The sequence below is a fragment of the Polaribacter sp. Asnod6-C07 genome (genome assembly GCF_045063625.1).
GTDB classification, from domain to species: Bacteria; Bacteroidota; Bacteroidia; order Flavobacteriales; family Flavobacteriaceae; genus Polaribacter; species Polaribacter vadi_A.
In genome coordinates, this window is the sequence record NZ_JBEFOF010000005.1 from 1326046 (window position 1) to 1383716 (window position 57671).

Consider the following 57671-nt stretch of genomic DNA (forward strand, 5'->3'; position numbering starts at 1 on the left):
GTACCTAAACCGCTTTTTCCTACTCTTTTTTCGATAAAAAGTTGATTAGGAAATTCTGTAATTAATTGCTCAACAATTGCTGCAGTTCCGTCTGGTGAATTATCATCAACAATTAAAATATGAAATGTTTTTTCTTGATTGAATGTAGTTCTAATTATAGCTTCTATATTCTCTTTTTCGTTGTAAGTAGGAATGATGACTAACGCGTCTGACATAAATTAATTTTCATGTAGTAAGTAGGCAAATATACATTTTTTAATCACTAATTTTGCGTCAATAATTCTTAAATGAAAGTTAATTGCAAGCACTAGATAAAATAGATTATTCTAATAACTGGGTAACAATACTTTTATTTGTATTGCTTGTAGGCGTTGTTTTTTTAAAATTATTAAACGCAAAAAAATTAAAACAAAACGTTATTGCTTTTTTTAATAATAGCTTATTAGACGACTCTGATGTAGATGGTTTAAATTATACAAAACCGTTTCAAATTATCATTTTTTTATTTACAGTAACAGTATTATCTTTATTAACACACACCTTTAAAATTTATAAATTACCAGAAACAGCTACTAATTTTGTTGTTTTTTCTACCATTTTTGGATGTGTTTTACTTTATTTATTTTTAAAAAGGATGTTAGAATATGGATTATCTTTATTATTTATGATAAAAAAGAATGTAAGGCCATTTATAAATTCTAAAATCAATACACTGCATAGTATTTCATTTTTCTTATATATAGCTCTAGTTTTAAATGAATACGCGAACTTAAATAGAGTTTACTTATTCTATTTTGCATCCTTTTTATTTATTATGAGGTTTATATTTTTAGTTGCAAGAAATAAAAAGCTGATTTTTAATCAGTTGTTTTATTTTATTTTGTACATTTGCGCCTTCGAAATAGCGACGCTATTTGTACTTTATAAATTGATGTTTTAAATACAAAATCGAAAGCATATGAAAGTGAAAACGATATTGGTTTCGCAACCAGCACCTAAGACAGAAACATCTCCCTACTTTGATTTGTCTGATAAACAAAAAGTGAAAATTGATTTTAGATCTTTTATTCATGTAGAAGGCATATCTGTAAAAGAAGTAAGAGCAGAGAAGTTAGACTTACATAATTTTAGCGCAATTATTTTAACAAGTAGAAATGCAGTAGATCATTTTTTTAGAATTGCAGAAGAAATGAGATTTAAAGTGCCAGATTCTATGAAATATTTCTGTCAATCAGAAGCTGTTGCTTATTATTTACAGAAGTATGTGGTTTACAGAAAACGTAAAATTTATGTGGGTAACAGAACGTTTCTAGAATTAACAAAACTAATTAAAAAGCATAAAACTGAGAAGTTTTTACTACCATCTTCAGATAAATTAAAACCATTAATTCCTACTGAATTAGATAAGTTAGGTATTACATGGAAAAGAGTAGATTTATATAGAACTGTAGTAAGTGATTTATCTGATTTAGAAAATGTGTTTTACGATGTTTTAGTTTTCTTTAGCCCTTCAGGAATTGAATCATTATTCAAAAATTTCCCGAATTTTAAACAAAACGAAACTAGAATTGCTGCCTTTGGTAATTCTACAGTAAAAGCTGTTACAGAAGCTGGTTTAAAGTGCGATATTGTTGCACCTTCACCAGAAAACCCATCTATGACAATGGCATTAGATAAGTATATTAAAGAAGCCAATAAGAAATAGTCTTTATTGCTCTTAAATTATAAAACACAAAAAGTCGAACAGAAATGTTCGGCTTTTTGTGTTTTATAAACGATTGAACTACTTTATTACAGGTTTATAAATTTTTATCATTTGTAATTATTGTATATTTTCAATATCTTCATCCATAAACTATTACTTAGCAATTCTTTACAATTATGGATAAAAAACTAATAACATTTGGTGAAGTTATGATGCGTCTATCACCTCCAGGATATACTATGTTTTCTCAAGCAAGCTCTTTCGATCTTGTTTATGGAGGAGGAGAAGCTAATGTTGCAATTTCTTGTAGTTATTTAGGAATGAAAGCTGCTCATGTAACTCGTTTTCCAGACAATGCTCTTGGTAGAGCAGCTACTCAATTTTTACGTAAACATTGGTTAGGTACAAAAGATGTTATTTATGGCGATAATATGTTAGGAAAATATTTTCTTCAAAAAGGTGCTGTACATAGATCTAGTGAAGTAATTTACGAAAGAGAAGGCTCTGCATTTTCTTTAATAAAACCAGACATGATTAATTGGGAAGAAGTCTTAGAAGGTGCAGATTGGTTTCATTGGACAGGTATTACACCAGCAATCTCAGAAGGAGCTGCAATGTGTTGTTTAGAAGCCATTAAAACTGCAAATAAAATGGGAATTAAAGTTTCTGGTGATATTAATTCTAGACAAAATATGTGGAAATATGGTAAAACCATGCAAGAAGTAATGCCAGAATTAGTGAAAAACACAGATATTGTAATTACCAGTAGTCGTGGAATTAAAGAAATGTTTGGGCTTGGAGAAGTGGGAGTAGGGTTTAGTGAAGCAGCAAAAGAATTAATGAATACCTTTCCTAGAATTGAAAAAGTTGTAGGTAAAACAAGAAAATCCATAAGTGCTTCGCATCAACAAATACAAGGTAAAATGTGGACAGGCAAAAAATATATAAAAGCAGATAAATTAGATATTACACATGTTATAGATCGTGTAGGAACTGGAGATGCTTTTGCTTCTGGTATTATTTATGGTTTACTTTATTACGAAGACGATGATTTACAAGCAATAAATTTTGCAACTGCAGCATGTGCTTTAAAGCATACAGTTGTAGGTGATGTAAATATGGTTTCTTTAGAGAATGTTTTAAGCTTAATGAAAGGTGATACTTCTGGTAAAATAAAAAGATAATTTTTTAAAGAAGCTATTTATTGTTAACTATTTGTTATTTAGAAACAGCAGCTTTTCTATTTAATTGTAAAGAACTAAATTCGTTAACGTCTATTATAAAATATAGTACAAAAAGAAAAAACAGATTTTAACCTTAGTGGATTTAATAATATATAATTAAATGAAAACATTAAAAGAACATACTGATGCAAAAATAGCAGCAGGAAGAAAAAACAACCCTAACTTTATGAAAGGTGTTGATGATATTATTGAAAAAGCAAAATCTTTTCAAGAAGGAAAAGATGCTTTAAAAATAGGAGAAAAAGCACCAGATTTTGAGTTGCCAAATCCAAAAGGAACAGCAATATCTTTATCTTCTTTGTTAAAAAAAGGACCACTTGTTGTTACCTTTTATCGTGGAAGTTGGTGTCCTTATTGTAATTTACAATTAAGAGCATTGCAAGCTAAGTTAAGCGAAATTCATGCTTTAGGAGCTACATTGGTTGCTATTAGTCCAGAGGTGCCAGATGGTTCTTTAACAACAAATGAAATTAACGAAATGGATTTTATTGTGTTATCAGATCAAGATGCAAAAGTAGCATCAGAATATGGTGTAGCTTGGGAAGTGCCAGAGTTTTTAATGGAACATATGCGCGTAGATCGCAATTTAGATTTAAAGAAAATTAATAACGGTAATGCAAGTATATTACCAATTCCGGCTACGTTTATATTAGGTACAGACGGAATTGTTAAATGGAATTATGTGAATGTAGATTACAGAACACGTTCTGAACCAGAAGAAATTATTGATGCTTTAAAAAAGCTTTCTTAGAAGCTATTTCCTGCTTTTCGTTATATCTTTTTGTGAAAAACAAAAAGGATGCCACTACAATCAGGGCTAAGTTTATTTGCCAGCAAGTAGCCTTTAATTGAATTTAGTAATAATCTAAAAGTAAAGTACTTTAAGTTTCTTTGGGTTTTAAAAAGCCTAGAGAAGCTTTTTTTTTTGATTAATAAAATTAATTTTAAGCAAATAAAGTTGCGAAAGCCTCTTCTATTTTACCAACTAAAACCAATCTTATAGAATGATTTTTAGAAGATATCTTATTGTATTTAGAAGTAACAATTGTTTTGTAACCCAATTTCTCTGCCTCTAAAATTCGTTGATCTATTTTAGAAACAGGTCTAATTTCGCCAGCCAAACCAACTTCTGCAGCAAAGCATACATTTGGGTTAATAGCAATGTCTTGATTGCTAGATAAAATAGCAGCAACAACAGCTAAATCTATTGCAGGATCATCTACATTTATACCTCCAGTAATGTTTAAAAAAACATCTTTTGCACCTAATTTAAAGCCAGCTCTTTTTTCAAGAACTGCCAAAATCATATTTAATCTTTTTAGGTTGTAACCAGTAGTAGATCTTTGTGGTGTTCCATAAACTGCTGTAGAAACTAAGGCTTGTATTTCTATCATTAAAGGTCTAATGCCTTCTAATGTAGATGCAATTGCAGTTCCACTTAAATCTGCATCTTTTTTAGAAATTAAAATTTCTGACGGATTTGATATTTCTCTTAAACCATTAGAAAGCATTTCGTAAATCCCTAATTCAGAGGTAGAACCAAATCTGTTTTTCTGACTTCTTAAAATTCTATAGGTATGATTTCTATCGCCTTCAAATTGTAAAACAACATCTACCATGTGTTCTAAAATTTTTGGCCCAGCAATATTTCCTTCTTTGTTTATGTGCCCAATTAATAAAACAGGAGTTGCAGTTTCTTTGGCAAATTTTATCAATTCAGCACTGGTTTCTCGTATTTGAGAAATAGTTCCAGGAGAAGCTTCTATAGAGTTTGTGTGTAATGTTTGTATGGAATCAATTACCAAAACATCTGGTTCAGTTTCTTCTATATTTTTAAAAATTTGTTGTGTGCTAGTTTCAGTTAAAATTAAGCAATTAGAATTGTTGGCTTCTAAACGTTCTGCTCTCATTTTTATTTGAGATTGACTTTCTTCACCAGAAACATACAATACTTTTTGTGCAATATTTAAAGCAACTTGTAATAATAATGTCGATTTTCCAATACCAGGTTCACCACCTAAAAGAGTTACAGAACCTTTTACCAAACCCCCACCTAAAACTGTATCTAATTCGTTGTTTTTAGTGATTACTCGTTCTTCAGGATTTAGAACAATATCTGCAATTTTTAAAGGTTTGTTAACCGATTGTTTTGCTGTGGTAGATTGTTTCCAAACTCGTTTTTCTTCTTTCTGAATTACTTCTTCTACAATGGTATTCCACTCTTTACAGGCACCACATTGTCCTACCCATTTTGCATGTTGAGTTCCACAGTTCTGACAGAAAAAAGTTGTTTTGGTTTTGGCCATTTTTATTAGAGTTGCAAAGTTTGAAAGGCGTAAAGTTACAAAGTAAAGTTAGATTATAAATATCTATTTTTTACAACTTGCTATTCTAGAAATTTATTAAAGATAGTTGACCCTTCAGGTTTTTAAAACCTGAAAGGTGTTGCATATTGAAAAGTTTTTAGCTCTTAAATTAAAAAAAAAGTTCTTCGGATTTTTTATTAGCTGGCAAATAGTTGCGTTAGCGATTGAACGACCTGTTTGAGCTCTTTTTATTTGATAAAATAAAAAAGCGAGTAGTGAAAGCGCGACCTTTAGGGAACGCCCAACTTCTAGATAAAATTTTTAATAAAAATTACGCGAAGCTATTTGTTTTTATTTACAACAGGTAAAAGTAAAAAAGCCAAACCTCCAAAAACAATTACCATGGCAGTTTGTGCAGTCCACATAATCCATCCAAAAGCGTTACCAGTAACTTTATCAATTCCGAAAAGTGCTAAAGCCCCAGCTACAGCTACAGGATATAAACCTACACCACCATTAGTTGCTGCAATTGAAAATCCGCCAGCAATAAAGCCAATTAAAATGCCTCCAAAAGGAACTTCTAAACCGCTAACAGCAGGAATTGTTGCCCAAAACATAGCTACATACATTACCCAAATAAAAACAGTATGAATAATAAATGCCCATTTGTTTTTCATTTTAAAAATGCTAAGCACACCATCTTTTAAACCTAAGAAAAAACCTTTTACCTTTTGGGCAAATTTTGATTTTCCTTTTTTAATATAAATGATAAAAGCAACAAAAAATGCGATGGCTACAACTAAAGTTCCTATGGTTTTTATTGGATTAAAATCTTTAGTGAGCAGTTCCCAAATAAAATCGAACTGAATAAAAAGTGTAATACCTACTATGATTAGCATCATGATTAAATCTGCCAATCGTTCTGCTACAATGGTTCCAAATCCTTTTTCGAAAGGAATGTTTTCGTAATTCGTCATTACAGCAGCTCTTGTAACTTCTCCTGCTCTTGGTAAAAAAATGTTCATTAAATAGGCAACTAAAACAGCTAAGGTTGAGTTTAAAAAACTTGGTTTGTAGCCCAAAGGTTCTAATAAAAACTTCCATCTATAAGCTCTTGATAAATGACTTAATATACCAAAGAGTAAGCCTAAAGCAATCCAGGAATAATTGGCTTCTTTAAAATATTTGGCCAGTTCTTCTGGAGAAACTATGGTTAACGAATACCAAACTAAAAAACCTCCCAAAATGAGAGGAATTATAATTTTTAAAATTTTTTTGATGTCCAAAATTAAGTAAGTGTATTGTCTTTTTCGTTAGGAAAAACTAAAGATGGTTTAAATGTTTTTGCTTCTTCAAAATCCATAAAACCGTAAACAATTAAGATTAAAACATCGCCAACTGCAACTCTTCTTGCAGCTGCACCATTTAATGTGATTTCTCCGCTTTTACGTGGACCAGGTATTGCATAAGTTTCTAAACGTTCGCCATTATTATTGTTAACAATTTGAACGCGTTCTCCCTCTATAATGTTGGCTGCATCCATTAAATCTTCATCAATGGTAATGCTTCCTATATAATTTAAATCTGCACCTGTAACTTTTACACGGTGGATTTTTGATTTTACTACTTGTACTAACATGCTGCAAAAATAAGCTTTTTTTGGTTAATTATTTTTTAAACGAATGTTATCAATCAATCTAATATCGCCTGCAAAAACTGCTATAAAAGCTCTGTATTTTTTACCAGATTCTTTGTTTTTTATAGTTTTTAATGTTTTTTCTTCAGCAATTGTAAAATACTCTAAGTTTAATAAAGGGTGGTTTTTAAACTGATTTTCTACCCATTCAGTTATAATTGATGCATTTTCTGTGCCAAACTTTTTTCTGGTTTTTTTAAGCGTTTTGTAAATAAAAGGAGCAGCTTCTCTGTGTTCTTTAGAAAGCCTGGTATTTCTAGAACTCATTGCTAAACCATCTTTTTCTCTAAAAATTTTACAGCCTTTAATTTTAATATTGATGCGATTTTTTTTCACCATTTTTTTGATGATCTGTAACTGCTGAAAATCTTTTTGTCCAAAATATGCTTTGTCTGGTTCTACAATTTCGAAGAATGTTTTTACAATTGTGCCTACACCATTAAAATGCCCATCTCTAAATTTACCTTCCATTTGATGTTCTAAACCATCAAAATCAAATTTTTGAGAGACAATGTTTTCGTTATAAATTTCTTTTACTGAAGGGGTAAAAAGTACATCGCAAAAAACACTATTTAATAGCTTTACATCATTGTCTAATGTTTTAGGATATTTTACTAAATCTTCTTGATTATCAAACTGGGTAGGGTTCACAAAAATGCTAACAACAACTAGGTCGTTTTTTTTCTTTGCTTTTTTAATTAGCGATAAATGACCTTCGTGTAAAGCCCCCATTGTTGGTACAAAACCAACAGTTTTATTTTGAGCTTTTAATTTTGATAAATAAACTTTTAAGGCTTGCTTTTCTTTAAAAACGTTCATTGTAAAAAGGATATAATGTATGCAAACTTACCATTTTAACACCATATTTGCATAATAATTTGTATTTTTGCATCCTTATAAAAGAGATTGATTTTAATGAAGGACAAGAGAATTTTATTTGTATCGTCTGAAGTTGTTCCGTATTTACCAGAAACAGAACTTTCTTCTACGGCTTTTAGCTCAGCTAAAAACGCACATTCTAAGGGTGTACAAACCCGTATATTTATGCCTAGGTATGGAGTAATAAACGAAAGAAGACATCAGTTGCACGAAGTAATTCGTTTGTCTGGTATGAACTTGGTTGTGAATGATTTAGATATGCCATTAATTATTAAAGTAGCTTCTATTCCTAAAGAAAGAATGCAGGTTTATTTTATTGATAATGAAGAGTATTTTAAAAGAAAAGCGGTTTTTACAGACGAAGATGATAAATTATTTTCTGACAATGATGAGAGAGCAATTTTCTTTGCAAAAGGAGTTGTTGAAACTGTAAAAAAATTAAACTGGGCACCAGATATTATTCATATTCATGGTTGGATGGCTTCTTTACTACCTCTTTATTTAAGAGAATTTTATAAAGAAGAGCCTTTGTTTACAGAGAGTAAAATAGTTACTTCTTTGTATAATAGTGGTTTTGAAGGTAGCTTAAATTCAGAATTATCAGAAAAGGTAAAATTCGACTTTGATGATTCTGATAAGATTGCAACAATAAAAACACCAAATCATATAAATATTTTAAAAAGTGCCATCGAAAATTCTGATGCAATTATTCACGGTAGTGAAACTATTGATGAAGAATTAACTTCTTTTATAGAAGAAAAAGAAAAGCCTGTTTTAGAATATCAAGCAGAGAATTTAAAAGAATCTTATTTGAATTTTTATACTGATGTTTTATCAGTTTAGTAAATTGTTTTAAAGTGAGAAAAATTATACGAAGAAGTGTTACAGTATGCGTGTTAGTATGCTTATCAATTGCTATTGTGTCTTGTGAAGAAGATTTTACCAACATAAACTCTAACGTACTTAACAATACAAAATTTAACACAAGTTCTGAAACATTAGATATTGTTGCAGAAAATAGTCCTTTAGAAAGAATTCAATCAGATAACATTTCTAGACAACTGGGGCAATATTTATTAGGTGTATATAATAGTTCAGATTACGAAAAATTAGAAGCCTCAATTGTATCTCAACTTACAATAACAACAGGAGTACAAGTTATTGATGATGAAAATATTTATGGTGCAGATACAACTGTTGTAACAAAAATTGATACTGTATTTTTAAAATTACCCTATCAAGTTATTTTAGATAGTGATGATTTAACTTACGATTTAGATTCAATTATTGGAGATCAATCAGAAGCTTTTACGTTTAACGTTTATAGATCTAATACTTACTTAAACCTTTATAACCCTTTAGACCCTACAAAAATTAATAGTTTTTATTCTGATGATGTTTTTGAAAAATCTGGAACAGCATTAAATAGCGAATTAAACTATCAATTTAAACCTAATTACGAAACTGTTGATGGAGAATTAATACCTGTAGACACTATGCTAGTAGTTAAAAGAAGGTTGTTTGATGATAGTGTTGCAACCCAAGATACTATAAAAATATACAATTCTACAGCAAGTACATTACCTGTTCCTTTTGCAAGAATACCTTTAGATGAAGATGTTATTAAAGAGTTGTTCTTAGATAAATATGATACAGGAGAGTTTGATTCTCAAGCTTTGTTTAATGATTTTTTTAGAGGTTTAATTCTAGAAGCTACAGGTACAGAAGGTTCTTTAATTTCTTTTGATTTTAATGCTGCAAGTTCAGATTTATCACCTTCTTTAGAGATTTATTATACAAATACTGTATTAAAATCTGGTAGTACAATTTTAGATACTATCACTAAAAATGATAGTTATCCTTTATCTGGTTTTAGAGTTAATACCTTTAAAATGGAAGATAAAACCTACCCTGTAAATGATGAAATTATAATTCAAGGTACTGCAGGTAGTGAAGCTAATATTACTTTATTTGATCAAGCTAAAATAGATGAATTAAGTCAAAAAGATTGGTTAATTAATGACGCTTCATTAACTTTTTATATTAATCAGTCTGCAGATACTATTAATACACCAGAAAGACTATATTTGTATAAAAGTGATGAAGATCTAACAAACCCTAAGTTTAGTCAAATAAAAGATGCTACTAGTGAGTCTTCTTTTGGAGGTATTCAAGGTGAATTAGAAAGAGATTCAGATGGTAAAAAGGAAAAATATACTTTTAGAATCACAGATTATATTTCTGATATTTTAAATGGAGAAATAACATATAATCCTACTTTAAAAATAAAAGCTTATAATCCAACAGATTTACCATTGTCAACTACAGATACTATTTTTAATAATTTTAGTTGGAATCCTAAAGCAGTTACACTTTTTAATAATACAACCTCTAATGAGGATAAAAAAGCAGTTTTAAAAATATCATATACTGAAAAAAAATAATTAACTTACCCTCAAAAAAATTATTTATGTGTGGAATATCAGCTTACATAGGTTATAGAGAAGCCTACCCAATTGTAATAAATGGTTTAAAAAGACTAGAATACAGAGGTTATGATAGTGCAGGTGTAATGATTTATGACAATGAAACATTGCATTTGTCAAAAACCAAAGGGAAAGTTTCTGATTTAGAGGAAATTACTGATAAAGAAACAGAAAGAAAAAAAGGAACCATAGGTATGGGCCATACAAGATGGGCTACACATGGAGTTCCTAATGATGTAAATTCTCATCCACATTTATCAAACTCAGAAAATTTAGTTATTGTTCATAATGGAATCATTGAAAATTATGATACTATTAAAAAAGAACTACTATCTAGAGGATATACTTTTAAGAGTGATACAGATACAGAAGTTTTAATAAACCTTATAGAAGAAGTTAAAGTTACAGAAGGTTGCAAATTAGGTAAAGCAGTACAATTAGCGTTAACAAACGTAGTAGGTGCATATGCTATTACTGTTTTTGATAAAAATAACCCAGACGAAATTATTGTTGCACGTTTAGGAAGCCCAATTGCAATTGGTGTTGGAGAAGGTAAAAAAGAGTTTTTTGTAGCTTCAGATGCATCACCTTTTGTAGAATATACTAAGAATGCTATTTATTTAGAAGATGAAGAAATGGCTATTATTAAACTTGGTAAAAGTGTAAAAGTTCATAAAATTAATGATGATTCTTTAGTAGACCCTATTGTACAAAAGCTACAAATGAGTTTAGACCAAATTGAAAAAGGAGGTTTTGAACATTTTATGTTAAAAGAAATTCATGAACAGCCAAAAGCTATTACTGATACTTTTAGAGGAAGAATGTTAGCTGAAAAGAATATGATTAAGATGTCTAGTATAGAAGAGAATCTTGATACTTTTTTAAATGCGAACAGAATAATAATTATTGCCTGTGGTACTTCTTGGCATGCAGGTTTAGTTGCAGAGTATCTATTTGAAGATATGGCTAGAATACCAGTTGAGGTAGAATATGCATCAGAATTTAGATATAGAAATCCTATTATTACAAATAAAGATATAGTTATTGCTATTTCTCAATCAGGTGAAACTGCAGATACACTTGCTGCTATAAAATTAGCAAAATCTAAAGGAGCATTTGTTTATGGTGTTTGTAATGTTGTAGGTTCTTCTATAGCAAGAGAAACACATTCAGGCGCATATACACATGCAGGTCCAGAAATTGGTGTAGCATCTACAAAAGCATTTACAACACAAATTACTGTTTTAACACTAATTGCTTTAAAGTTAGGTAGAGCAAATGGATCTTTAGCAGATCATACATTTAAAGATTATATTCAGAAAATGCAATTAATACCTAAGCAGGTAGAAGAATTGTTAAAGATAGATGATCATGTAAAGAGTATTGCTGCTGTTTATAAAGACGCTAAAAACTGTTTATATTTAGGTAGAGGCTTTAACTTTCCTGTTGCTTTAGAAGGTGCTTTAAAGTTAAAAGAGATTTCTTATATACATGCAGAAGGTTATCCTGCAGCAGAAATGAAACATGGGCCAATTGCTTTGATTGATGAAAATATGCCAATTTTTGTAATTGCAACGAACAGAGGGCATTATGAAAAAGTGGTTAGTAATATTCAAGAAATTAAATCTAGAGCAGGTAAAATTATTGCAATTGTAACAGAAGGAGATACACAAGTTAAAGAGATTGCAGACCATACTATAGAAATACCTGATACAGAAGAGGCATTAACGCCATTGTTATCTACAATTCCTCTTCAGTTATTGTCTTATCATATTGCTGTTATGTTAGATAAAAATGTAGATCAACCAAGAAATTTAGCAAAATCAGTAACTGTAGAATAGTAAAAGTTTTTATTTTAATTAATAATGAAAATCCAGCTATAAATTAGCTGGATTTTTTTTTAAGACAGATTAGCTAATAACTACAACTTTTCTTATACAGAAAAAGAAATGTCTACTACTTTGTTAAAAAACAGTCAATTACATTTAAACAAAACCTTAAAAGTTAAAATTTATTTATTTATTTTTCAGTTAATTTTTATGAAAATTAAGAATATACTTACTATTTTTAGAAAAAATTGACATTAAAAATTCAGTAGATTTTTTTCTTTATTTAAATTATGAATTATAGTCAAATAGGAATTTTATTTTTTCAAGCATCTTTAATAACCTTTGTAATACTTTTATTATTTAGGTTACGAAGAAAATTAGGTATAGGAGTTCTATTTGCATGTTTGGGTCTATTCCAATTTATGCAAGTGTTTTTGTCTAGCACTGTTTATGTTTCTGTTACAAACAATTTAATTGTTTCACCAGGTTCTACAGTGTTGTTTACTGCAACCCTTTTTGCTTTGCTAATTATTTACATTAAAGAAGGTGCCAGTGAAACAAAAAAAATAATTTATGCTTTATTTATTGTAAATATATTAATATCTGTTTACTTACCAATATTTGGATGGAGCCTTAAAGAAACCACACACAACCCCTTTAATGTGTCAACTCAACTTTTTGATACTAGTGCTTGGGTTTTATTTGTTGGTACAATATTGTTGTTTATAGACTCTTTAATAATAATTAAAATATTCGAATTTATATCAAAAAAAACACGGTTTCTATTCTTGCAAATATGTATAACAATGCTACTGGTTGTATGTTTTGATGCTATTAGTTTTTCTCTTTTAGTCTTTTGGGCATCAGATAACTTATTATCTGTTTTAATTTCAGGATTAATTTCTAAAGCAGTTTTTGCACTTTTCTATAGTATTCCGTTTTACTTCTATTTAAGGTATTTTGATCGAAAATTACAGGTTAAAAATTTTTTTAAAATAAAGGACTTTTTTCAGCCATTAACTTACAAGCAAAAATATGAGTCTGCTGCAGACAGTATAAAAAAAGTAGAAGAAATGTATGGCTTATTGGCTAATAATTCTAATGATATTGTATGCTTACAAGAAGTTGATAGCACTTTTAAATATATAAGCCCCTCTTTAAAAAGAATATTGGGTTATGAAAACTCTTACTTTATAGGTAAAACATTTTTAGATATTGTTCATCCAGATGATATTGAGGATTTTAAACAAAAAATAGATCAAATTTTTTTTAAAAACAACACTGATAATTCAACATTTACTTACAGGTTTTGTCACAAGGATGGGCATTATGTTTGGTTAGAATTTTTAACATCTATTGTTTATAAGGCAGGTAAAATAAATTATTTTGTTACCTCTGGTAGAGATGTAACACAAAGAGTTTTCGACCATCAAAATATTGAAGATACTATTAAGCTTTTAGAAGAAAAAGAACATTCTTTAAGTGAGGCTAGTAAAATGGCTAAAATTGGTTATTGGGAATACAATATAGAAACTAAGAACTATACTTGGTCTGATTATATACATGTTATTTACGGTTCAGATCCAAGAGAACCATTACCATTAACAGAAGAAATAATAAATAGCTTTGATAAAGAATCTCGTAAGAAATTAATTAGAGCAAATGTAAAACTTAAGTCTAAAGGTAAACCTTATGACTTAGAGCTTAGTTTAGTTAATTTAAAAAACAAAACAGTTTGGATACGGAATGTTGTACAACCAATTTATTGTAAAAATACAAGTAAAATTATTGGTAGAAGAGGTGTTTTACAAGATATTACAGATAAGAAAATTACAGAACTTAAATTAAAAGAAAATGAAGAAAAGTTCTTTAATATTTTTAAAAGTAGCCCTAATTTAATTACTCTTACTCGCTTAAAAGATTATAAAATTACAGATGCAAACGAAACAGCTTTAAAAGCTACAGGTTATACATCAGCAGAGCTTACAGGTGGAGATATAGATGCTAGTGATATTTGGCAAACTCCAAATCAACGCCCTAAATATTTCAATAAATTAAAAGAAAATAAACAAATAACTAATTTTGTAACCGAATTTATTACAAAATCAGGCGCTATAAGAACATGGAAAGCATCATCTCAAATTATAAAAATTACAGATGAAGAATATGCTTTAAGTATTATTGAAGATATTACAGAGATTAAAAAAGCGCAAGAAGAATTAAAAAAACAAAGTGAGTTTGTTACGGCTATTACAGAAAATCAATCTGCAGGAATTGTAGCTTGTAATGCTAAAGGCGAATTAGTTTTATTTAATAAAACTGCAAAACAATGGCATGGAATTGATATACTAAAAGTGCCAAAAGAAGAATGGGCAAAGAACTATGGTTTATATAAAATTGATTGTGAAACATTAATCGAAGCAGAAGAAATACCATTAATACAAGCATTTAGAGGAAAAAAAATTGTGAATAGTGAGCTTGTTATAAAAGCAAAAAACCAAGAACCAAGATTTGTTGTTTGTAATGCTACTTGTTTTTCAGATACCAATAATAATATTTTAGGAGCATTGGTAGTAATGACTGATGTAACCAAACAAAAATTAATAGAAAATAATTTAAAAAGAAGTAAAGACGAAATTAAACTTGCATTAAAAGAAGTAGAAAGAAGTGAATTCCTTTTAAATGAATCTGGTAGTTTGGCAAAAATTGGTGCTTGGGAGCTTAAGTTTCCATCAGAAGAAATACGTTGGTCCAATCAAGTATTTGAAATTCATGGGCTTCCTGTTGGTAAAGTCCCTCCATATGAAGAGTGTGTAGATTTTTATATTGATGGTTCTGCAGAAATTTTATCTAAAGCTATAGAAGAGAGTATTGCAGAAAAGAAAAAGTTTGATCTTGTATTAAGATTTCATAATAAAAAAAATGAAAAGTTATGGGTAAACTCAATTGGTTATCCTTTAACCAATAAAGGTGGAGAGGTTACTAGTTTAATAGGAGTTTTTCAAGACATAACAGAGCAAAAAGAAAAACAAATTAAGTTAGATGAACAAAATGAAAAATTAATTGAATTAAACAAAGTTTTAAAAGAAGCACAAGAATTAGCACATTTAGGTAATTGGGAATACATAGCAGCAACAGATAAGGTGAAATGGTCTACGGAATTGTATAAAATTTTTGAATTACCTATTACATCTGAAACACCAGACTTTAATAAGCAAAAATCATTCTATACAGAAGAAAGCTTTTTAAAAATGGAAGAAGCCCTTGCAAAATGTTTCCAGGATGAAAAGCCATATAAGTTAGAATTAGATGTATATACAAAAACAGGCACTCTAAAACATATTATAACTAGAGGAAAAGTAATAAAAGATAAAAATAATAAAGTAATAGGTTGTTATGGTACAGCTCAAGATGTAACAACTCAAAAGAAAATTAGAAATAATATAGCTAAAGCAGAAAAAATGTATCGTTTATTAACAGATAATTCTAACGATCTTATTTGCCTTCATAATTTAGACAGTACTTTTAAATACATTAGTCCATCAATTAAAAATTTATTAGGTTATAAACAATCTGATCTTATAGAAACACCTGGTTTTAATATAATACATGAAGAAGATTTAGATTATTTTAAAACAACCTTAGAAAATAGAATTAATAAAAAGACACCAAATGATACTTTTTTCTCTAGGGCTATGCATAAAAAAGGACATGTTGTTTGGTTAGAATGCTCTGTTTCTGTTATTTATTTAGACGATAAAATAGATGCTGTTCTTACCTCATCTAGAGATGTTACTGAAAAAGTTTTAGCAAAACAGAAAATAGAAAAATACCAAGAATCTTTACAAGAATTAACAACAGAAATTACTCTAGTAGAAGAAAAACAGAAAAAAGAAATTGCAACTAATATACACGATCATTTAAGTCAATCTTTAGTAATTTCTAATATGAAAATTAAGGAACTTAGAAAGGTGCCTGATTTAAAATTAATAGATAATGATTTAGAGTTTGTTTACGATCACATTAATGATGCTTTAGTAAATAGCCGTAAAATTACGTCAGAACTTTCGCCACCTGTATTATATCAATTAGGTATTATAGAAGCTTTGTATTGGTTGTTAGAGAATATTGAGTCTAAGCATAAAATAAAATATAAAGTTAACGATACTATAGAAGAAATTGAACTCGATGATGTACAATCTATTTTACTCTATAGGTGTATACAAGAACTGTTTAATAACATTATAAAATATGCACAAGCAACATTAATTAGTGTAGATTTTAATAAAACCAATTTAGGTGTAAATATTATAATAAAAGATAATGGTAAAGGTTTTAATACAGAAAATTTAAACGGTTTCTATTCTAAAGACGAAAAAGGATCTGGTTTTGGTCTATTTTCTGTTAAAGAAAGAATTAAAAATATTAAAGGAGAATTTAAAATAGAATCTAAAATAGGTGAGGGTACAACAGTTACTATTTTTATACCCATAAAAGAACAAAATCTTTAAAAGAACAAAACAGGTTAGTTCTAGGTTTTTAATGGCTTAAATGTGTTTTAAAACGAAGTATTGTAAAGTTTTAAATAAGTTCTATAAGAAGTATTTTTTTTGAATAAAAAGACTTAAGGTTATTTAATTTTTATCAATAAGTAAGCATCTTGCTTATGGTAAATCTTATGGTTATTTACTAAATTAGCAGTAGCCAAACACTCAAAAACACACTTTGAAATCTAAACTAAAAAATTTACTAATTGTAGAAGATAATACTCTTATAGGTAAGAATATTGTAAATGCTACAAAAGAAATTGTAGGTATAGAAAACCTTCATTTAATAGACAATTTAAAAGAAGCAATTTCTTTAATAACTACCATAAACTTTAAGTTAATTATACTCGATTTAAGTTTACCAGATGGTAATGGAGTAGAATTATTAAAGCTATTAAAAGAAAAAGACGCAAAAAATAAAGTTTTAGTCTTTTCTACAAACACACACTTAAAAAGAGTTTGTTTAAAATACGGTGCGTTTGCTTTTTTTGACAAAGCAAATGATTTTGATAAATTAATTGAAACAATTAGAGCAGAAAACTAGACCTTTACTCAAAATTAATTTTGCGTTAAACAAATCTAATTTTTATTACATACAATTTATAAAAAAGTAAAAGCCAAACTTTAGTAAAGTTTGGCTTTTATATATTAATTGGGGGACTAATAAGGGGTCAATAATATTTAAATTGATGAAATTTGTGCTTTAAATTGAGTAGTTTTTATGCAATAAGATTTTATATTTAAGTTTAAAAAAGAAAAAATGGGGGGAGTTTTTCTTTATTTTTATAGCTTTTTTTAATCTAAAGAAGATTAGATAAAAGAACCTATAAAAATAAATAAACTTGTAATAAATGCAATAAAACTAAATGTAGTAGTAACAGAATCGATAATATTATTATCGTTGTTTTGTGGAATTTCTTGAGCTTTTTTCATTTGGGGGAAATTTAAAAGTTATCTTAATAATTATACATCAAATATATTTTAAATTAGATTATAAACGAATAGGCAATTTCCTTATTTTGATAAAAATTAATTTATGATTAAAAAAAAATAGCTAAACTTTAGGGAAAGCTTAGCTATTCATTTATAAATACATTAGGGGTACTTATAAGGGGTATTGTTATATTTATAAGAAACTTTTTAGGGGTACTTTATAAGGGGTTTTGTTTTAATTTTTTTTACAATCACTTAAATAGTAGAAGTAAATTTTTTGAATAAGGTTTTTTATTCAATTATATTAAGCAGTAATTTTTATAGTTTATATACTATATAAACAGCTGACAAAACATAAATAAACTTGATAAGAAAGCAATAAAACTAAATGTAGTGGTAACAGAATCGATAATATTATTATCGTTGTTTTGTGGAATTTCTTGAGCTTTTTTCATTTGGGGGGAAATTTAAAAGTTATCTTAACAATTATACATCAAATATATTTTAAATTAGAGTATAAACAAATAGGCAATTTTCTTATTTTGATAAAAATTAATTTATGACTAAAAAAAAATAGCTAAACTTTAGGGAAAGCTTAGCTATTCATTCATAAATACATTAGGGGTACTTACAAGGGGTTTTGTTATATTTATAAGAAACTTTTTAGGGGTACTTTACAAGGGGTTTTGTTTTAATTTTTTTTTACAATCACTTAAATAGTAGAAGTAAATTATTTTGAATAAGGTTTTTTTATTCAAATATCTTAATCAGTACTTTATATAGCTTCTATACTATATAAACAGCTGACAAAACATAAATAAACTTGATAAGAAAGCAATAAAACTAAATGTAGTAGTAACAGAATCGATAATATTATTATCGTTGTTTTGTGGAATTTCTTGAGCTTTTTTCATTTGGGGGGAAATTTAAAAGTTATCTTAATAATTATACATCAAATATATTTTAAATTAGAGTATAAACAAATAGGCAATTTTCTTATTTTTTATAATAGAAGTACTTAAAAATAAAAAAAAGCTAAACTTGGGGGTTAGTTTAGCTTCTTATACTTATAAATAGGGTAAAAATATTTTAATTTTTTTATTAAAGCATTTGTGTTGTTAAATACGATAATTATACAGCAAATATATTTTAGAAGTTAGAGTTACCCAATAGGTAATTTTCTTAAATTATAAAATTTTGTTAAAATTATAACTTTATACTATCTAACTTCAAAAGTAATAGGAATACTAAAACTAACTCTTACAGGCACTCCTCTTTGTTTACCAGGTGTCATTTTTGGTAAAGCATTTATAATTTCTGTAACCTCTTTTTCTAAAACAGGATGAGGTCCTCTAGTTTTTACATTTACTATTTTACCATCATTACCAATAGTAAAAAGAACATATAAACGTTTTTTTCCTTTACTTAAACCTAACTCTGTAGCTAAATTTACATCAAACTTTTTACTAAAGTGTTTTGTAACTCCTTTCGTAAAGCATTTTTTAAGTTGAGTGTTATTACCTTTACATCCAGGGTAAATAGGTACATCTTCTATAAGCATAAAAGGTATATCTTCTATTACTTCTTCAGCTTCATGAACTTCTTCTATATCATCAGTATCAATTACCACTACAGATTCAGATTCATCTGTTTCAGTAGATTCTATAATTGTTTCCTCTATTTTTTCATCATCTTCTATAATCTTAATAATTTCTACAACTTTCGGAATGTTTTTAGGCGGAGGTGTTGGTTTTTGAATTTGTACAATAGGAATATCTTCCTTCATTTCTTCAACCATAACTACTTGTCCTAGTTCATCATAGGTTTTTTCGTATGTTTTATGCTCCATAAATGCATAAATAATAAACAATGAAAGTACAATACCTATTTGGAAGAAAATTTTACTAAAATTCTCTAGCTCTTTACGTGGGTTTTTTTTGATGTCCATCTTATAACCTTTTTTAATTTATAAAATATTTCCAGAATTATCAAATTCTTAATTATTTGATTTCTGATTATAAAATTATAAATAAAGTAAAGGTTAAAATATGATTTCCATCATATTTTATCATGAACTTTGGTGTGGTTACCATCGTTCCAAAGTGTAAGAATATCTGTAGCTAAAGAGGCTCCACTACCAGCTGCAATTGCAAATTGACTTCTATGACCAGCAATTGTACCACAACAATACAAACCTTTCTTTATAAAATGGTCATTGTTTTTTAACTGAACTCTGTCTTTTTGAGCATTCGCTTTTTTATGAGGTATAATAAACTCATCTAAACCAACTATAGCAAATGGTTTAGAATAGTTTAAGGCTAGTACTACAATTTTAGAGTAATAAGTATCTTTATTTGTAGTTATACTATAAGTATCATCATTTTTATCAACAGAAATTACTTTTTCATTTTCTATTTGATTTATTTGAGGATACAAATTGTTTAATTGTGTTTTACCATTAGTTAAAATATCTTTACCTAATGTTTTTGCTGATAAACCTAAAACGTTATTAAAAAGAGCATTCTCTAAATGAGACGCTCTTTGATGTAAAATAATTCCGATGTTTTTATTGGCAGCAAAAGGTTTGTTTTTAGCAGAACCTAAAACTAGAGCACACTGCATTCCAGAAACACCACCACCAATAATTAAACAATCATAAATCATATTATATAAATAACATTTTAATATTCTGAGCAAATAATTTTACAGAAATTGCTAGTAAAATTACTCCAAAAACTTTACGAATAATTTGAATACCAGCTGCACCTAACAAGCGCTCTATTTTTGTTGAGGTTTTTAAAACAATATAAAGAAAAATAATGTTTAAAAGCACAGCAATAATAATATTTTCTATAGCAAATTCTGCTCTTAAAGATAATAAAGTTGTTAAACTACCTGGCCCTGCAATTAGAGGGAAAGCTAAAGGAAAAACAGTAGCTGTTAAAGAAGGGTTACTATCATCATCTTTATATAAAGTTATACCTAAAACCATTTCTAAAGCTATAAAAAATAGTACAAAAGCACCAGCAACAGCAAAAGAGTTTACATCTATACCTATTAAACCCAATAAACTTTGCCCTACAAAAAGAAAAAGTATCATAATAAAACCAGCAATTAAAGATGCTTTTTCAGATTGAATATGACCAACTTTTTTACGTAAATCTATGATTATTGGTATGTTTCCAATAATATCGATAACCGCAAATAATACCATAAAAGCAGTTATTATTTCTTTGATATTAAAATCCATTTTAATTTTTAAATTTTTTGCAAAATTAGTTAACTAAAATTTAGTAAATCACAATAAAACAGAAAAAAATATACTTATTTTTGCGGATATGTTTCAACTAGGAAAAACGATTGTTTCAGAAGATATTATAGAAAAAGATTTTGTCTGTAACTTATCTGCATGTAAAGGTGCTTGCTGTGTAGATGGTGAGGCTGGTGCACCATTAGAAAAAGAAGAAGCCCAAATTTTAGACGAAATTTATCCGAAAGTAAAACCTTTTTTAAGAAAAGAAGGTATAGAAGCAATTGAGAAACAAGGAGCTTGGACTACAAGTGAATGGGGTGAACTAGAAACACCTTTAATTAATGGTGCAGATTGTGCTTATGTTATTTTTGATGAAAAAAACACAGCACTTTGCGCAATTGAAGAAGCATATAACCAAGGAGAAATTGGTTGGAAAAAGCCAGTTTCTTGTCATTTATACCCAGTAAGAGTTAAAGATTACAGTGAATTTTCTGCAGTAAATTACCATAAATGGGAAATTTGCGATGACGCTTGTACTTTAGGTAAAGAATTACAAGTGCCAATTTATAAATTTGTAAAGCAAGCTTTAATTAGAAAGTTTGGGCAAAATTGGTATGATGAATTAGAAAAAGTAGCAGCCAAACACTTAGAATAGAGGCAGTGCTATAATTACTCTTGTGCCTAGAGAATTCTTTTTATTATCTTTTAAATCTTCGTAATTTATAGAAAAATTGTTGTTGTAATTTTTAACAAAATTATTTAATCTTTTTTCGGTTAAATAAATACCAACAGATTTTCTATTAATCGATTTTTCTGATTTTATTTTAGCAGAAGCATCTCTACCAATTCCATTGTCTTCAATAATTATTTTTATATAATTTTCATCAATTTTAGAAACAGATAATCGTATTTTTTTATCTCCTTTTTTAGATGATAACCCATGCCACAAAGCATTTTCTAAAAATGGCTGAAATACAAGGGGAGGTACTTTTATGGTTTCTAAGTTTAGGTTTTCATCACTTATAATTTCAAAATTTATTTCGTTAGAAAACCGAATATTTTCTATATTCATATACAAATCCATCGTTTTTAACTCGTTGTTCAAAGTGGTTTCTTTTTGGCTAGAAGCCTCTAAAATTTTACGAATTAGTTTAGAGAATTTATTTAAATAGTAAGTAGCATTTTTTCTTTCATTATTTATAATATACAGTTTTATAGAGTTTAAAGCATTAAAAATAAAATGAGGATTCATTTGATTTTTAAGTGTTATTAATTTTAAATCGTCTATTTCTTCTTTTAGGGTAATTTGTTCTTTTAAAACATTCAATTTTTCAGTTAATTGAAAATTCATTTCTTCTTTTAATTCTTTGTTTTCTTGTAGCTTTAAAATTAGTTGATTTTTGGCTTCATTTCTTTCGTTTAAAAGAATTTTTTGCCTTAAGCCTAAGCCTAAAGAAAAGAAGATGTTTTCTAAAACAATACCTAAATAAAAGATAAGAAAACCAGTTGCTGAGTTATTGGTAAAAATCTGAAATTCAATAATTAAAATTGTTAATAGAGATGAGATAAATAATATAAAAGAACCTATTAAAATATAGTTTTTCGTTTTTTCTGGAGTTTTATAAACCAGATAAAAACAATATAGAGTAAGTAATATGATTATAGGTATGTACGCAAATAAATACAAGGTAATTAGCAAGTTTTTATCGTTTAAAACTAGCGTAGTTGTAAAGCCAATAAAGCCTAAAATGAATAAAAATAAAAGAATGTATTTTATAATTTTTGTTTGTTTTTTATAATGTGTTTTAAAGTTTAAAAACCTGAAAGCAAAAAGATAATAAGCAATGTTGTATAACCAAACCCAAAACTCATGCGTAAGAGAGAAAAAGTTTTGTAAAGGTGTTGTTAGTTGATCTAAAAAATCGTTTTTGGTAAAAGTAAAGTACGCTAAAAACAGTAAAAATGTATAGGTTGCATAATAAAGGTAGGTTTTACTTTTATGCTGATAATAAGATAAATAATTATAAATAGTTAATAAAAAAACAATACCAAGTACAAACAATAATACTCCATTTGTATGAGGTGATTCGTTAAAAAAACTACTTGTAATGTTTTTCATTTTTTTAAGCTAAAGGTATGCTTAATACTACTTTAGTTCCAATAGGTTTTTTGTTTTCATCAAATAAATCATCATAAATAATTGTGTAATCATTATTTAAGTTTTTTACAAAATTAGATAATCGATCTTTTGTAATACTAATACCTATAGATTTTCTATTGATAGATTTATCTGCTTTAATTTTAGCAGAAGCTTTACGACCAATTCCATTATCTTCTATAATAATTAAAATGTGTTTTTTAGATGATTTAATTATAGATAGGTTAATTTTTTTATCCTCTTTTTTAGAGGATAAACCATGCCAAATCGCATTTTCTAAAAAAGGTTGTAAAACTAATGGAGGCACTGATATACCTTTTAAATTGATGTTTTCGTTTACGTTGATATTAAAATTTATCTCATTAGAAAAACGGATGTTTTCTATAGTCATATACAAATCCATAGTTTCTAACTCTTCTTGTAATGTTACTTCTTTATTGGTTGAAGCTTCTAATATTTTACGAATTAACTTAGAGAATTTATTTAAATAATAAGCAGCAATTTTGGGTTCGTGATTTATAATATAAAGCTTAATTGAGTTTAATGCATTAAATATAAAATGCGGATTCATTTGACTTAATAAACTTGTTAACTTGAGTTCGTTTATCTGTTTTTCGTACAAAGCCTCTACTTCTGCTAATTTATGACTCTCAACTTTTTCTGATAATTTTTCATTTAATTGATCTTTTAAAGTATCATTTTTTTGCAGTTCAGCAATTAAGAGAGCATTATAATTATCTCTTTCTTTTCTGTAATTATGGTATTTATAAGCTAAACCAATAGAAAGAATTATGGCTTCTAATAAAACACCAATCATAAAAAAATCTATTGGATCTATGTTTTTAAATGGGTAATTTTTTACAAAAGATAAACAAAGAGCTAATACAGAAAAACCAACAAAAAAGATTAAGCCAACTACAAAAAAATTATTCACTTTATCTTTAAATTGATAAATAGCTTTTATAAAAAATGAAATAATTAATAAGGTTACTGGTGTGTAAACGAATAAGAAAAAACGAGTCATATATTGTTGATGAAACAAGTAATAATCTACAATAAAAAACAGTGTACAAAAAACAGTTGTTACTAAAATATACAGCATTATTTGTACAGCTAAACGTATATCTTTTTCTTTTAAGTTTAAGAAATGTATACAAAACCAACTGTATAACATCCAATACCAAATCTGAATAATCCAGTTAAATGCATTAAAAAAACAACTAAATTTTTCTGCTAAATAATAAGAAGTAGCATTATTTGTTTTCGGAATTAAATAAATAGTAACCAATAATAAAAAAGCTGCATAAATAGCAAAACTCTTATCTCTTGTAAAAAAATAAGATGTTGTATGGTATGCAATTAAAATAAAAAGCATCCCTTGTAACCAAGAGGAAAAATCTTGAAAAAATAGGCTCATACATTTTTTAACTTATAGGTATTTTCAGAGCAACTTTGGTTCCTTTTGGTTTTTTCTCATCATCAAATAAATCATTAAAAATAAGACTAAAAGGGTTTTGAAAATCTTTAATAAAGTTCTGTAAGCGTTCTTTAGTTAAATTAATTCCTATAGATTTTCTATTAATTACTTTTTCAGATTTTATTTTAGCAGATGCAGTTCGTCCAATTCCATTATCTTCTATATCAATCTGAATGAAATCTTTAGAAGGTTTAAAAACAGATAATGTTATTTTTTTATTTCCTTTTTTAGATGATAATCCATGCCATAAAGCATTTTCTAAAAAGGGTTGTAAAACTAAAGGAGGTACTTTTATTTTTGATAAATCTAAGCTTTCATCAACATTAATAACATAATCTATTTCATTAGAAAAACGGATGTTTTCGATGTTCATATACAAATCCATTGTTTCTAATTCTTCTTGTAAAGAAACCTCTTTTAAGGTTGATGATTCTAATATTTTGCGAACTAATTTAGAGAACTTATTTAAATAATGCACTGCATTTTTTTGCTCGTTATTTATAATATAATGCTTAATAGAATTTAAGGCATTAAAAATAAAATGAGGATTCATTTGTGTGCGTAAAACGTCTTGTTCTAAGGTTAAAATCCTTTTCTGATTTTTTAATAAACGTTGTCTGTACAAGAAATATAAAAGACTAATTACAGAAATAAAACTAACCAAAACAATTACCCAAATATTTCGGTTTTTTACTAATTGTAATTGTGCAATTTCATTTTGTTTGGCAAGGTTTTTTATCTCATTATTTTGTCTTTCGCTATCGTATTTTATAATTAAATCGTTTACATATTGTATAGTTCTTTCGTTAGAAATCTTCTTTTCGAATTCGTCTGATAGTTTATAAAATTTTAAAGCAGTTTCATGATCATTTTTACTTTCATAGAGCTCAGAAAGGTGGCTGTAAGCATAAGATAAAGAAGAAGAAAGGTCATATTTTTTAGCAATATTTAAACCTATGTTTAAGTTTTTTTCTGCCTCTAAATATAACCCTAATTTGGATTGAGCCCATCCTAAATTTAAGTATTCATAAGATAAATACTTCTTGTTTCCTAACTTTTCTGCAGTTACTAAATTTACTTTTAATAATGCTATAGCCTTGTTTGGGTTACCTTGTTTTATGTACATATTTGCAATACTACTTTTACAAATAATTTGCCCAAAAGTGTTGTTTATTTTATTGTTAATAGCTAAAGATTTTTCAAAATAACCTAAAGCTTCTTCGGTTTTGCCTTGTGCATCTTTTGCATAACCTATATTTTGATAATTAATAGCTAAACCAAGCTCGTTATTAATACTTTTTTCTATTTCTTGAGATTTTTTAAAACGCTCAATAGCTAAATCGTACTGTTTTAAAAGTAGGTAAATATTACCCATACTATTTAAAGAAACAGCAATACTTCTTCTTAAGCCAAGGCTGGGTTTAGCAACAGTTTCTGCTAACTTTAAAGCCTCATGATTATAATCTAAAGCAGTTCTGTTTGCATCCATTTTTCTATAATCTACACCTAACATATTTAAGCTAAATACCTCAAACTCTATACTATTTGCTTTTTGAGCAGTTTTTAACGCAGATGTATGTACAGTAATTGCTTTTGGGTATAAAGAATAGTTTCTGTATTGTATACCTAAAAGGTTTTCTACATAGGCTTTACCATCTAAATAATTCGATTTTTCGAACTTATTTGCTAATGTTTTTAATTTGGCAGTATCTCTTCTAAATGGTCTTAAATAAAAATTAATACTTTTATAAGTTGTGGGTCTTTTTTTTAAAATACTGTCTATTTGCGTACTAAAATCTATCTTTTTTTTCTGCGCATTTGTAGCAGTAAAAAAGAAAAAGCAAATAAAAAACAGGAGTATTTTGGGCATAATATATTAGCTTATAATTTTTCTAAAAATTCTGATTTTCTTTGTCTAGAAACCGGAATTTTAGCATTGTTTTCTAAAACAATATAACCATCAGACTTTAAAAATTCTTTAATTTTATTAAGATTGATGATGTAAGAATTATGTATTCTAAAAAAATGATCAGAAGGTAAAAGTTCGTTAATTTCTTTTAGTTTTTTTGTAACTACAATTTTCTTATTATCAGACAAATGTAAAGTAGAATAATTACCATCAGATTCTACATAAAAAATGTCTTTTGGTTCTAAAAAAACCAATTTACCATCTGTATTTATGGTTATTTTTTTGTGATGTAATTTGTTGTTGAATTTTAGTAAAATATCTTCAAACTTGTCTGCATTATAGCTTTTAGAATTGTATTTTTTTATTTTTTGAATGGTATCAGCCAAATCATCAGTATCTATTGGTTTTAGCAAATAATCTATGGCTTCTTTTTTTAATGCAGTTATGGCATATTCATTATAAGCAGTAGTAATAACTACAGCAAAATCTTTATTTTCTAACTTTTCTAGAAACTGAAAACCATCCATAGTTGGCATTTCTATATCTAAAAAAAGGCAATCTATTTTAGCGTTTTTTAAATAAGGAATTGCTTTTTCTGGCTCAGTAAAAGTAGCAACAACTTCTAGTTCATTGTTAAAATTAGACAATTCCCAATTTAAACCTTGTATGGCTTTTGGCTCATCATCTATAATTACAGCTTTAATCATCTTAGTCAATTTTCTCAAAGTTAAAATATATTTCTCAATTAAGTTTTACAGTTGTGCAAATGGCAGAGTTTTACTTGTTTTTAGTACTGTTTTAATGATAATTGGTATGTAAATTCATTTATTTATGAAGCACCAAAGCATACAGTAAATACTACAGGTTATACATTTTCTCTTTTTTTTGGTTGATATAAAAAGAATATTTGTGGTTATATAATATCAACCAAAAATTATATTGATTATGAAAATTTCAAAAAAAATAATATTAAGTTTTTTGTTTTTATCTCTTGCACTTTCTACAAATGCACAACTTTGGAAAAAACTAAAAAAGAAAGCACAACAAAAACTTGAAAATAAAATTGAAAAAGAAGCTGATAAAAAAGTAGATAGTATTCTATATGGAAAAAAGAAAACAAGTAAAACAGAAGAACCTAAAACAAATACTGTTGATGATAGACTAAAATCTTATGGTTCTGCTTCTATAAATCACACTTCACTTTATGGCAGTTTTAGTGTAAACGACGTATCAAAAACCAAAGTAAATAAAGAAGCTAATAAAATTAAAATAGAAGGTTCTTGGAGAACCTCTGACGCAGATGTTTTTGATGGCTATATTTTAACGATTAAAAACTTAGAAAATATAGCAGATTTAAGTAATAAAACTTTTAAAATTCCTGAAGAAGCTACTTTAAAATTAGCATACAATGCTTTAGTAAAAGGAAAATATACTTATGAGAGAGGGCAAGAACATGCACCTCAAAATTTCGAATTAATTTCTGGTACTGCTACAATAACTTTTAATAAAGATAAAAATGTTAGCCTCAATTTTTCTGGGGATGCAAAAATAGATAATCATAAAGATAATGAGGGTTTTACCAACAATACTTCTGTTTCTATAAACGGAATGATTAACACTACAGAACCAGAATACACCATAACAAAAGAATTAAAATCAGAAGAAAAAGATCCTGTAGATGCTCTTTCTGAAGATGAAAATATGGAAATGTTTAGTAAAGCAGTACCCACTGTAAACATTCCTTCTACATTCAGTTTTAATAAAAGTATAGAACTTAAAATGACAGATGATAGAGGCGATTCTCAAAACATTGTTTTTTTAACAGGTAGTTACCCAGATATTTACGGAATCTCTTTAAATTCAAAAGAAATGCAAGGTCAAGAAATGTTGGTTGTAAATACACCAAAATCATCTACTATGTTTATGAATATGGCTGGTATGAAAATTAAAAAATCTACTTCTTTAGCACAAATGGGTAATCAATTTGATATGGAAGATAAGTTACCAGAAGAAGGAGATTTTGAATATATAAAAACAGGAAATACCAAAACAATTATTGGCTATTTATGCGAAGAAGTTAAGGTAGATTACGATTATACAAATTCTAAAGGAAGTGTTACTTTTTGGGTTTCAGAAGATTTTCCTATTCAGAATAAAGCATTGCCAATGTTGGGTATGAAAATGAATAATCCCTATTTCTCTGGTTTTGTTTTAGAAATGAACAGCCACCATCAAGGAAAAGAATTTATAATGCAAGTTGTAAATATTTCTGATAAATCAGTAAATATTAATACCAACGATTACAAAAAAATGGGATTTTAAAAACTAAATACTATGAAAACAAGATTACTATTAATATTCGCTTTTATTATTTCTGTAGGAACTATACAAGCACAAACATTTACTATTGGAGATTTCACTTACAAATCTCTTGGGACTGATCCAAAATCTGTACAAATTACAAATGCTGTTTGTAAAGATATTGTTACAATACCGGCTGCAGTTACTTATCAAGGAGATACTTTCAAGGTTACTAGAATAAACACAGATGTATTTGAAAACTGTACAACTCTTACTCAAATAACCTTACCTAATTCTTTAAAACAAATTGGTCCATCTGCATTTTCGGGCTGTATTAATTTAACAAATTTGGTTTTACCCAGTAGTTTAGAGTCTATAAGTACATTTTCATTTTCTGGGTGTGATAGTCTTACAGAGATAGTAATACCAAATTCTGTAACAACAATTAAAGAAAGAGCATTTCAAAGTTGTGAAAACTTAACTGATGTTACCCTTTCTGGAAATTTAGAAATTATTGATGAAGCTGTTTTTCGATTTTGTAAAAAGTTAAAAAACATAAATATTCCAGATAATATGACTTCTATAGGGGAAGATGCTTTTGAAAATTGTAGTGCATTAGAAACAATTACTTTTAATAGTTCTTCTAAATTAAGTGAAATTAAATCAGGTGCTTTTAAATCTTGTAATAGTTTACAAAATTTTATATTACCAAATGTATCTATTGTTGGAGATTATGCTTTTAATGGTTGTAGTACTTTAACAGAAGTAAATTTACCAAATACTATAACTTCACTTGGTAAAGAAGTTTTTAGTTTTTGTTCTTCTTTGATTGATATTGTAAATCTACCCAATCAAATTGATAAAATACCAGAACAAATGTTTGAAGGTTGTACTGCTTTAGAAACAATAGTTATTCCATCTCACATTAAAACAATAGAGCAAAGAGCATTTGACGGTTGCACAAAATTAAGCAATGTAACTATACCAAATACTGTAACTTCTATTAAAAATCAAGTTTTTGAAGAAAATGAAAGTTTATTAAGTATTGAGTTGCCAAACTCAATTACTACTATTGAAGAAAGAACATTTAGAAAAACTGGTTTACAAAATATAGTTTTACCAAATTCATTAACTTCTATAGGTAAAAGTGCGTTTGCAGAGTGTGCAAATTTAACATCAATAAACTTTCCAAGTTCATTAACTAGTTTAGGTTGGTTATCTTTTGATAGGAGTGCTTTAACAAGTGTAACAATACCAAATACAATTACTGATTTTGATTCTGGAATATTTAAAGGCTGCGAAAACTTAACAACAGTAAACCTATCAAATGGACTTTCTAGTTTAGGAGAAAATATGTTTGGTAGTTGTACTGCTTTACAAAATATTGCAATACCAGAATCTATAATAGCATTGCCTTCTGGAATATTTAATAATTGTGAGAATTTAAAAAATATCACTTTAAAAGAAAACCTAAAAAGTATAGGTAATAGTGCTTTTAGTGATTGTATAAATTTAGAAGAAATAAATTTCCCAGAATCTGTAATAAGTATTGGAGAGTTTTCATTTTTTCAATGTAATAGTTTAACAGATGTTACTATGCCAAATGTAGAAACAATTCCTAAAAGTGCTTTTTCTAGTTGTTCATCATTAGAAAGTGTAACATTTTCAGCTAGTAATAAAATTACAGATTTAAGAGCTTTTGCCTTTTGTACAAATTTAAACACTGTAAATATTAATAGTGATTTCACAGAAATTGGAGAGCAAACTTTCTCAGGTTGTACAAGTTTGTTAGAAATAACAATCCCAGATTCAGTTTTAGAAATTGGAGGAGGTGCATTTTATGAGTGTACAAGTTTAACCAATATTAATATACCAATTGGATTAAAACATATAGATAAAGGTACATTTAGAGGTTGCACAAGTTTGTCAGAAATAGTAATCCCAGATTCAGTTTTACAAATTGATGAGTCAGCATTTTATGAGTGTACAACTTTGTCAGAAATAACAATCCCAAATTCGGTTATAGAAATTAGTGAGTTAGCATTTTATAATTGTACAAGCTTAAAAGAAATTGAACTTCCTGATTCTATTACTAATTTTGGATTAGGTGTTTTTATAAATTGTACAGCCTTAGAGAAGGTAAAAGTAAACTGGTTAACACCATTAACTGTTCAACCAGATTTATTTGGAGGTGTAACTTTGTCTAATGTTGGTTTAGAAGTTCCTCAAGGCAAAGTTCCAGATTATCAAGCAGCTGATGTTTGGAAAGATTTTGGAACCATTACAGAAGGTGATATTGTTGGAGAAGATTACACTGCAATCCCAGATCCATACTTTGAACAATTTTTAATAGACAAGGGTTATGACTCAAATAATACCATAAACGGAAAAGTATTAACAAATGATATTAAAGATGTTACCCAATTACACATTGGTATTGTAGATAATATTATAGACTTAACAGGTATAGAAGATTTTGCTGCACTTACGCATTTATATTTTCAAGATAATCCATTAAAGAGTTTAAATATTACTCAAAACACTAACTTAGAAATACTATCTTTAAGTAATACAGAAATTTCATCCATAGATACTTCTAAAAATGTAAATCTTACTGAAATTTCTATTTTTAACACAGGTAATTCTTTAACTTCATTAGATGTTTCCAACAATGTAAACTTAACATCATTATATGTTACTGATGCACTGTTTTCTTCATTAGACGTTTCAAACAACATCAATTTAACAGAATTATCAATAGAAGAAACTCAATTAACTACAATAGATATTTCTAATAATATAAAACTAACAGAATTAAATCTTTCTTCAAACCAATTAACAGCCATAGACATTACAAAATTAGTAGATTTAGAAGATGTAGATTTAGAAGGAAATACAATTACTCAAATAGATCTTTCTAAAAATATAAAAATAAAAAGATTTAATGCTGATGATAATAAATTAACCAGCTTAAATTTTACAGAAAATACACTTCTAGAGAGAATAAATTGTGAAAAAAACGAACTCACAGAACTAAACCTAAAAAATGGGTACAACATAAACATCATCTATTTTTCTAGCAAATTAAACCCAAGTTTAATGTGTATTTTAGTTGATGATGAAGATTATAGTAAGAATCATATTTCTTGGTATAAAGACACAACTAGTTTATTTGTAGAAGAATGTGTTGATTATACCTATATTCCAGATGATAATTTTGAATTGCACATAGAATCTTTAGGACTAGGAAATGGAATAAATAACGATGGTTATGTAGAAACTGCAAAAATTGCAACATTAACTACCTTAGATATTGGCGATAAAAGTATAGTAGATGTAACAGGTATAGAAAACTTTGTTGCCTTAACAGAGTTGGTTGCAAGAGACAATACAATAACAACTATTGATCTTTCTAAAAACACAAACTTAGAAATTTTAGACCTTTTTACAAATGCATTAACAGCAGTAGATGTAAGTAAAAATGTAAAATTAAAAGAGTTACATGTAGGCACAAATCAGCTTACAAATTTAGATGTTTCTATGTTGCCAGATTTAACTAGTTTATGGTGTTTTAATAATCAAATTTCTTCTTTAAACACAGCAAGCAATACAAAATTAGAAGTGTTAAATATTGGTAATAATTTAATATCAGCACTAGATTTATCAGAAAACATTTTGTTAACATCATTAGAATGTAATACCAACAATCTTAATAATTTAGATGTTAGTAATAATTTAGAACTTGCTTTTTTATATGCTGATTCTAATAAAATTAGAAACCTTGATACCAGTAATAACAATAAATTAACTCAGTTAACCATAACAAATAATGAGCTAATTTCTTTGGATGTAAAAAATGGAAACAACACAAATATTACACTTTTTTTTACTACTGATAATCCTAATTTAAACTGTATTAAAGTTGATGATGAAACTTTTAGCGAAACAACTTGGCGAGACGCAAATGCAACTTGGAACGCTATTGATGCACATACATCATTTAATACTAGTTGTCCAAAATTTACATCTATAACTGATGCAAATTTTGAGGCTTATTTAGAGTCTATAAATGTTGGTAATGGAGTTGCTGATGATAATTTGGTAAGTACAGAGTTAATAGAAACGTTAACTACTTTAAATATAGAATCAAAAAATATTTCTGATTTAACAGGTCTAGAAGATTTTACAAATCTAGTAGATTTAAATGCTAAAAATAACGCAATTACCCAAGTAGATTTTAGTAAAAACACAAATTTAGAAGTATTACTTATTGCAAATAATCAAATATCTCAGCTAGATTTATCAAACAATTTAGCTTTAAAAAGCTTAGATGTTGGCGAAAATAATTTAACCTTTTTAGAAGTAAGTCAATTAATAAATTTAGAAAGTTTATCGGTTTACAAAAATCAAATAACTACAATTAATTTAATTTCTAACATAGATTTACTAGCCTTTATAGCAAATGAAAATCAACTAAAATATGTAGATATTAGACAAAACAATAATTTATTTTGGCTTGATTTAGATGATAATCTTTTAGAGGATTTAATGCTTAAAAATGGCAATAATACTAATATTACAAATTTTAGTATTACTGGCAACCCAAATTTAACCTGTATAGAAGTAGATGATGTTTCTTTTAGTAATTCTAATTGGACAAATAAAGACGCAACTGCTAATTATTCTACAGATTGTGCACCAGCAAATGACGATTGTGCAAAAGCAATTCCGCTAACATTTGGGCAACAAACGCCAGGAGATGTAAATAGCGGAACTTCTAATAACAACCCAACTTGTGCTGTTGGTAATGTAATTGCAGATGTTTGGTTTTCTGTAATTGTACCAAATACTGGCGAGTTTAGTATAGAAGGTTCTGGTTTTGGAGGTCAGTTAAAATTTGCAGTGTATCAATCTTGTTCAAGTTTAGTACCAATTACTTGTGGAACATCAATTTCATTAAAAAACTTAACTGTTGGTACTCAATTTTATTTAAAAGTTTGGCTAGAAGCTTCATCAAGCAAAAGCTCAGTAAATCAAAATGATTCAGGTACGTTTACCTTAACAGCAAGTGAATCTAGTGTGCTATCAATAGAAAATTTTACAGAGCAAAATGTAAAATTATTGGTGTATCCAAATCCAGCAAAATCAAAAGTATCAGTCTCATTAACTAATAATACTAAACTTCAAAAAGTAGATGTTTATAGTATTTTAGGCGATAAAATTTTCAGCCAAAATGGATTAAACAAATCTGAATTAGATATTAACGTTGCTAATTTATCAACAGGAATCTATTTTATAAGAGTAAAATCAGAAATAGGAATAATATCTAAAAAATTAATTATTAAATAAGAAAATCACAATTGATAGATAAAGGTTATTTTAACCTAATTGTGTGGCAGCATCAAAATTTTTTTTGATGCTGTTTTTTTATGTACCTATATCAGCAATGTCATCTTTTTTAGATAAATCTTTTTGCTCTTTTTGATATTGAACATTGTCTATTATTAGAAAAACGTTGTATAAAAAAAGGATAAAAATAATACCGAAAATAATTAAGCTTCTATCAATTTTAATTTCGTTTAAATTTTTAAAAATAAAGTATACTCCAACAATTAAGAATACTAAAAAAGAAGTTGAATAAATAAAATCTCCTATTCTTAAAATTTTGTAGATGTTTGAGTTAAAGACAGTGTTTTTTTGAATTTTGTAGATGCCAAATAGCACACTAAAAACTGAAAAAACGGTTATAAAAACAGGAATTAATAAACTGGGGTCTTTTTGAATTTTAGGAACAATAGTGTAGAAATTAAATTCTTGAATTAAAACCCAACTTCCAAAAAAAAGAACACTGCTCGATATTATTATTAATATAATTCTTTTAAATTTTTTCACTTTGTAAAAATAAGTATAAACCGATTTTGAACATAATATTTTGAATATCAATTGAATTATTTTTTTTGGCACGTTATTTGGTTTAACAAAAACTTAACATTTTAAAACTTTCTAATTATGAAAAACGTGAAAAAACTACCAACCAAACAATTAGAAAAGTTCTCAACCATTTTTACCCAGTTAGGACTTGTATTAGTGCTTTTTATTGTCTACCTAACATTAGAGCACAAAACCGAGCAAAAACCTGTAGTGGCTAAACAATTTCATCAGCCAGAAACAGTGTATCTTAATCCAGATGAAGTCCCCGTTTTTAAACGAGAACCCAAAAATGAACCAAAGATTAAAGTAGATCAGAAATCTGTTTTTCTAGAGGATGAACCTGTAGAAAAAGGAGATAATGATATTATTACTGAAACTATTGTTAATCTTGACCCTACAGAAGAAGAAACTGTAGAATTAAACGAAGGAGATATCATTGAAGTAGATATACCAGAAACAGTTATTGAAGATGTACCTTACGATTTTGTACAAAATGCACCTGTTTTTAAAGGTTGTGAAGGATTATCAAAAGAAGAAAATAGAATTTGTTTTGATAAAAAAATGAAGAAATTTGTACAACGTAATTTCGATGTTGGTTTAGCAAATGATTTAGGTCTAAATTCTGGTAAATACAGAATTAGCACACAATTTATTATTGATGATAAAGGTAATGTAGTTGATATTAAAATTAGAGCTCCACATGCTAAATTAAAGTTAGAAACCAAAGAGTTAATTCAAAAATTACCAAAATTTTCTCCAGGAATACAGCACAATAGAGCTGTAAAAGTCAAGTATAATCTGCCAATTTCTTTTATAATAGAGTAAAAATTAGTACATTTAAAAAATAAACCCAACTATATAGTTGGGTTTTTATATTTAGTACATTTACAGAACTAAAAATTAACCTAATATTTTGTTATGGAATACTTTGCACACGAAACAGCTGTTGTAGATAATAATTGTAAAATAGGAAAAGGAACTAAGATTTGGCATTTTAGTCATATTATGTCTAATAGTAAAATTGGCGAAAATTGTAATCTTGGTCAAAACATTGTGGTTTCTCCTAATGTGGTTTTGGGTAAAAATGTAAAAGTGCAAAATAATGTTTCTATTTACTCTGGTGTTACTTGCGAAGATGATGTTTTTTTAGGACCATCAATGGTTTTTACAAATGTGATAAACCCAAGAAGTGCCATTAATAGAAAAAATAGATATTTAAAAACAATTGTAAAAAAAGGTGCAAGTATTGGTGCAAATGCAACTATAATTTGCGGTAATCATATAGGAGAATATGCTTTTATAGGTGCAGGCTCTGTTGTTACAAAAGAAGTTTTACCTTACGCTTTAGTAGTTGGCAATCCATCAAAACAAATTGGTTGGGTAAGCGAATATGGGCACACACTAGAATTTGATGAAGATGGTTTTGCAACTTGTAAAGAAAGTAAAGAAGTTTATGGTTTAAAAGATGGTAGGGTTTTTAAATTTAGATCTAAATAAAATATGTCAAAAAAAAATCCAAAGTAACATTACTTTGGATTTTTTTTAATTTTAAATTAAACTCTCAAAAATAGATCCAATCTTAAGGCGCAGGATTTGGTATTAATTTATGAATTGCTTCTATCTCTTCTAAAATGTCATCAGATAAATCGATATTTATAGAATTAATGTTTTCCTTTAACTGATTCATTTTGGTAGCACCAATAATATTTGCGGTTACAAATGGCAATTGATTTATATAAGCCAAAGACATTTCTGCTAAAGTTACCCCGTTTTTTTTAGCCAATTCTTCATATTTTAAAACAGCAGATTCTACCAAATCTGTTTGATATCTTAAAATATAATTTGGAAATAAAATTCCTCTTGCATCTGCAGGTTTTTTTCCTCTTAAATATTTACCAGTTAAAACACCTTGTGCTAAAGGAGAGTATGCTAATAAACCAATGTTTTCTCTTAAAGAAACCTCGCTCATACCAACTTCATAACCTCTATGCACTAAAGAATAAGAATTCTGAATAGTTACAGGTCTTGGTAAATTATTGCTTTCAGAAGTTTGTAAGTATTTCATTGTTCCCCAAGGCGTTTCATTAGACAAGCCAATGTGTTTTAGTTTCCCTTGTTTTATAAAACCTTGTAAAGTTTCTAAAATTTCTAAATGATTTTCTGCTTCTTTTGCAGAGGTTTTATATGGGTAATCTCTAAGCCCAAAAGTATTTACACCTCTTGTTGGCCAATGTAATTGATATAAATCTATATAATCTGTTTGTAACCTTTTTAAACTACCGTCAACAGCTTCTATTAAAGCTTCTTTTGCAAAACCATTTTCTCTAATATGAGCAGTATAAGGCCCAGCACCAGCAATTTTGCTTGCTAAAACTACTTTATCTCTATTGCCTGTTTTTTTAAACCAATTTCCAATAATTTTTTCTGTAGCACCATAAGTTTCAGGTTTTGCAGGTACAGCATATAATTCTGCAGTATCAAAAAAATTAACACCTTGTTCTAAGGCATAATCCATCTGTTCAAAACCTTCTTCTTGTGTATTTTGTTTACCCCAAGTCATGGTTCCTAAACAAATTTTAGAAACTTTAATATCTGTATTTGGTAATTTAGTGTATTTCATTATGTAATATTTATTCGTGCCTTTTTTATAAAATGTAAATGAAGTAGCTAAATTATAACTTAAAGTATGATAAAACAATAAGCGTGTAATTTTTTAAAATTACACGCTTAAATTTATAAACAAAAAACGTACTAAACGTTTACTTTAAAATCGCTTCTATACCAGGTAAAGATTTACCTTCTAACATTTCTAACATTGCACCACCACCAGTAGAAACATAACTTACTTTATCAGCAAAACCAAATTGTTTAACAGCAGCAACAGAATCTCCACCACCAACTAAAGAGAATGCTCCATTTTGTGTAGATTTATCAATAGAATGCCCAAGAGCAATAGTACCTTTTGCAAAAGATTCCATTTCAAAAACACCTAAAGGACCATTCCATAAAATAGTTTTCGATTTGTTAACTACTTCATCAAAAATTGCTAAAGACTTTGGTCCAGCATCTAAACCTTGCCATCCATCAGGAATTTCTGTTACATCTAAAACTTGAGTATTTGCAGTATTGCTAAAATCATCAGCAGCAATAACATCAACAGGTATATGTATTTGTACACCTTTTTCTTTGGCTTGTTTTAAAATATCTAGAGCTAATTCCATTTTATCATCTTCACAAATAGAATCACCTACAGAACCACCTTGTGCTTTTACAAAAGTAAAAGTCATACCACCACCAATAATTAAATGATCTACTTTGTCTAAAATATTTTCTATTACTGTAATTTTAGAAGATACTTTTGCACCACCTAAAATTGCTAAAACTGGTTTTTCTGAGTTGTTTAAAACCTTATCTATACTTTCAATTTCTCTTGCTAATAAGCTACCAAAACATTTGTTTTCTTCAAAAAATTGAGCAATAATAGTTGTTGATGCATGTGCTCTGTGTGCAGTACCAAAAGCATCATTTACATAAATATCACCTAATTTAGACAGTTTTTCTGCAAAAGCAACATCACCTTTTTTCTCTTCTTCGTAAAAACGTAAGTTTTCTAATAAAAGAATTTCTCCATCTTCTAAATTGGCAACAGCATCTTCTACTTTTTCACCTATACAATCATCAACAAATTTTACATTAACGCCAATAATCTCTTTTACTTTAGCAACAATGTGTTGTAAAGAAAACTCATCTTGCTTACCTTTTGGTCTTCCTAAATGCGACATTAAAACACAGCTTCCTCCATCTTCTAAAATCTTAATAATTGTAGGTTTTGCAGCCTGAATCCTAGTTGCATCAGTAACTTCAAATTTATCATTTAAAGGCACATTAAAATCTACACGTATAATTGCTTTTTTATTCTTAAAATTAAAATCGTTTAATGTTTTCATTGTTTGAAAGTATTTTTAACAAAAATACTTTTTTATTTACGTTTACTAAAATTGATAACTTAAAAGTTAAGATAACGTTTGCGTAAAATAATTGTTTAGATTTTAGTTCTTAAATCACTAATTTAAACTTTAAGAAACTACGCTCTATTTATAATTATAAATTATGATTTAGTGGCGAACAAATTTTTATATTTGCCTATGCTTTTCAACCAAATTATAGGTCAAGAACACATAAAAAAACATTTGCAAACTTCTGCTGAAAATGGCAGAATTCCTCACGCACAATTATTTGTAGGTAAAGAAGGTTGTGGTACTTTGCCAATGGCAATTGCTTATGCGCAGTTTTTGTTGTGTAATTTTTCTGATAATGTAGATGCTTGTAACATAAAATGTAACAAATTGCAGCACCCAGATTTGCATTTTGCTTTCCCTGTAACTACTAACGATTCTGTTAAAAAACACCCAGTTAGTAATTTGTTTTTAGAAGATTGGCGCGAATTTATAGATACGCAACCTTATGGAAGTTTGTTTAATTGGTTGCAACATATTGGAGTAGAAAATAAGCAAGGTTTAATTGGTGTTGATGAAGCTGAGGCTGTTGTAAAAAAGCTAAAATTAAAAAGTTACGAAGGTGGTTTTAAGGTGATGATTATTTGGATGGCAGAAAAAATGAACATTGCTGCAGCAAATAAATTATTAAAACTGATAGAAGAACCACCAGAAAAAACTGTTTTTTTGTTGATAACCGAAAACGAAGAACAGATTATAAATACCATAAAATCGCGTTGTCAGGCTTTACATTTTCCAGCTTTATCAGAACAAGATATTGCAAATACTTTAGTAGTTAATCATCAAGTAGATGATAACAAAGCTGCAAATATTGCACACCAAGCAGAAGGAAATTTTAATAAAGCTTTGCATCTTTTACATAACGATTCTTCTGATTTGGTTTTTGAAGAATGGTTTGTAACTTGGATTAGAACTGCGTTTAAGGCAAAAGGAAATGCAGCTGTTGTACAACAATTAATTGGTTGGTCAGAAGCTATTGCAAAATCGGGTAGAGAAACTCAAAAACGTTTTTTAGAATATTGTTTGCAGTTTTTTAGACAAGCACTTTTGCTAAATTACAAGTCAGATAATTTGGTTTTTATGGAATCTAAAACGGGTTTTCAATTGTCTAAATTTGCCCCTTTTGTACATTCTGGAAACATTTTAGACATCGAAAAAGAAATTAGCGAAGCTATGTATCATATAGAAAGAAATGGAAATGCAAAAATTATTTTGTTAGATCTTTCTATGAAATTAACACGTTTTCTGCATAAAAAAGAAGCGAAGGTTTAATGAAGTTTATGGGTATTCATCTTTTTGATTTTTTTAGAAAATATTCTTGGATTCTCGGCTCTTTACTCTTAGTTTATGGTTTATATATTTATCTAAATGATAAAACAGAGTTTTTTTCTAATAAAGATGACGCTTATGGTATAGTTTATGGAGTAACTTCTTTAAGAATAGTAAGGTATAATGGATTATTATATAAATACAAATTTAGATATAAAGGGAAAGACTTTTTGGGGAAAACAACAAAAAGTTACGCTGGTAATTTCGAAAAAAATATTTATTATAAAGTGAAATTCATACCTGGAAATCCAAAAAAAAATGAAATTTCATTTGAAAACAAATATATTCAAAAAATAAAATTAGACAATAAAGGAAAAGTTATAGACACTATTTATTTTACTGTGAATTAGTTTTATAAACCATAATATTTACAAAGTAGTTAAACGAGCAACATATTTTCCAATTACATCAAACTCTAAATTAACAGAATCACCAACTTGTAATGTTTTAAAAGTTGTGTTTTCCCAAGTATAAGGAATTATGGCAACTGAAAATTCGTTTTTAGTAGAATTAACTACAGTTAAACTCACGCCATTTATAGTAATAGAACCTTTTTCTATGGTTACGTTATTTTTATCAGAATTATATTCAAAAGTATAGACAGTGCTTCCTTGTTCATCTTTAATGATTTTACAAATCCCAGTTTCATCTACATGACCTTGTACAATATGTCCATCAAGTCTGTCACCTAATTTCATACCACGTTCTAGATTTACAATATCATCAATTTTTAGTTTACCAATATTAGTTTTATCTAAGGTTTCTTTAATGGCAGTTACAGTATATTCATCATTATTAATGGCAACTACAGTTAAACAAACTCCATTATGAGCTACACTTTGATCTATTTTTAATTCATTTGTAATTGTACTTTGAATAGTTAAATGAACATTTTCTTGTTCTTTTACTACGTTTGTTACTGTGCCAAGTGTTTCTATGATTCCTGTAAACATATCGTTAAAAATTGGTTACTTTTGTACTTGCAAAAATAAGCATATTACAAGGTTTACTATGGATAAAACTGATAAAATAATCGTAGGAATTTCAATTGGAGATTTAAACGGAATTGGCATTGAGGTAATTTTAAAGACGTTTCAAGATAAGAGAATGTTAGATTTTTGTACACCTGTTTTATTTGGAGCTACAAAAGCTATTTCTTTTCATAAAAAGGCTTTGGGTATTGAAGTGCCTGTGCAGGGAATCAATTCTTTAAATCAAGTAAATCATTCTAAAATAAATGTTTTAAACATCTGGAAAGAAGATGTAAAAATAGAATTGGGTACAGCAACTAAAGTTTCTGGAGAATATGCTGCAAGATCTTTAGCGTCTGCAACTAAACATTTAAAAGAAGGTAAGGTAGATGTTTTATTAACAGCACCCATCAACAAAGAAAATATACAATCAGAAGAATTTAATTTCCCTGGACATACAGAATATTTAGAAGCCAATTTAGAAGGTAAATCTTTAATGATTTTAATGACGGATGAATTACGAATTGGTTTAATAACAGGTCATATTCCAATATCTAAAGTTGCTGAATCTATTACACCAGAATTGATAAAAAGTAAGGTAGAAACCATGCATAAATCTTTAAAACAAGATTTTGGCATTAGTAAACCAAAGATTGCGGTTTTAGGATTAAACCCACATTGTGGAGATCATGGAGTAATTGGTAAAGAAGATGATGAGGTTATAAAACCTACTGTAAATAAAATTGCAGCAACAGGTAAGTTAGTATTTGGCCCTTATGCAGCAGATGGTTTTTTTGGTTCAGAAAGTTATAAGCAGTTTGATGGAGTTTTGGCAACCTATCATGATCAAGGATTAGCGCCTTTTAAAGCACTGTCTTTTGGTAAAGGAGTTAATTTTACAGCAGGGTTAAGTAAAATAAGAACCTCACCAGATCATGGAACAGGTTATGATATTGCTGGTAAAAACTTAGCTAACCCTTCTTCGTTTCAAGAAGCTTTGTTTACAGCTATTCAAATTTTTAAAAGTAGAAAAGAATATAACGAATTAACAGAAAAACCTTTGGTAGTAAGGTAAATTTAAAAAATAATCTTTTTTTTATAAAAATATGGCAGAAATACATTTTTTTGTATCTTTGCACGCTCAATTGATGTTTGACAATGAAAGACTTAAAGCAATTCAACATACAGTTTGTAGGGTTAAAAGAAGGAAAACACAAGTTTGATTATTCAGTTGATAACAAGTTCTTTGAAGCTTTTAATTACGATGATTTTACAAGTTCATCGATTAAAGTTTCTTTAGATTTCGTGAAAAAAAGCACATTATTTGAGCTTAATTTTTTAACAGAAGGTACTGTAGAAGTTCCTTGTGATGTAACAAATGAGTTATATAATCAAGAAATAGATTCAGAATTACCTTTAGTAGTAAAGTTTGGACCAGAATATAATGATGATAATGAGGAGATTTTAATTTTACCTCATGAAGCTTATGAGTTTAACGTAGCTCAGTTTATTTATGAAATGATTGTTTTAGCAGTTCCTAATAAAAGAGTGCATCCAAAAGTAATAGATGGCACAATGGAATCTGAAGCATTAGATAAATTAAAAGAACTAGAAATTAAAGAAGAAAAAACTGTAGAAACTACAGACCCAAGGTGGGATAAATTAAAGAATTTAATAACAGAAAAAAAGACATAAAATGGCACATCCTAAAAGAAAAATATCTAAAACAAGAAGAGATAAAAGGAGAACACATTATAAAGCATCTGATCAGCAAATTGCTACAGACCCAACAACAGGTGAAGCACACTTATATCACAGAGCTCACTGGCATGAAGGTAAATTATATTACAGAGGTCAAGTTGTTTTAGAATCTGCAGCAGCAGAAGCTTAGAAACTAGATTTTTAAAAAATACGAAAACTCTCAAATTTTGAGAGTTTTTTTTCGTTTTTTAGTTAAAATGAATCCCTTTAGATGTTTTTCTCTTAAAAAAGTGAAATAATTTTCACTACTTTTGAGCATTCTAAACTTTAGAAATTAAACTTTAATTATGGCAAAAATCTCTGCAGCAATTACAGCAGTAGGAAAATATGTTCCTGATTACATTCTAACAAATAAAGAGTTAGAGACTTATGTAGACACTAATGATGAGTGGATTACATCTAGAACAGGAATAAAGGAAAGAAGAATTCTTAAAGGTGAAGGTTTAGGTACTTCATATTTAGCAATAAAATCTGCAGAAGATTTAATTGCTAAAGGCAACATTGATCCTTCAGAAATAGATATGGTAATAGTGGGTACAGCTACTCCAGATTTACCAGTAGCATCTACAGCAGCATATGTAGCTTCAGAAATTGGAGCTGTTAATGCTTTTGCTTACGATTTACAGGCAGCTTGTTCAAGCTTTTTATACGGTATGTCTACAGCAGCTAGTTACATAGAGTCTGGTAGGTATAAAAAAGTACTTTTAATTGGTGCAGATAAAATGTCATCAATTATAGATTATAAAGACAGAGCAACTTGTATTATTTTTGGAGATGGAGCAGGTGCTGCTTTATTTGAACCCAATGAAGAAGGTTTGGGTTTACAAGATGAGTACCTAAGAAGTGATGGTGTAGGAAGAGACTTTTTAAGAATAGAAGCAGGTGGTTCATTAATGCCAACAACTTTAGAAACTGTACAGGCAAATAAACACTTTGTTTACCAAGAAGGTAAAACGGTTTTTAAATATGCTGTTTCTAATATGGCTGAGGTTTCTGAAAAAATGTTAACTAGAAACAATCTTACAGAAAAAGATATTCAATGGTTAGTACCACATCAAGCAAATAAAAGAATTATAGAAGCTACAGCCAATAGAGTTGGTGTAGGTTCAGAAAAAGTAATGATGAACATACAAAAGTATGGTAATACAACATCAGGTACTTTACCACTTTTATTAGCAGATTATGAAAATCAATTAAAAAAAGGAGATAATTTAATTTTTGCAGCATTTGGAGGTGGTTTCACATGGGGAGCTATTTATCTAAAATGGGCGTATAATTCTTAAAAACTAATTAACTAAATAATAAGAAATATGGATATTAAAGAAATTCAAAATCTTATAAAATTTGTAGCAAAATCTGGCGCTAGCGAGGTAAAGTTAGAAATGGAAGATATTAAAATTACAATTAGAACAGGTGCAGAAAAAACTGAAACTACAATTGTACAAGCTGCACCAGTAGCAGCATTAGCACAACCAGCTGCTCCAGCACCAATAACAACTCAAATAATAGATCCTAGTGTACCTGCTGCTGCAGACAATGACGAATCTAAATTTATAACAGTAAAATCGCCAATAATTGGTACTTTTTACAGAAAGCCTGCTCCAGACAAACCAAATTTTGTTGAAGTTGGTACTTCAATTAATTCTGGAGATACAGTTTGTGTAATTGAAGCAATGAAATTATTCAACGAAATAGAATCTGAAGTTTCAGGTAAAATCGTTAAAGTTTTAGTAGATGATTCTTCTCCAGTAGAATTTGATCAGCCATTATTTTTAGTAGATCCATCATAATAGAAAGAGTTTATATTTTGGGGTTTAGATAGTAGATTTTCTAACTCATAACTCAAAACTCATAACCTAAAACTCTTATACTATGTTTAAAAAAATATTGATAGCCAATAGAGGCGAAATTGCTTTACGTGTTATTAGAACGTGTAAAGAAATGGGTATAAAAACTGTTGCTGTATATTCTAAAGCAGATGAAGAAAGTTTACACGTTCGTTTTGCAGATGAAGCAGTTTGTATTGGCCCAGCTCCAAGTAGCGAATCTTATTTAAAAATGCCTAACATTATAGCTGCTGCAGAAATTACAAATGCAGATGCAATTCATCCTGGTTATGGTTTTTTATCAGAAAATGCCAAATTTTCTAATTTATGCGAAGAGCATAATATTAAATTTATTGGTGCTTCTGGAAGAATGATTGACCAAATGGGAGATAAAGCAAATGCAAAATCTACAATGATTGCAGCTGGTGTACCTTGTGTGCCAGGTTCTGAGGGAGTTATTCAAGATTTTGAAGAATGCGAAAAGTTAGCTGTAGAAACAGGTTACCCTGTAATGTTAAAAGCTTCTGCAGGTGGTGGAGGTAAAGGAATGCGTGCAGTTTGGAAACCAGAAGATTTAAAAGATGCTTGGGATTCTGCAAGACAAGAATCTAAAGCTGCTTTTGGTAATGATGATATGTATATGGAAAAGCTTATAGAAGAGCCAAGACATATCGAAATTCAAATTGTAGGAGATTCTTATGGTAAAGCTTGTCATTTATCAGAAAGAGATTGTTCAGTTCAAAGACGTCATCAAAAGTTAACAGAAGAAACACCTTCTCCTTTTATGACTGATGAATTAAGAGAAAATATGGGTAATGCTGCTGTTAAAGCTGCAGAGTTTATAGGTTATGAAGGTGCGGGTACTGTAGAGTTTTTGGTAGACAAACACAGAAATTTCTATTTTATGGAAATGAATACCAGAATTCAAGTAGAACACCCAATTACAGAAGAAGTTGTAAATTATGATTTAATTCGTGAGCAGATTTTAGTAGCAGCAGGAGTGCCAATTTCTGGTAAAAACTATTATCCTCAATTACATTCTATAGAATGTAGAATTAATGCAGAAGATCCACATAATAATTTTAGACCAGCACCTGGTAAAATAACAACTTTACATACACCTGGTGGTCATGGAGTTAGAATGGACACACATGTTTATGCAGGTTATATGATACCACCAAATTACGATTCTATGATCGCTAAATTAATTGTAACTGCTCAAACAAGAGAAGAAGCAATTAATAAAATGAAAAGAGCACTAGATGAATTTGTAATAGAAGGCGTAAAAACTACAATACCTTTTCATAGACAGTTAATGGACCATCCAGATTATGTTGCTGGTAACTATACAACGAAGTTTATGGAAGATTTTGAAATGAAAGCTTAACTTAAGTTCGTTTTAATTTGATATAAAATAGAGAATACAGCCTTGTATTCTCTATTTTTTTTATATTTATGCTAAAAATAGGAAAAATATGAAAATTGACGGAATTGATAAGATAATTATTAAAAGATTGGTAAAAGATGCAAGAACTCCTGTTTTAAGTATTGCAAGAGAAGTAGGTATTTCTGGTGCCGCAATTCATCAACGTTTAAGAAAATTAGAAAAGTCTAAGCTTATAGATGGTTATAGAATGATTATTAACCCCAAATCTTTAGGATATACTACAACAGCTTATGTTGGTATTTTTTTAGATTCTGCAAGTCTTTATTCTTCTGCAATAAAAAGATTAAAAGAAATTCCAGAAGTGGTAGAAAGTCACTATACAACTGGTAATTATGCTATTTTTATAAAAATTTTATGTAAAAATAATGAAGATTTAATGAATCTTTTGAATAAAAATATTCAGAATATAAAAGGGGTTTCTAGAACAGAAACTTTTATTTCTTTAGATCAACAGATTGAAAGACAGATAAGTATTTAATTTATCAACATTTCAACTATCTTTGGTAACCATTTAAGGAAGTTTGTAAGCAGCTTGTCAAATAAAAAAAAATAAAGTTATTTTTTGTTTCACTTTTGTTGTCAATTAAATAATCTTAAATGAAGTCCCTCTCAATACTTTTAGTAGATGATGATAGAATAGAAAGACTAAAATTTAGAAAAGTATGTCAGAAATTAAATTCTTATTGTACTGTTTTAGAAGCCGTTAATGGAGAAGAAGCATTTGCGCTTTTAAATGATAAAAATAATTCTTTCGATTTAATCATTACAGATATAAATATGCCAAAAATGGATGGCTTTGAGTTTTTATCAGCTATAAAAAGCAATTCAAAACTTAAACCTATACCAGTTGTAATTATGTCTACTTCAGAGAGTAAGATAGATCTAGAAAAAGGTTATGATATAGGAATTTCTGGTTATTTTTCTAAGCCTTTAAAGTTTGCTGATTATACAAATAAAGTAACTTCTTTATTAGAATATTGGAACAGGGCAAGCTTATCAAATTCGTAATTATTTATATTTTTGTTCATACCCAAATTAAAAAAGAATTTTCATGGAGCTACCGAATTTATCAGTAATTAAAGAAATATCTGGAGATGATATTGAGTTTCAAAATAGTATTTTAGGTATTATAAAAGAAGAATTTACTGAAGAGGTTAATTTGTTTAAACAAAATTTTAAAGCAAAAAAATATAAAGAAACTTCTAATAACGTTCATAAACTAAAGCATAAAATAAGTTTGTTAGGTTTAAAAAAAGGTTTAGAAACAGCAACTGAATATGAAATAGCTTTAAAAAAAGATAATATAGAATTGCATCACAATTTTCTTGAAATTTTAGACAAAATTCACGTATATTTATACGATTAAAAGTTTTCCCCACATTGTATATATGAATTGTATAATAATTGATGATGATGCAACTGCAAGGTTAATAACAAAACAACTTTGCTTAAAGACAGAACAAATAAATGTTATTGATGAATTTTCTTCTGCAATAGATGCTATAAAGTTTTTAAATACAGCAAGTGTAGATTTAGTTTATCTAGATATACATATGCCTACTTTTTCTGGTTTTGATTTTATTAAAACTCTAAAAAATCCACCAAAAATCATTTTAACTACTAGCGATAAAAATTTGGCGCTTGAAGCTTTTGAATATAAAAGTGTGGTAGATTATTTAGTAAAACCAATTACTAGAGAGCGTTTTAATAAATCTTTAGAAAAACTAGAATCGTTTACGGTTATAGAAAAACCAAAACCAAAGAAGAAACCAAAATCGAATTTTATCTACGTAAATGTAGATAGAAGACTTGTAAAAGTTAGTATACCTAGTATCTATTTAATAGAGGCTAAAGGAGATTATATTAATATAAAAACAGAAGAAAAAAATTATATTGTACACTCTACCTTAAAGAAAATAGAAGACAAATTACCTACAGACACCTTTTTTAAAGTACATAGATCTTTTATTATTAATATTTCTGAAATAATAGACATAGAAGATAATACTGTTTTAATTAAAAAAGATGTAGTTCCTGTAAGCAGGTCTAATAAAAGCGAACTTATGAAAAAGTTAAATTTGTTATAAGTTTTTCGTTTAACGTAACTTTTTCACCATTCGTCGAAGATTAACACCCAATAAACGAACTTTAGCTAATAAAATTTAAATACCAACTTATATTTGTAGTATAATTATGACAATTATAAGTTGGGGGATTTATAAATTGTAACTAATAAAGGACTGATATATAAATCAGTCCTTTTTTTTATGCTTTAATTTTAGCTCTACATTATTTTACCAGTTAAACTAATCTGCTGTTTTTTTAAGATTAACTTTATAAATTAACTAATTTTTAATCAATTATTTAATTTATGTTTAAACTTTTTATGAACTTATCAGTCTAAAGAAAATAATCGTTTAAAATTATGAAACAAAAACATATTCTTCATTTACATTGGCGATCAGGTTTTGGAATTGATTATAAAGAACTCTTAAAATTAAAGTCTAAATCAAAATCTAAAATTGTTGCAGAAATTTTTGAAACATCAAACAATTATAAACCACTCGAATTAGATCTTTCTGAATTTGATGACATTAAATTTAAAACTATAAGAGAGCTTAAAAATAAATTTACTGATCAAGAAATTAGAAATTTAAGAAAACAACAACAACAAAAAGTAAGAGAATTAAATAGTGCTTGGTTAAAAAGATTAGCAGAACCAAATGCCATTTTAAGAGAAAAAATGACCTTGTTTTGGGCAAATGTTTTTGTGTGTAGAGATAATAATATTTTTTTTATCCAAAGATATAATAATACCTTAAGAAAACATGCTTTAGGAGACTTTAGGCAATTTGTAAAAGTAATTGCAAAAGAACCTTCTATGAGCAAGTATTTAAATAATAAACAGAATATAAAGATTAAACCTAACGAAAATTTTGCCAGAGAGTTAATGGAGCTGTTTACGTTAGGTGTTGGCAATTATACAGAACAAGACATTAAAGAAGCAGCAAAGGCATTTACAGGTTGGTCTTTTAAAAATAATGGAGATTATTATCTTAGAGAAAAACAACATGATTATGCAGAAAAAAGATTTTTTGGTAAAACAGGTAATTTCAATGGTGATGATATTATAGATATAATTTTAGAACAAAAACAATGTGCAAAATATATTTGTACAAAGGTTTACAAATATTTTATTAATCCTATTGTTGATAAAAAAAGACTAAACGAAATTACAGATGTCTTTTATAAAGATTATAATATCAGTAATTTAATGAGCTATATTTTTAAATCGAAATGGTTTTATGAAGATGTTAATATTGGAGTTAAAATAAAATCTCCTGTAGAATTATTAGTTGGTATTCAAAAAATTGTACCTGTTTCTTTTGATAAAAAACAACAATTAATCTATTTACAAAAAATGATGGGACAAGTATTACTATACCCAGATAATGTTTCTGGTTGGCAAGGAGGTAAAAGTTGGATAGATTCTAACACCTTAATGTTTAGAATGAAATTATCTGCTTTATTACTTAACAATGCAATAATTGATTTAGATGAAAAAGGAGATTTCGAAGATACATTTGATAAGTACTATAAGAAAGTAAAACAAAGAAGTAAATACTTAAAAACAACCAAAAACTGGGGGCAGTTTGATGCTAAACACAAAGATTTATACCCCAAAGAATTAACTGATTTGTTAATTCTATCAAAAATAGATACAGACACAGTAAGTTTTCTTGAATCACTACAAGTTAAATCAAACCGAAATTTCTGTATACAATTAATGTCAATTCCAGAATATCAACTTTGTTAAACTAAAATTATGGAAAGAAGAGATTTTTTAAAACAAAGTACGTTAGCAAGTAGCTTATTTTTTGTTCCGAATTTTGTAAAAGCTTTTGAGAATGTTTCTAAAGATACATTTAAACATAAAAAGTTGGTTATTATTCAATTATCAGGTGGTAATGATGGTTTAAATACAATTGTGCCTTATACAAACGATGTTTATTTTAGAAATAGACCAAAACTTTCTATTCCCAAAAATAAGATTATAAAAACCACAGATGAATTAGGTTTTCATGAAAGTTTAGCTCCGCTAAAAAATTTATATGATCAAGGTTATCTTTCTATAATTAATAATGTTGGGTATCCAAACCCTAATAGATCTCACTTTAGATCCACAGATATTTGGCAAACAGCCAGTAATTCAGACGAATATTTAAATTCGGGTTGGGTGGGTAGATTTATAGATAAATATGGTAAAAATCCATATGCTGCAATTGAGTTAGATGATAGTCTTTCTTTAATTATGAAAGGAGAAAATATGAACGGAATTGCAACAAAAAATCCAAGAGTTTTATTTGGCAATACTCAAACTCCATTTTTTAATAAAATATTAAAACAACAAACAGAAGCCCATTTAAGCGAGCATAACTTGGGTTATTTGTACAAAACAATGATAGAAGCTAAATCGTCTGCTAAATATATTTACGAGACTTCTAAAACCTATAAAAGTAATTTAGATTACCCAAATAATCCTTTTGCCAAACAATTAAAAACAACAGCAGAATTTATAAATTCTGATTTAGATAGTAAAGTATATTATGTTTCTATGGGTGGTTTTGATACCCATGCAAATCAAAATATTAAGCATAGTAAATTATTAAAAACCTATAGTGAAGCAGTAGAAGTTTTTGTAAAAGATTTAAAGAAAAATGATAGTTTTAAAGATACTTTAATTCTCACATTTTCTGAATTTGGTAGGCGAGTGCAACAAAATGCTGCAGGTGGTACAGATCATGGAGCAGCAAATAACATCTTTCTAATTGGCGAAAATTTAAAGAAAAAAGGTTTTTATAATGATGCTCCAGATTTATTAAACTTAGACAAAAACCGAGATTTAATACACACCATAGATTTTAGGTCTGTGTATGCCACAATTTTAGACAGATGGCTGCAGGTAGATGATGCATCAATTTTAAATAAATCTTTTAGTAAACTAGATTTTATTTAATAAAGACTCATAAAACTATTTCTTTTTTAAAGAAGAAGCTCTAATAATTAAATCAGAATCAAGAATAATTTTATTTAATGACTGTTCTATTTTTGGTTTTTTAGTGTATTCTAAAAAAGTTTCAGCAGCAATTCTACCTATTTTATAACTATGCTGATTTACACTTGTTATGCTAGGTGTAACCATTGCAGAAAAAGGCTCATCACCAAAACCAACTAAAGCAATTTCGTCTGGTATTTTAACTTCTTTTTCTTGTAAAACTTGCAAAGCACCTAAAGCTGCATAATCACCAGCTACATATACTGCATCTGGTCTATTATCTAAAGCTAAAAGTTGTTCCATTTTTTTTCTACCATCTTTTACAGTTAAATCACTTTCTATTAATAGTTCTTCATCTAAAGGCAGATTATGTTTTTTTAAAGCATCAATATAACCTCTAATTCTATTATTAAATATTCTAGTTCTTTTAAAACCACCAATATGTGCAATTCTTTGGCAACCTTGTTCAACCAAATGATTTACAATAATATGGCTACTATTATAATCATCAATACCAATATAATCTACATTTAAATCATTTTCACCACGATCAAAAGTAATTAATGGTATGCCAGCAGTTTTAATTTTTTCGTAAAACTCTAAATTTACAGTTTCATTAGCCATAGATGCAATAATACCATCAACCTGAGTATAAAGTAAGGCATCAATATTTTTACATTCTTTTTCAAAAGACTCATTAGATTGAGTTATAATAATGTTATAGCCTTCTTCATTTAAAACCTCTTCTATATTATGTATAGTTGCAGAAAAGAAATTGCTATTGGTTTTAGGTACAATTACACCCACTAATTTACTTTTTCCACTTCTTAAGGCACTAGCTAAATGATTAGGTTGATAATTCAAGTTTTTGGCAACTTGTCTAACCGCTTTTTTAGTTTTTTCACTTATTCTAGAGTCGTTATGTAATGCTTTAGAAACAGCAGCAGCAGAGATATTTAGCACATTAGCAATATCTTTTATAGTAGTTTTGTTTTTTTTTACCAAAATTTTATATCTTTGCTTAATCGTTTAAACAAATATACAGTTTATTTCATACAATCAAAACTAATAACAGATTATGTGTTTTGATTTTATTTTTAATTATTGTTTAAACGTTTAACCAATAAGATTTATAATTAATTAATACTAAGAAATGGGTAAAGTAGTAACATTCGGAGAGATCATGTTAAGATTAGCTCCTCAAGGATTTTTAAGATTTTCACAAGCAAATAATTTCGACGCTATTTATGGTGGAGGAGAATCTAACGTAGCAGTTTCATTAGCAAACTATGGTGTAGATGTAGATTTCGTAACTCGTTTACCAAAGAATGATATTGGTGAGTGTGCAATGATGGAAATGAGAAAACGTGGAGTTGGAGTTGATAAAATTGTTTATGGTGGAGACAGATTAGGAATCTATTTCTTAGAAACAGGTGCTGTATCTCGTGGTTCTAAAGTAGTTTATGATAGAGCGCACTCTGCAATTGCAGAAATAGAATCTGGTATGATAGACTGGGATGCTGTTTTTGAAGGTTGTGAGTGGTTTCACTGGACAGGTATTATCCCTGCAATTTCTCAAGGAGCTGCAGATGTAACTTTAGAAGCTTTAAAAGCTGCAAGTGCTAAAGGAATTACTATTTCTACAGATTTAAACTACAGAGCTAAGCTTTGGAAATTCTGTGACGATGCTCACAGAGAAAAAATAATGACAGAATTAACTTCTTACTGTGATATCGTTTTAGGTAATGAAGAAGATGCAGAAATGCACTTTGGTATTAAACCAGAAGGAATTTCTGTACAAACAGAAGGTCATAACGTAAAAGCAGAAGCATTTTTATCAGTTTGTGAGCAAATGATGAAAAAATTCCCAAGAGCTAAAAAAGTAATTACTACTTTAAGAGGTTCAATTTCTGCATCTCACAATACTTGGGCAGGTGTTTTATATGATGGAACAACTTTATACCAAACACGTCAATACCAAATTACAGATATCGTAGATAGAGTTGGTGGTGGAGATTCATTCATGGGAGGTTTAATCTACGGATTATTAAAATACCCAGAAGATGATCAAAATGCATTAGACTTTGCAGTAGCTGCATCTTGTTTAAAACACACAATTAAAGGTGATGCTAACTTAGCAACAGTTGCAGAAGTAGAAAAATTAATGGGAGGTGATGCTTCTGGTAGAGTAGCAAGATAAGATTATGGCACAGTTTACAAGAATAGAAGTAGCACAAATAATGAAAGACACAGGGATGGTTCCTTTGTTTTTTCATAAAGATATAGAAGTAAGTAAAAAAGTTTTAAAAGCTTGTTACGATGGTGGAGCAAGACTTTTAGAGTTTACAGCACGTGGAGATTTTGCTCACGAAGTTTTTGGTGAGTTAACAAAATATGCTATTGCAGAATTACCAGGTATGGTAATGGGTGTAGGTTCTGTAACAGATGCTGGGCAAGCATCTTTATACATGGCTTTAGGAGCAAATTTTATTGTAACTCCAGTATTAAGAGAAGACATTGCAATAGCTTGTAACAGAAGAAAAGTACTTTGGTCTCCTGGTTGTGGAACTTTAACAGAAATTACAAGAGCAGAAGAATTAGGATGCGAAATCGTAAAACTTTTCCCTGGTGATATTTACGGACCACAATTTGTAAAAGGTATTAAAGGCCCACAACAATGGACCTCTATTATGCCAACAGGTGGTGTTGCACCAACAAAAGAAAACTTATCAGCTTGGTTTGCTGCAGGAGTTACTTGTGTAGGTATGGGCTCTAAATTAATGGCTAAAGATGCTGATGGTAATTTCGATTTAGCAAAAATTGAAGAAAAAACTAGAGAAGCATTAAACATTATAAAAGATTTAAAAAGCTAGTTAAAATTTGAATTAATTAACTACAAAACTCCAACTGAAAAGTTGGAGTTTTTTTATTCGTAGCTATTTCCTGCTTTCGTTACTCGCTTTTTTTTCGTACCTCAAAAAAGAGCTCAGACAAACCACTCAATCAGGGCTAAACTTGTTTGTTGTTTATCATCTTGATTTTAAGGCAGATTGCTAGTTTATTAAGTATTCAACAAAAAATCACGAACTTTGTGAATATCAAACTAAAATAATTATGATTAAAAAACTAAATCAAATAAGTGTAATTCTAATATTCACTTTTATTTTATTTAGCTGTAATAGCAATTCTAAAAACAACACTTTTAAACTAAAAGAAGGAGATTTACTATTTCAAAATACAGGAACAGACGACATAGATAATGCCATTAAAAACGTAACAGCAACTTCAATTGCCAAAAACTATTCGCATGTTGGTATAGCAATGAAAGAGAATGGAAAATGGTATGTGGTAGAAGCAATTCCGAAAATAGGAATTAGTCAAACACCTTTAGATAAGTTCTTAAACAGACATAAAAACAAACACAACAAATCGCAAACTACAGTTGCAAGAATAGATAGCGTTTATCAACCTTATATTTCTAAAGCAATTGCATACGGACTTGAAAGAATAAATACACCTTATGATGATATTTTTTTATGGGATAACAGTTCATATTATTGCTCAGAATTAGTTTATAAAATGTTTTCTTCTCAAAATTTGTCTAAAGAAGTTATTCCTTTTCTTACACATCCAATGACGTTTAATGATAGTACAGGGAAACCAATGGAGAGTTGGGTAAAATATTACAAAACACGTAATCATCCAATTCCAGAAGGAATAGAAGGTACAAATCCTAATTTAATGGCTAGCAGTCCTCATATCATTTTTATACACGATTATGAAAAAGAATAAAATCGTTATCTTTAATTCACTTTAAATTCTAAAAAAATGAAAGTTACTGCAGAAAAAAACGAAAAAGTTGCCAATATGATTTTTGGATCGATTTATCCTCTTTACTGGAATAGATTAGAAAAAAACGGAAGAACAAAAGAAGAGTTTCATCAAGTATTAGAATGGTTAACAGGTTTTAATCAAGATAAATTACAATCTTTAATCGATGAAAAAGTAACCTTTAGAGAATTTTTTGAGCAAGCAAAAATGCATCCCAATGCAAATATGATTAAAGGAGTGGTTTGTGGTTACAGAATTGAAGAAATTGAAGATGAATTTGAAGTCTATAAAAAATGTAGACAAATGGAAAAGCTAATAGATGAATTAGCAAAAGGCCGTAAAATAGAAAAGATTTTACGTTCTTAAATATTAGATAGATTTTTTCTTGATTTTATTTACCTTGCAATAAAAAGCTAAAATGCCTAAAAATCATGAATTAGAAACTGCCCTTAATTTTATCAATAAAATAGATAAAAATATTTTTATCACAAGTAAAAACAGTTTTTTACATAAAACTAAATACATCTATTATTTTTTCTTAATATGTATTCTTGCTTGTAAATCAGAAAATTTAGATATAAAAAATCCACAAATCCAAACTGTTAAAATTAATGGTACTAGTGATGAAAAAGGATTTAATATTAACATTACTATTCAAGACGATTCTCTTTTATATGTAACAAGATTTAAGGACATTAAGAAAGAAGTTAATGGAGATGCAATAACAAGAACATTACAAAATATTAAAAACCCTAAGCTCTTAGAATTTAATTCTTTTGGAGAGAATACTTACTATAGAACTAGAATAATAGTTACTCCAGGAGATAGTGTAAGTTATACCTTAAAGAATGGAAAACTAGAATTTACTGGAAAAAACCAGGAACATTATAACTTTTATTTAGAAATGGATAGAGATTATGATGCTTGGAGTAAGCTTTATTTAAATAAATACAATCCTGATTTTAAAAAATATAAACATCAATGTGATTCTTTATACAATAAAAGGTTAACTTTTTTTAATAACTATGTAAAAAATCATCCAACTGTTTCTGAGGAGTTTAAAAAGATAATTCAAAATGATTTACGTTTAGAATATTTAGTAAACGTTATTAGACCAAGATCAGAGATACAATCTAGTTGGAGTGTAAATACTATTGAAGATATTAATAGTATTTATGAAAGAGCAGACAAACAAGAAGGTGATTTTTTTGATATTAATGGATACCTAAATAATATTACTCTCGAAGATGTCAATAAACCAGAATATATTAGCTATTTGTATTTTCAAATGAGTATTGTTCCTTTAATTAGACAATATTTTGTAAAAAGTAACGAAATTCCGTTTTCTATAGCTTCTTTTAAAGAAGAATTGGCTTTTCTAAAAAAGAATTTTGATCAATCAATTGTAGATTACGCAACAGGAGATTTAATTAGAGATTATTTTAATCAAGGTTTTGGTAAGGATAAGAACACTGCAGAGTTTATGAAAAACACTATTAAAGTGTACAAAGAAAGTATTAAGGTTGCTTCTACAATACAAACAATGGAAGATATAGAGCAAGAATTAAATACAACAAATAAAAAACTACCAAAAGAATTGAACGAGCTTGTAATAAATTTATCAAAAGACACCATAAATTTTAATTACAATTTAAGACAGAAAAAGATAAAAGTAATTGATTTTTGGGCAAGTTGGTGCCAACCTTGTATAGAAGAAATTATTATTTCAAAAGACAAAAGAGAACAAATAGCATCTAAATATAATGTAGATTTTTTGTATTTATCTATTGATAGAGATACTCAAAAATGGATTGATAAGAGTATTGATTTATATGAGTTTTTACCAGATATAAAACAGTTTAAAACTATAGATTTTAAAAAGTCTAAATTGATTAAGTTTTTAAACCTTAGGAGTAGTGTGGGTATTACAATTCCAAGATATGTTATACTTGATGAAAATAATATGATAATTGATAATAATGCTCCTAAACCCTCTAAAGATAATTTTGAAAGTATAATTAGTAAGATTTCAAAATAAATAATTAATAATTTACCTTGCATCAAAAAGTAAAAAATGCCAAAAAATCCTGAATTAGAACTTGCGTTAAATTTTATTGATAAAACAGACAGAAATCTGTTTATTACTGGTAAAGCAGGTACAGGAAAAACTACTTTTTTACACAAAATAAAAAGTGATTCATTAAAAAGAATGGTAATTGTTGCACCAACAGGTGTTGCAGCAATTAACGCAAAAGGTGTTACTGTGCATTCGTTTTTTCAAATGCCTTTTGGACCAATTTTACCAGATCAGATTGCAAATACAAATCAGCAGCGTAAGTTTTCTAAAACAAAAATTGATATTATAAAATCCTTAGATTTAGTAATTATAGACGAAATTTCTATGGTGCGTGCAGATTTATTAGACGGTATAGATCAAGTAATGAGGCGTTATAAAAACCGAAATAAAGTTTTTGGTGGCGCACAAGTTTTAATGATTGGAGATTTGCAACAATTAGCTCCTGTTGTAAGACCAAATGAATGGAGTTTACTAAGAAATCATTACGAAACTGTCTATTTTTTTAGCTCTAAAGCTTTTCAAGAAGCCAATGTAGTTTCTATAGAATTAAAGCATATTTATCGTCAGAAAAACGAAGATTTTATTACCATTTTAAATGAAGTCAGAAATAGTAATTTATCAGAAAAATCTGCTAAAATTTTAAATGAAAGGTATAATCCAGAGTTTTCACCAACCAAAGACGATGGTTACATCACCTTAACAA

Annotated in this window: 54 protein-coding genes (2 of these 54 only partly in view); 34 read left to right on the forward strand and 20 right to left on the reverse strand. The window is 28.2% G+C overall.

The window, feature by feature from the left end; all coding sequences use genetic code 11:
• Window positions 1-215, reverse strand: the 5' end (the start) of a protein-coding gene (locus ACJJVK_RS05520) for a polyprenol monophosphomannose synthase (RefSeq protein ID WP_405564027.1). It extends 505 nt beyond the left edge of the window; the window shows 215 of its 720 coding nt (coding positions 1-215); its start codon is at window positions 213-215; the stop codon falls past the left edge of the window.
• An 83-nt stretch (window positions 216-298) separates the two neighbouring features.
• Between ACJJVK_RS05520 and ACJJVK_RS05525 the strand changes: the two genes are divergently transcribed.
• The 4 genes from ACJJVK_RS05525 (at window position 299) to ACJJVK_RS05540 (ending at window position 3700) form a co-directional block, all read left to right on the forward strand.
• Window positions 299-940, forward strand: coding sequence for a DUF4271 domain-containing protein (locus ACJJVK_RS05525; protein WP_215994548.1), 642 nt, complete (start codon window positions 299-301; stop codon window positions 938-940).
• Window positions 941-958: 18 nt separating this feature from the next.
• Window positions 959-1705 (forward strand): uroporphyrinogen-III synthase, encoded by a 747-nt coding sequence (locus ACJJVK_RS05530; protein WP_215994549.1) that lies wholly within the window; start codon window positions 959-961, stop codon window positions 1703-1705.
• A 176-nt stretch (window positions 1706-1881) separates the two neighbouring features.
• Complete coding sequence (locus tag ACJJVK_RS05535) at window positions 1882-2889, forward strand: sugar kinase (RefSeq protein ID WP_405564030.1); 1008 nt, start codon at window positions 1882-1884, stop codon at window positions 2887-2889.
• 160 nt (window positions 2890-3049) lie between these two features.
• Window positions 3050-3700 carry a peroxiredoxin-like family protein gene (locus ACJJVK_RS05540; protein ID WP_405564033.1) on the forward strand — a complete coding sequence of 217 codons (651 nt, stop codon included), beginning with the start codon at window positions 3050-3052 and terminating at the stop codon, window positions 3698-3700.
• A gap of 193 nt (window positions 3701-3893) precedes the next feature.
• Here ACJJVK_RS05540 and radA read toward each other — a convergent pair whose 3' ends face one another.
• From radA to panC, 4 genes are all read right to left on the reverse strand, one after another.
• Window positions 3894-5255 carry a DNA repair protein RadA gene (gene radA, locus ACJJVK_RS05545; RefSeq protein WP_405564036.1) on the reverse strand — a complete coding sequence of 454 codons (1362 nt, stop codon included), beginning with the start codon at window positions 5253-5255 and terminating at the stop codon, window positions 3894-3896.
• A gap of 341 nt (window positions 5256-5596) precedes the next feature.
• Window positions 5597-6541: a YbhN family protein gene (locus ACJJVK_RS05550; RefSeq protein WP_405564037.1), complete on the reverse strand. Its 945-nt coding sequence runs from the start codon at window positions 6539-6541 to the stop codon at window positions 5597-5599.
• Between the two features lie 2 nt (window positions 6542-6543).
• Complete coding sequence (gene panD / locus ACJJVK_RS05555) at window positions 6544-6894, reverse strand: aspartate 1-decarboxylase (RefSeq protein ID WP_215994554.1); 351 nt, start codon at window positions 6892-6894, stop codon at window positions 6544-6546.
• 24 nt (window positions 6895-6918) lie between these two features.
• On the reverse strand, window positions 6919-7770 hold the full coding sequence (panC, locus tag ACJJVK_RS05560; protein WP_405564039.1) for a pantoate--beta-alanine ligase: 852 nt from the start codon (window positions 7768-7770) through the stop codon (window positions 6919-6921).
• A 96-nt stretch (window positions 7771-7866) separates the two neighbouring features.
• Between panC and ACJJVK_RS05565 the strand changes: the two genes are divergently transcribed.
• The 5 genes from ACJJVK_RS05565 to ACJJVK_RS05585 all read left to right on the forward strand — a co-directional run bounded on the left by ACJJVK_RS05565 (window position 7867) and on the right by ACJJVK_RS05585 (window position 17236).
• Window positions 7867-8673, forward strand: a complete 807-nt coding sequence (locus ACJJVK_RS05565) for a glycogen/starch synthase (protein ID WP_215994556.1) — start codon at window positions 7867-7869, stop codon at window positions 8671-8673.
• 14 nt (window positions 8674-8687) lie between these two features.
• The gene (locus ACJJVK_RS05570; protein ID WP_405564041.1) at window positions 8688-10274 is read left to right on the forward strand and encodes a DUF4270 domain-containing protein; all 1587 of its coding nucleotides are present in this window, start codon (window positions 8688-8690) and stop codon (window positions 10272-10274) included.
• 26 nt (window positions 10275-10300) lie between these two features.
• The gene (glmS, locus tag ACJJVK_RS05575; protein WP_215994558.1) at window positions 10301-12157 is read left to right on the forward strand and encodes a glutamine--fructose-6-phosphate transaminase (isomerizing); all 1857 of its coding nucleotides are present in this window, start codon (window positions 10301-10303) and stop codon (window positions 12155-12157) included.
• Window positions 12158-12435: 278 nt separating this feature from the next.
• Window positions 12436-16656 carry a PAS domain S-box protein gene (locus ACJJVK_RS05580; protein WP_405564043.1) on the forward strand — a complete coding sequence of 1407 codons (4221 nt, stop codon included), beginning with the start codon at window positions 12436-12438 and terminating at the stop codon, window positions 16654-16656.
• A gap of 214 nt (window positions 16657-16870) precedes the next feature.
• Window positions 16871-17236: a response regulator gene (locus tag ACJJVK_RS05585; RefSeq protein ID WP_215994560.1), complete on the forward strand. Its 366-nt coding sequence runs from the start codon at window positions 16871-16873 to the stop codon at window positions 17234-17236.
• A 266-nt stretch (window positions 17237-17502) separates the two neighbouring features.
• Here ACJJVK_RS05585 and ACJJVK_RS05590 read toward each other — a convergent pair whose 3' ends face one another.
• From ACJJVK_RS05590 to ACJJVK_RS05615, 6 genes are all read right to left on the reverse strand, one after another.
• The gene (locus ACJJVK_RS05590) at window positions 17503-17625 is read right to left on the reverse strand and encodes a hypothetical protein (protein ID WP_289851795.1); all 123 of its coding nucleotides are present in this window, start codon (window positions 17623-17625) and stop codon (window positions 17503-17505) included.
• A 332-nt stretch (window positions 17626-17957) separates the two neighbouring features.
• Window positions 17958-18080, reverse strand: coding sequence for a hypothetical protein (locus ACJJVK_RS05595; RefSeq protein ID WP_405564046.1), 123 nt, complete (start codon window positions 18078-18080; stop codon window positions 17958-17960).
• A 336-nt stretch (window positions 18081-18416) separates the two neighbouring features.
• The gene (locus ACJJVK_RS05600; protein ID WP_405564046.1) at window positions 18417-18539 is read right to left on the reverse strand and encodes a hypothetical protein; all 123 of its coding nucleotides are present in this window, start codon (window positions 18537-18539) and stop codon (window positions 18417-18419) included.
• A gap of 305 nt (window positions 18540-18844) precedes the next feature.
• Complete coding sequence (locus ACJJVK_RS05605) at window positions 18845-19573, reverse strand: energy transducer TonB (protein WP_405564047.1); 729 nt, start codon at window positions 19571-19573, stop codon at window positions 18845-18847.
• A 110-nt stretch (window positions 19574-19683) separates the two neighbouring features.
• Window positions 19684-20289, reverse strand: coding sequence for an FAD-dependent oxidoreductase (locus ACJJVK_RS05610; RefSeq protein WP_405564048.1), 606 nt, complete (start codon window positions 20287-20289; stop codon window positions 19684-19686).
• Window position 20290: 1 nt separating this feature from the next.
• The gene (locus ACJJVK_RS05615) at window positions 20291-20875 is read right to left on the reverse strand and encodes a MarC family protein (RefSeq protein WP_215994563.1); all 585 of its coding nucleotides are present in this window, start codon (window positions 20873-20875) and stop codon (window positions 20291-20293) included.
• Window positions 20876-20963: 88 nt separating this feature from the next.
• Here ACJJVK_RS05615 and ACJJVK_RS05620 point away from each other — a divergent pair, with 88 nt between their 5' ends.
• Window positions 20964-21533: a DUF3109 family protein gene (locus tag ACJJVK_RS05620; RefSeq protein ID WP_405564050.1), complete on the forward strand. Its 570-nt coding sequence runs from the start codon at window positions 20964-20966 to the stop codon at window positions 21531-21533.
• Here the strand turns inward: ACJJVK_RS05620 and ACJJVK_RS05625 are convergent.
• The 4 genes from ACJJVK_RS05625 to ACJJVK_RS05640 are packed head-to-tail and all read right to left on the reverse strand — an operon-like array spanning window position 21525 to window position 27129.
• On the reverse strand, window positions 21525-22997 hold the full coding sequence (locus ACJJVK_RS05625) for a sensor histidine kinase (RefSeq protein WP_405564052.1): 1473 nt from the start codon (window positions 22995-22997) through the stop codon (window positions 21525-21527). The genes ACJJVK_RS05620 and ACJJVK_RS05625 overlap by 9 nt on opposite strands.
• 4 nt (window positions 22998-23001) lie before the next feature.
• A complete protein-coding gene (locus ACJJVK_RS05630; protein ID WP_405564053.1) occupies window positions 23002-24453 on the reverse strand; it encodes a sensor histidine kinase in 1452 nt (483 codons plus the stop codon).
• 7 nt (window positions 24454-24460) lie between these two features.
• Window positions 24461-26383, reverse strand: coding sequence for a tetratricopeptide repeat protein (locus ACJJVK_RS05635; RefSeq protein WP_405564055.1), 1923 nt, complete (start codon window positions 26381-26383; stop codon window positions 24461-24463).
• Window positions 26384-26394: 11 nt separating this feature from the next.
• Window positions 26395-27129, reverse strand: coding sequence for a LytTR family DNA-binding domain-containing protein (locus tag ACJJVK_RS05640; RefSeq protein WP_215994567.1), 735 nt, complete (start codon window positions 27127-27129; stop codon window positions 26395-26397).
• A gap of 238 nt (window positions 27130-27367) precedes the next feature.
• Here ACJJVK_RS05640 and ACJJVK_RS05645 point away from each other — a divergent pair, with 238 nt between their 5' ends.
• The gene (locus ACJJVK_RS05645) at window positions 27368-28744 is read left to right on the forward strand and encodes a DUF4412 domain-containing protein (RefSeq protein WP_405564056.1); all 1377 of its coding nucleotides are present in this window, start codon (window positions 27368-27370) and stop codon (window positions 28742-28744) included.
• A 12-nt stretch (window positions 28745-28756) separates the two neighbouring features.
• Entirely contained in the window at window positions 28757-34072 is a 5316-nt protein-coding gene (locus tag ACJJVK_RS05650; RefSeq protein WP_405564058.1) for a leucine-rich repeat protein, read from the forward strand.
• 78 nt (window positions 34073-34150) lie between these two features.
• Here the strand turns inward: ACJJVK_RS05650 and ACJJVK_RS05655 are convergent, their stop codons facing one another.
• Window positions 34151-34615 (reverse strand): hypothetical protein, encoded by a 465-nt coding sequence (locus ACJJVK_RS05655; RefSeq protein WP_405564059.1) that lies wholly within the window; start codon window positions 34613-34615, stop codon window positions 34151-34153.
• A 117-nt stretch (window positions 34616-34732) separates the two neighbouring features.
• On the opposite strand from ACJJVK_RS05655, the gene ACJJVK_RS05660 reads away from it, so the two are divergent.
• Together ACJJVK_RS05660 and ACJJVK_RS05665 are read left to right on the forward strand one after the other, a co-directional pair.
• Window positions 34733-35479: an energy transducer TonB gene (locus tag ACJJVK_RS05660; protein WP_215994571.1), complete on the forward strand. Its 747-nt coding sequence runs from the start codon at window positions 34733-34735 to the stop codon at window positions 35477-35479.
• 93 nt (window positions 35480-35572) lie between these two features.
• A complete protein-coding gene (locus tag ACJJVK_RS05665) occupies window positions 35573-36151 on the forward strand; it encodes an acyltransferase (RefSeq protein WP_215994572.1) in 579 nt (192 codons plus the stop codon).
• A gap of 82 nt (window positions 36152-36233) precedes the next feature.
• Here the strand turns inward: ACJJVK_RS05665 and ACJJVK_RS05670 are convergent, their stop codons facing one another.
• On the reverse strand, window positions 36234-37274 hold the full coding sequence (locus ACJJVK_RS05670) for an aldo/keto reductase (protein ID WP_405564061.1): 1041 nt from the start codon (window positions 37272-37274) through the stop codon (window positions 36234-36236).
• A gap of 139 nt (window positions 37275-37413) precedes the next feature.
• Window positions 37414-38601, reverse strand: coding sequence for a phosphoglycerate kinase (locus ACJJVK_RS05675; protein WP_405564062.1), 1188 nt, complete (start codon window positions 38599-38601; stop codon window positions 37414-37416).
• Window positions 38602-38799: 198 nt separating this feature from the next.
• Between ACJJVK_RS05675 and ACJJVK_RS05680 the strand changes: the two genes are divergently transcribed.
• Together ACJJVK_RS05680 and ACJJVK_RS05685 are read left to right on the forward strand one after the other, a co-directional pair.
• Complete coding sequence (locus tag ACJJVK_RS05680) at window positions 38800-39942, forward strand: ATP-binding protein (RefSeq protein ID WP_405564063.1); 1143 nt, start codon at window positions 38800-38802, stop codon at window positions 39940-39942.
• On the forward strand, window positions 39942-40349 hold the full coding sequence (locus ACJJVK_RS05685; RefSeq protein ID WP_405564064.1) for a hypothetical protein: 408 nt from the start codon (window positions 39942-39944) through the stop codon (window positions 40347-40349). The genes ACJJVK_RS05680 and ACJJVK_RS05685 overlap by 1 nt, the downstream gene beginning before the upstream one ends.
• Before the next feature lie 18 nt (window positions 40350-40367).
• Here the strand turns inward: ACJJVK_RS05685 and ACJJVK_RS05690 are convergent, their stop codons facing one another.
• On the reverse strand, window positions 40368-40952 hold the full coding sequence (locus ACJJVK_RS05690; protein WP_405564066.1) for a riboflavin synthase: 585 nt from the start codon (window positions 40950-40952) through the stop codon (window positions 40368-40370).
• A gap of 58 nt (window positions 40953-41010) precedes the next feature.
• Here ACJJVK_RS05690 and pdxA point away from each other — a divergent pair, with 58 nt between their 5' ends.
• The 12 genes from pdxA to ACJJVK_RS05750 all read left to right on the forward strand — a co-directional run bounded on the left by pdxA (window position 41011) and on the right by ACJJVK_RS05750 (window position 51021).
• Window positions 41011-42045: a 4-hydroxythreonine-4-phosphate dehydrogenase PdxA gene (gene pdxA, locus ACJJVK_RS05695; RefSeq protein WP_215994578.1), complete on the forward strand. Its 1035-nt coding sequence runs from the start codon at window positions 41011-41013 to the stop codon at window positions 42043-42045.
• An 83-nt stretch (window positions 42046-42128) separates the two neighbouring features.
• Entirely contained in the window at window positions 42129-42665 is a 537-nt protein-coding gene (locus ACJJVK_RS05700) for a YceD family protein (protein ID WP_405564067.1), read from the forward strand.
• 1 nt (window position 42666) lies between these two features.
• Window positions 42667-42861 carry a 50S ribosomal protein L32 gene (gene rpmF / locus ACJJVK_RS05705; protein WP_215994580.1) on the forward strand — a complete coding sequence of 65 codons (195 nt, stop codon included), beginning with the start codon at window positions 42667-42669 and terminating at the stop codon, window positions 42859-42861.
• A 157-nt stretch (window positions 42862-43018) separates the two neighbouring features.
• Window positions 43019-44014 (forward strand): beta-ketoacyl-ACP synthase III, encoded by a 996-nt coding sequence (locus tag ACJJVK_RS05710; RefSeq protein WP_405564068.1) that lies wholly within the window; start codon window positions 43019-43021, stop codon window positions 44012-44014.
• A 27-nt stretch (window positions 44015-44041) separates the two neighbouring features.
• Window positions 44042-44521, forward strand: a complete 480-nt coding sequence (accB, locus tag ACJJVK_RS05715; RefSeq protein ID WP_215994582.1) for an acetyl-CoA carboxylase biotin carboxyl carrier protein — start codon at window positions 44042-44044, stop codon at window positions 44519-44521.
• An 82-nt stretch (window positions 44522-44603) separates the two neighbouring features.
• Window positions 44604-45944, forward strand: a complete 1341-nt coding sequence (gene accC / locus ACJJVK_RS05720) for an acetyl-CoA carboxylase biotin carboxylase subunit (protein WP_215994583.1) — start codon at window positions 44604-44606, stop codon at window positions 45942-45944.
• Window positions 45945-46032: 88 nt separating this feature from the next.
• Window positions 46033-46482, forward strand: a complete 450-nt coding sequence (locus ACJJVK_RS05725; protein ID WP_215994584.1) for an Lrp/AsnC ligand binding domain-containing protein — start codon at window positions 46033-46035, stop codon at window positions 46480-46482.
• A gap of 119 nt (window positions 46483-46601) precedes the next feature.
• Window positions 46602-47012: a response regulator gene (locus ACJJVK_RS05730; RefSeq protein ID WP_215994585.1), complete on the forward strand. Its 411-nt coding sequence runs from the start codon at window positions 46602-46604 to the stop codon at window positions 47010-47012.
• Between the two features lie 43 nt (window positions 47013-47055).
• Entirely contained in the window at window positions 47056-47370 is a 315-nt protein-coding gene (locus ACJJVK_RS05735) for an Hpt domain-containing protein (protein ID WP_405564069.1), read from the forward strand.
• Window positions 47371-47392: 22 nt separating this feature from the next.
• The gene (locus ACJJVK_RS05740) at window positions 47393-48091 is read left to right on the forward strand and encodes a LytTR family DNA-binding domain-containing protein (RefSeq protein WP_215994587.1); all 699 of its coding nucleotides are present in this window, start codon (window positions 47393-47395) and stop codon (window positions 48089-48091) included.
• Between the two features lie 338 nt (window positions 48092-48429).
• A complete protein-coding gene (locus ACJJVK_RS05745) occupies window positions 48430-49821 on the forward strand; it encodes a DUF1800 family protein (RefSeq protein ID WP_405564070.1) in 1392 nt (463 codons plus the stop codon).
• A gap of 9 nt (window positions 49822-49830) precedes the next feature.
• On the forward strand, window positions 49831-51021 hold the full coding sequence (locus ACJJVK_RS05750) for a DUF1501 domain-containing protein (protein ID WP_405564072.1): 1191 nt from the start codon (window positions 49831-49833) through the stop codon (window positions 51019-51021).
• Between the two features lie 15 nt (window positions 51022-51036).
• On the opposite strand, the gene ACJJVK_RS05755 is transcribed toward ACJJVK_RS05750, so the two are convergent.
• Window positions 51037-52065, reverse strand: coding sequence for a LacI family DNA-binding transcriptional regulator (locus ACJJVK_RS05755; RefSeq protein WP_405564074.1), 1029 nt, complete (start codon window positions 52063-52065; stop codon window positions 51037-51039).
• 148 nt (window positions 52066-52213) lie between these two features.
• Here ACJJVK_RS05755 and ACJJVK_RS05760 point away from each other — a divergent pair, with 148 nt between their 5' ends.
• The 6 genes from ACJJVK_RS05760 to ACJJVK_RS05785 form a co-directional block, all read left to right on the forward strand.
• Entirely contained in the window at window positions 52214-53260 is a 1047-nt protein-coding gene (locus tag ACJJVK_RS05760) for a sugar kinase (protein ID WP_215994591.1), read from the forward strand.
• Window positions 53261-53264: 4 nt separating this feature from the next.
• Entirely contained in the window at window positions 53265-53933 is a 669-nt protein-coding gene (locus ACJJVK_RS05765; protein WP_215994592.1) for a bifunctional 4-hydroxy-2-oxoglutarate aldolase/2-dehydro-3-deoxy-phosphogluconate aldolase, read from the forward strand.
• 241 nt (window positions 53934-54174) lie between these two features.
• Window positions 54175-54852 carry a YiiX/YebB-like N1pC/P60 family cysteine hydrolase gene (locus ACJJVK_RS05770; protein ID WP_405564076.1) on the forward strand — a complete coding sequence of 226 codons (678 nt, stop codon included), beginning with the start codon at window positions 54175-54177 and terminating at the stop codon, window positions 54850-54852.
• Between the two features lie 36 nt (window positions 54853-54888).
• Entirely contained in the window at window positions 54889-55257 is a 369-nt protein-coding gene (locus ACJJVK_RS05775; protein ID WP_405564079.1) for a DUF2200 domain-containing protein, read from the forward strand.
• A gap of 52 nt (window positions 55258-55309) precedes the next feature.
• Window positions 55310-56929, forward strand: coding sequence for a TlpA family protein disulfide reductase (locus tag ACJJVK_RS05780; RefSeq protein ID WP_405564082.1), 1620 nt, complete (start codon window positions 55310-55312; stop codon window positions 56927-56929).
• 36 nt (window positions 56930-56965) lie between these two features.
• Window positions 56966-57671: the 5' end (the start) of a helix-turn-helix domain-containing protein gene (locus tag ACJJVK_RS05785; RefSeq protein WP_405564083.1), read on the forward strand. It continues 1700 nt past the right edge of the window; only the first 706 of its 2406 coding nucleotides appear in the window; the start codon lies at window positions 56966-56968; its stop codon lies beyond the right edge, outside the window.

Excerpts from the sequence above, each read along its gene's own strand:
- ACJJVK_RS05530 (WP_215994549.1), top strand. The coding sequence starts at position 959 with ATGAAAGTGAAAACGATATTGGTTTCGCAACCAGCACCTAAGACAGAA.
- ACJJVK_RS05535 (WP_405564030.1), top strand. The coding sequence starts at position 1,882 with ATGGATAAAAAACTAATAACATTTGGTGAAGTTATGATGCGTCTATCA.
- ACJJVK_RS05540 (WP_405564033.1), top strand. The coding sequence starts at position 3,050 with ATGAAAACATTAAAAGAACATACTGATGCAAAAATAGCAGCAGGAAGA.
- radA (WP_405564036.1), bottom strand. The coding sequence starts at position 5,255 with ATGGCCAAAACCAAAACAACTTTTTTCTGTCAGAACTGTGGAACTCAA.
- panD (WP_215994554.1), bottom strand. The coding sequence starts at position 6,894 with ATGTTAGTACAAGTAGTAAAATCAAAAATCCACCGTGTAAAAGTTACA.
- panC (WP_405564039.1), bottom strand. The coding sequence starts at position 7,770 with ATGAACGTTTTTAAAGAAAAGCAAGCCTTAAAAGTTTATTTATCAAAA.
- ACJJVK_RS05565 (WP_215994556.1), top strand. The coding sequence starts at position 7,867 with ATGAAGGACAAGAGAATTTTATTTGTATCGTCTGAAGTTGTTCCGTAT.
- glmS (WP_215994558.1), top strand. The coding sequence starts at position 10,301 with ATGTGTGGAATATCAGCTTACATAGGTTATAGAGAAGCCTACCCAATT.
- ACJJVK_RS05580 (WP_405564043.1), top strand. The coding sequence starts at position 12,436 with ATGAATTATAGTCAAATAGGAATTTTATTTTTTCAAGCATCTTTAATA.
- ACJJVK_RS05590 (WP_289851795.1), bottom strand. The coding sequence starts at position 17,625 with ATGAAAAAAGCTCAAGAAATTCCACAAAACAACGATAATAATATTATC.
- ACJJVK_RS05595 (WP_405564046.1), bottom strand. The coding sequence starts at position 18,080 with ATGAAAAAAGCTCAAGAAATTCCACAAAACAACGATAATAATATTATC.
- ACJJVK_RS05600 (WP_405564046.1), bottom strand. The coding sequence starts at position 18,539 with ATGAAAAAAGCTCAAGAAATTCCACAAAACAACGATAATAATATTATC.
- ACJJVK_RS05605 (WP_405564047.1), bottom strand. The coding sequence starts at position 19,573 with ATGGACATCAAAAAAAACCCACGTAAAGAGCTAGAGAATTTTAGTAAA.
- ACJJVK_RS05610 (WP_405564048.1), bottom strand. The coding sequence starts at position 20,289 with ATGATTTATGATTGTTTAATTATTGGTGGTGGTGTTTCTGGAATGCAG.
- ACJJVK_RS05615 (WP_215994563.1), bottom strand. The coding sequence starts at position 20,875 with ATGGATTTTAATATCAAAGAAATAATAACTGCTTTTATGGTATTATTT.
- ACJJVK_RS05620 (WP_405564050.1), top strand. The coding sequence starts at position 20,964 with ATGTTTCAACTAGGAAAAACGATTGTTTCAGAAGATATTATAGAAAAA.
- ACJJVK_RS05625 (WP_405564052.1), bottom strand. The coding sequence starts at position 22,997 with ATGAAAAACATTACAAGTAGTTTTTTTAACGAATCACCTCATACAAAT.
- ACJJVK_RS05630 (WP_405564053.1), bottom strand. The coding sequence starts at position 24,453 with ATGAGCCTATTTTTTCAAGATTTTTCCTCTTGGTTACAAGGGATGCTT.
- ACJJVK_RS05635 (WP_405564055.1), bottom strand. The coding sequence starts at position 26,383 with ATGCCCAAAATACTCCTGTTTTTTATTTGCTTTTTCTTTTTTACTGCT.
- ACJJVK_RS05640 (WP_215994567.1), bottom strand. The coding sequence starts at position 27,129 with ATGATTAAAGCTGTAATTATAGATGATGAGCCAAAAGCCATACAAGGT.
- ACJJVK_RS05645 (WP_405564056.1), top strand. The coding sequence starts at position 27,368 with ATGAAAATTTCAAAAAAAATAATATTAAGTTTTTTGTTTTTATCTCTT.
- ACJJVK_RS05650 (WP_405564058.1), top strand. The coding sequence starts at position 28,757 with ATGAAAACAAGATTACTATTAATATTCGCTTTTATTATTTCTGTAGGA.
- ACJJVK_RS05660 (WP_215994571.1), top strand. The coding sequence starts at position 34,733 with ATGAAAAACGTGAAAAAACTACCAACCAAACAATTAGAAAAGTTCTCA.
- ACJJVK_RS05665 (WP_215994572.1), top strand. The coding sequence starts at position 35,573 with ATGGAATACTTTGCACACGAAACAGCTGTTGTAGATAATAATTGTAAA.
- ACJJVK_RS05670 (WP_405564061.1), bottom strand. The coding sequence starts at position 37,274 with ATGAAATACACTAAATTACCAAATACAGATATTAAAGTTTCTAAAATT.
- ACJJVK_RS05675 (WP_405564062.1), bottom strand. The coding sequence starts at position 38,601 with ATGAAAACATTAAACGATTTTAATTTTAAGAATAAAAAAGCAATTATA.
- ACJJVK_RS05680 (WP_405564063.1), top strand. The coding sequence starts at position 38,800 with ATGCTTTTCAACCAAATTATAGGTCAAGAACACATAAAAAAACATTTG.
- ACJJVK_RS05685 (WP_405564064.1), top strand. The coding sequence starts at position 39,942 with ATGAAGTTTATGGGTATTCATCTTTTTGATTTTTTTAGAAAATATTCT.
- ACJJVK_RS05690 (WP_405564066.1), bottom strand. The coding sequence starts at position 40,952 with ATGTTTACAGGAATCATAGAAACACTTGGCACAGTAACAAACGTAGTA.
- pdxA (WP_215994578.1), top strand. The coding sequence starts at position 41,011 with ATGGATAAAACTGATAAAATAATCGTAGGAATTTCAATTGGAGATTTA.
- ACJJVK_RS05700 (WP_405564067.1), top strand. The coding sequence starts at position 42,129 with ATGAAAGACTTAAAGCAATTCAACATACAGTTTGTAGGGTTAAAAGAA.
- rpmF (WP_215994580.1), top strand. The coding sequence starts at position 42,667 with ATGGCACATCCTAAAAGAAAAATATCTAAAACAAGAAGAGATAAAAGG.
- ACJJVK_RS05710 (WP_405564068.1), top strand. The coding sequence starts at position 43,019 with ATGGCAAAAATCTCTGCAGCAATTACAGCAGTAGGAAAATATGTTCCT.
- accB (WP_215994582.1), top strand. The coding sequence starts at position 44,042 with ATGGATATTAAAGAAATTCAAAATCTTATAAAATTTGTAGCAAAATCT.
- accC (WP_215994583.1), top strand. The coding sequence starts at position 44,604 with ATGTTTAAAAAAATATTGATAGCCAATAGAGGCGAAATTGCTTTACGT.
- ACJJVK_RS05725 (WP_215994584.1), top strand. The coding sequence starts at position 46,033 with ATGAAAATTGACGGAATTGATAAGATAATTATTAAAAGATTGGTAAAA.
- ACJJVK_RS05730 (WP_215994585.1), top strand. The coding sequence starts at position 46,602 with ATGAAGTCCCTCTCAATACTTTTAGTAGATGATGATAGAATAGAAAGA.
- ACJJVK_RS05735 (WP_405564069.1), top strand. The coding sequence starts at position 47,056 with ATGGAGCTACCGAATTTATCAGTAATTAAAGAAATATCTGGAGATGAT.
- ACJJVK_RS05740 (WP_215994587.1), top strand. The coding sequence starts at position 47,393 with ATGAATTGTATAATAATTGATGATGATGCAACTGCAAGGTTAATAACA.
- ACJJVK_RS05745 (WP_405564070.1), top strand. The coding sequence starts at position 48,430 with ATGAAACAAAAACATATTCTTCATTTACATTGGCGATCAGGTTTTGGA.
- ACJJVK_RS05750 (WP_405564072.1), top strand. The coding sequence starts at position 49,831 with ATGGAAAGAAGAGATTTTTTAAAACAAAGTACGTTAGCAAGTAGCTTA.
- ACJJVK_RS05760 (WP_215994591.1), top strand. The coding sequence starts at position 52,214 with ATGGGTAAAGTAGTAACATTCGGAGAGATCATGTTAAGATTAGCTCCT.
- ACJJVK_RS05765 (WP_215994592.1), top strand. The coding sequence starts at position 53,265 with ATGGCACAGTTTACAAGAATAGAAGTAGCACAAATAATGAAAGACACA.
- ACJJVK_RS05770 (WP_405564076.1), top strand. The coding sequence starts at position 54,175 with ATGATTAAAAAACTAAATCAAATAAGTGTAATTCTAATATTCACTTTT.
- ACJJVK_RS05775 (WP_405564079.1), top strand. The coding sequence starts at position 54,889 with ATGAAAGTTACTGCAGAAAAAAACGAAAAAGTTGCCAATATGATTTTT.
- ACJJVK_RS05780 (WP_405564082.1), top strand. The coding sequence starts at position 55,310 with ATGCCTAAAAATCATGAATTAGAAACTGCCCTTAATTTTATCAATAAA.